Raw genomic sequence first — 56,233 nt, 5'->3', positions numbered from 1 at the left:
CGTGGCCGGTGAGGAGGTCGCCGCGTTCTACAACGGCCGCAAGTACACCCTGCCCGCGGCCGGCAGCATCATCGGCACGCTCAGCCCCGACTCGATCCTGGCGTTCCTGCGCACCGCCTTCGGGGTCTTCACCACCGTCCCCGCCGACGAGGTCGCGTTCTTCCTGCAGAAGATGATCGCCTTCGTGGCCAGCGGACCCCAGCGGCGGCTCAGGCAGTGGGAGAACATGAGCTTCGCCGAGTTCGTCCGCGTGGAGGGCAAGTCGAGGGCCTACCGGGAGATGCTGGTCGACATGTTCACCAGCACGCTGGTGGCGGCCAAGCCCGACAAGGCCAACGCCCACACCATGGGCCTCATGGCCGAGGCGTGGGTCTACAGCACCCTGGGCCTGGGCGGCTACGAGGAGCCCGACCGGCTGCTCAACGCCCCCACCAACGAGGCGCTCATCGACCCCTGGATCGCCCACCTGCGTTCGCTCGGCGTCCGGTTCGTCGGGGACGCCGCCCTCACCCGCCTGTCGGTCGCCGGCGGGCGGATCAGCGGCGCCCAGGTCACCGGTGCGGGCGGCACCACCGCCGTCGAGGCCGACCACTACGTGCTGGCCGTCCCGGTCGAACGCGCCGTCCCGCTGCTCAACGACGACATCCTGGCCATCGACCCCGGCCTGCGGTCGCTGCGGAACCTGGCCGTCGACTGGATGAACGGCATCATGATCTACCTGCGACGGCCCCTCCACCTGGCCGAGGGCCACGTCGCCTACGCCGGGCAGCCCTGGGCGCTGACCTCGATCAACCAGGCCCAGTTCTGGAAGAAGAACTTCGGCACCACCTACGGCGACGGCGAGGTCAACGACTGCCTGTCCATCGACATCTCCGCCTGGGACAGGCCCGGCATCCTCTACGGCAAGCCCGCCCGCGACTGCACCCACGAGCAGATCTTCAACGAGGTCGTCGCCCAGCTCCGCCGCGCCATCCCGTTCGGGAGCCTGCGGCTGACCGACGCCAACATCCACTCCTACTTCATCGACCCCGCCATCACCGGCAACGGCACCCCCCAGGTCGCCAACGACGAGCCCCTGCTGATCAACTCGCCCGGCTCCTGGTACCACCGTCCCGAGGCCGCCACCAGGGTGCCCAACCTGTACCTGGCCTCCGACTACGTCAAGGCGGGCATCAACCTGGCCACCATGGAGGGCGCCAACGAGGCCGGCCGCAAGGCCGCCAACGCCGTCCTGGAGGCGTCCGGCGTCGGCGGCACCCCCGCCAAGCTGGTCGACCTGTGGCAGCCCGAGGTCTTCAACGGCATCTTCGCCAACGACGACGCCCGCTTCGCCGCCGGCCAGCCCAACGTCTTCGACATCTGGGACCCCCACCGGCCCTGAGCACGCCGGGCCGCCGCGTTCATCTCCACCTCCATGAAGGCCGCCGCTCGCGGCCGGTGGTCGACGTGCCCGAGACCACCGGCCGCGAACGGCCCGGAAGGCTTGGTCATGCCGACTGCCTACGAGCGCACCCGGCACGGACCTGAACACGTCGACAGGCTGCGACGGACCGCTGCGGACGAAGTGGCCCGGACGGGCGCCGAAAGCAACGGCGAGAACCGGTGCTGGTGCGCCGGTCCCGGTGATGCGCACCGGCGCGAGCTCATCGAGTTGCTCCTGGGCTCCCCGTACGACCCGGACCGGCTTCGCAAGGCCGCCGTCCGGGCCGGCTGGCAGGTCCCCAGAACGCTCGCGGTCGTGGCGCTGTGCCGGTGGCCGGTGCCGGCACGCCGGTTCCTGCCTTCGGACGTCCTCACCGGCCTCCACCAGGGCCTGCCCTGCCTGGTCTTCCCCGATCCGGAGGGTCCGGGCCGCAGGTCCACGCTCCATGCGCTGCTCGCCGACGACCCGGGCGTCGTCGGCCCCACGGTCGAGCTCCGCCGTGCGGGCTCGTCCTGGCGGCTGGCCCGTCGTGGCCTGGAACTGCTGCCCGCCGACCTGCTGGCCCGACATGCCGTGGTGCACGTGACCGATCACATGCGGGACCTGCTCCTGTTGCAGGACCCCGAGCTCTCCCGGGAACTGGCCGCCCGGAAGCTGGCCCCTCTCCAGCGGCTCCGCCCTGCCCGGCGCGCCAGCCTGGCCGAGACGCTGCTGGCCTACCTCGAATGCGGACGCAACGCCGTCGCCATCGCCGCGCGCCTGCACGTCCACCCGCAGACGGTCCGGCACCGCATGCGCCAGATCACCCACCTGTTCGGCGCCGGCATCGACGACCCCGCCCAAACCCTGGACTACCTGATCGCGCTGCACGCCTCGCGGCTGCTGCCCGACGACCGCTCCGCCCATTACCGCCGCGCCCGGCCGGACGATACCGCCCGGCACGCCCCGCTCGGCGGGCTCCCACGGCAACAGGTGGGCGTCACCGGTGGCAGCCGCCATCGACCGCCGAGGAAGAAACAACGAAAGGTCACAACACATGAGTCATGAACAGCGCCTGGCGCACCCCCAGTGGATGACCCGACGCCCCTGGAAGACGACCCTGCGGCTGGCACCTGGAGACATCCGGGCGACACCGTCGCAGCTTTCGGTGTTCCGCTCGTTCGCCCGTGCCGGTGATCCACCGGCCGACGCGGTGGTGGAGATGATGGCCCGGCTTCCGGGCGGAACGGGCCGCCGCCTGTTCGAGCAGGCCCTGGAGAAGGGGATCGACGCCCTTGAGGATCCGCCGCGCGAGCTGGTGGAGTTCTTCGCTCATGTGGACGCCGTCCCGTACTGGGTGGATCCGGACCTGCTGGATCGCGGTGCCCGGGTGGTGGGCAGGACCGGGCTGCTGGGACTGACGATGGTGATGCCGTGCGCCTCTCTTTATGGGGGCTACCTGGCCTCCCGCGCCAACAAGACCCTGATGCGCACCGGCTACCTGGACACCATGGCGCCACGCCGCCTGGCCGAGACCGCCGGCTGGTGGGTGGACGTCACCACTCCCGGCGCCCTGGGCCGCTTCGAAGCCGGATTCAAGGGCACCCTGCGGGTCCGGCTCATGCACGCCCAGGTGCGCGCCGCGATGAACCGCCGCGACGACTGGGACCACGACGCCTGGGACGCGCCCGTCAACCAGATCCAGCTCGCCGGGACCCTCCTGTTGTTCTCCCACGTCATGCTGCTCGGCTCACGTGCCCTGGGGTTCCAGTTCTCCGCCGCCGACCGGGCCGCCGTCCGGCACCTGTGGCGCTACGTCGGACATCTCATGGGCGTCGACCTCGGCCTGCTCCCGGCCACGGCGGCCGACGCCTGGCGGCTGTACTGGCTGGAGGCCGCCACCGAGTTCCTTCCCGATGAGGACTCCCGGCGGCTGGGCCGCGCGCTGATGAACGCCGCCGCACCACTTCTGCTGACACCCCGCTGGAAGAACTCGGCCCTGGCCCGCCACGCCCTGACCAACTACCTGTTCGCCTACAGCCGCCTGATCCTCGGCAGGCGCAACGCCGACTTCCTCGGCGCGCCCGACAACAGGCTCTACCAGGCCGCCGTCCTCGGCACCGCCGCCGCCGTCTTCGCCGCGGAAAGCGCCCGCCGCGTCATCCCCGGAGCCACCGGACTGTGCGAACGCCTCGGCCAACGACAGCGCACCACCATGGTCCGCCGCCTGATCCGCGAACAGCAGGGCGACCGCTCCCACAGCCGCTACGACACCCGGGACCACCCCCGCCTCACGGCGGTCCGCCCCTGACACATCCCGGTCCTGACGACCTCGACCACATCGCGCCCGCGCCGGTGCTGTCCGACTCCTTCGGCTTCGGCGGTCACAACGCCGCCCTGGCCATCACCCCGCCGGCGCGTCATGAACGGTCCACGGCCTGGCCGAGAACGCGGTGGAGGACGCCTGTCGTTCCCTCCCGGCGCACAGGATCCGAGGTCGCAGGCTCGCCCCCGATACTCGCCGCTGGTCACGACTTCACGGTGCGTGCGGCGCCAGTAGCAGGGCGGTGGCGTGGTCGACGACGGCGTCCAGATCGTCGCCGAGGCCGCCGGCCAGCCATTGCTGGGCGAGTTCCACCATCGCGCCGGTGAACATCGCGGCGCCCACCCGTGCCAGGTGCGGATCGGCCGCGGGGCGCGTCCGGGTCTCCTGGTGCAGGACGGCGTCCATCAGCGCGGTCTGGGCGGCCTGCCTGCGGGCGGCCAGCACGGGATTGGCGCGGGCCTCGGTGAACAGCACCCGGCCCCGGCGCGGATCGGCCGAGCCGAAGTCCAGCACGGTGCGGATGCCGGCCCGGATCCGTTCCGCCAGGTCGTCACCGGCCGCCTCCAGGGCCGCCAGAAGCCGCTCGGCCAGCTCGGACGCGACCTTGTCGTAGACCGCGCCGAGGAGCTGGTCGGTGTCGGTGAAGCTCTCGTAGAAGTAGCGGGCGTTCAGGTTGCAGGCCCGGCACACCGCGCGTACCGACACCCCCGCCTCGCCCTGCGTGCCGAACAGTTCGAACGCCGCCTCGACCAACTGGGCACGGCGCTCGCTGCGCCGGGCGGCCAGCGGCACACCGGCCCACCGGGTCGCCGCCGTCTCCGTGTCGTTCGCCACCGTCCCACCCTAGCGGTCCCAACTCTGGCTACACCTGTGACCAGAATTGCCGTACTCTGGATACACCTGTAGCCAGAGTTGGGAGCCGGCATGATCCCCCTGCCTCACCACAAGCTCGCCCGGCACCTCGCCGAACGGTTCGACCGTTACTTCGACACCCAGGTGCGATCCCGCTTCTTCAAGGGACTCGACTTCGCCGGCCCCGAGGGCGATCCGGGCTGGTTCGGCCCCGGCAGCGCGGTGTGGTACGTGCACTCCCACACCCCGATCCTGTCCTTCGGGCTGGCGTGCGCGGCCTACCTGGAAGGGCTGGACCCCAGCATCTACTGGATGGGCGTCGACCACTCCCGGATCACCGCCAGGGACGCCGACGGGCGCCCCACCGGCGAGTTCGACCCCGAAGGGGCCGCCGTGCGCTTCGGGCACTCCCTGTCGTTCTTCATCGGCACCGCCTACGGCTCCACCGAGACCGCCGAACGCCTCGCCCGGACCGTGCGCGCCATGCACCACACCGTCAAGGGCACCCGCCCCGACGGCCTCGCCTACGACGCCGACGACCCCGACTGGCTGCGCTGGAACTACGCCACCGTCGTGTGGGGCCTGGCCACCGCCCACGAGCGCTACCACCCCCGCCCGCTGCGCGGAAAGGCCCTGGACCGCTACTACGGCGAGTTCGTCCGCGTCGGTCACGCCCTCGGCGGCACCGACCTTCCCGCCACCAAGGCCGAAACCCTCGAATGCCTCAAGGCGTACCTGCCCCGCCTGGCCGTCGCCCCCGGCAAGGCCGCCCGCACCGGCCCCAACCTCCGCGACACCCCCACCACCCTGCTGACGGGCCCGTTCATGGACTGGGCCATCCGCGACACCCTCCCGGACTGGGCCGCCCGCATGGTCATGCACCGGCCGCCCAACCCCGTCGAACTACGCGCCCGCCGCGCCGCCCTCTGGCTCGCCCTCAACGGCGCCCACGCCCTCACCGGCCCCCTCAAGGAATTCCGGCAGGCCCAGGCCAGAGTCGCCGCCGGTGTCACCAGTGCCCCCAGCGCACCCGCCTACGAACCCGGCACCGACCCGATCCGCAGCCGCCAGGAAGCCGAAGCCCTGGCCTGAACCGCAAGAGCGCCTCTCCGCTCCGGGCGGCTCGACGCAGAAAGGTGCCGCCAGCCGGCCGGACTCGTCCTGGGCCGGGTGCCTTCTCGTGGACGGTGGGGGAGAGGCAGGTCCATTCGGGTAGGAGCCCAGCGCCTTGACTGCGGCCTGCACGGCCACCGGCGCCGGCACCCTGTGCGCCGCGCTGGATCGGCTCACCCGGGACGGGCTCGTCGCGACCGAGCGCGAGGAGGCCGTGGAGGGCCGGTTGCGCCGCTACTACGCGATCAGCGACGAAGGAAGGCGCAGGCTGGCCGCCGAGGTCGCCGCCGCGCGCCTTCGCCTGGCGGGAGGGACGGCGTGACCGAGCTGAGCGACCGGTATCGGCGGCTGCTGCGGTGGTATCCGCGTGACCACCGTGGCGACCACGAGGAGGAGATGCTGGACGTGCTGCTGGCGGCGGCCCGGCCGGGACGGACGCGACCCACTCTCCAGGAGGCCGTCGATCTCGTCCGCGGCGGGCTCCGGAACCGGGCGGTGTGGTACTGGAGGGCTACCTTGCCCTTGCCGGTGCGGCACAGGTCGACATCGGGCAGTGGTGGGCTTCCACGCGCGTGAAGTCGTCGCTCACCCTGAGGTCGTTTCATGTGGGTGTTTCACATGGCCGTTCATATGCAGCGACCCATGAAACAATATTCGTCCTGGACGGACGCGGCTGGATGGCGTGTTTCATAGGCGGTCACCTAGGAAACACGGCTCGGCGAGGCGCGTTCCCGTGAAACGATTCCACCGGCTCCTTGTGGCGGGTAGAGGGGTGCCTTAGTACGCCAGCTGCAGATCGTGATCTTGCTGGTGGGGCCCGGCTGTGGGCACGGGTCCGGCCACCGTCGATCATCGTGACTTGTGTGGAGTAACGATGAGATGGTGGCCGCGGGTGGAGTGCTAGGCACCTGGCTGCCGTATGGCGACGCCATCGGTGAGATGGGATGATCGCCGGAGGCCGTTCGAGTGGTAGGGGGCCGTCGTGATCGAGATGCTGGTCGGAGCGCTGATTTTCGGGACGGGGCTGGCGGTCGGTCGCCTGCTGCCCCGGCGCGAGCACAAGTCGAAGGCCGTCGAGACTGGGCCGTTGTGCCAGTGCGGGCACGGTGCCTCGTTCCACGATGTCGAGGGACGCTGCCGGGCAGGCGTTGAACGCGCAAAGTGGAACAACGGCGCGTGGGTGGGAAATGAGTTGCTGCCCTGCGAATGCCAGAAGTACACCGGACCCGAGCCGCTGCCATCGTTCTACGCTCCGGAGCTGCCGGAGTAAGGACACAGATTGGTGCTCCAGCCAGTTCGTGATCTTGCTGGTGGGGCCCCGGGTGCGGGCACGGATACGGCCACCGTCGATCACCGTGACTTGTGGAGGGGTAACGATGAGACGGTGGCCGCGGATCACAGCATGGATCCCGCTCGCCGGCGGGAGTCGTTCGAGGTGGCCATGGGCCGTATCGAGGGACGGTTCGCCCGGGTCGAGCCACGGCGGAGGGTCGGCCGGCTGGTGCCGGGCATGCTGTCGGATCTGCCGCGGAAGAACTGCTGGACGATCGCCGAATGGGCCAGGGAGGCCGCACCGGCGAACTGGCCTACTACCGCTGCCACTCCACCGAGCCGGTGCCGCTGTCCACCCTGGTCCGGGTCGCCGGATCACGGTGGCGGGTGGAGGAGACCTTCCAGACCGAGAAGGGACTGCCCGGCCTGGACGAGCACCAGCTGCGCCGCCACCCCTCCTGGGCCCGCCGGGTCACCCTCGCCATGCTCGCCCACGCCTTCCTGGTCGTCGTCCGCGCAGCCGAACACGCCCGCCCTGCCTCCGTCGGTCTCATCCCGCTGACCTGCAATGAGATCCAGCACCTGCTTCATCACGCCCGTCAACGGACCCCTGTCCAACACCGCCGACCGACTCGGCTGCTCCGGGTGGAGACGACGCCATCAAGCCCGAGCACGCACCAGCCACTACCGGCGACAAGCAGCCACCCAGACACGAAGATCACGATCTACAGCCGGAGTATTAGCGGAACGGCCGACCAGGTGCCTGGTAATCCGCCAGTGGCTTCTGGGGTGCATGGGCCGGGCGGGCTCCGGTTCCGGTGCGGTGTTCACCAGCTGATTCTGGCCGCCACCGGCAGGTGGTCGCTGCCGGTGGCCGGCAGCACCCACGAGCTCTTCGGCTCCACGCCGCGGACCAGGATCTGGTCGATCCGCGCCATCGGGAACTTCGCCGGCCAGCTGAAGCCGAAGCCGTCCCCGGCCGCGTCCTGGGCCGAGCGCAGCCGCGAGGTGATGCCGGCGAACGCGCGGTCGTCCATGGTGCCGTTCAGGTCGCCGAGCAGCACCACCCGCTCGTTCTGCTCGGCGGCGACGGCCTTGCCGAGCGCCTGCGCGCCTCTGTCCCGGTGGGCCGTCCAAAAGCCCGCCTTGGGATTCACGCGTACGGATCCCAGGTGGGCCACATACACTGCCAGCGGCCCGTGATCCGTGGCCACCGTGGTGCGCAGCGCCCGGTTGTAGGTCATCTTGACGTGGGCCGGCTTGGTGGCCGCCAGCGGCCCGGCGTCCATCTGGATGTCGACCGGCCGGGTGTCCGACAGCGGCAGCTTGCTCCACAGCCCGACCGTGCCCTGCACCGTGTGGTACGGGTACGCCTTCGCCAGCTCCTTCTCGTACGTGCCCCGAGCCTGCTGGGTCAGCTCCTGCAGTGCCAGCACGTCCGCGCCGGAGGCGGCCAGGTCATGGGCGGTGCCGGCCGGGTCGGGGTTGGCGGCGCCGACGTTGTGGCTGACCACGGTGAGGTCGCCGCCCGGGTGGGACTTGTCGCTGAGCAGCCCGCCGAAGAGGTTCAGCCACACCACGACCGGCAGCAGCAGCGCGGCCACCGCCAAGGCCGAGCGGCGCCACAGCGCCCCGGCCAGCAGCACCGGGATGAACAGGCCGAACCACGGCAGGAGGGTCTCCACCAGGCTGCCGAGGTTCCCGATCCGGTTCGGGATCTGCGCGTGCAGCAGCATGATCAGCCCCAGCAGCAGCGCCAGCGCCGCGAGCACCGGGCCGCGCTTCCAGGGGCCCGGCGGGGCGCCAGCGCGGATCAGGCGGCGGATGTCCGCGCGCCAGGTCCCGGCGTCGGCATCCGCGCGGCCGGGGCCGCCCTGTTCGGTCTCCGCAGTGTCCACCTGTGTCATCGTTCGTCCTCGCTCACCGCCGGTCGCTGCCGGATCCTAGGGTCCTGTGGGTGGGGTCGGCATAAATGCGCAGGCAACGACGATCGATCGCATTGGTGCGCAGTTCGCAGTACCAGGGTTCGTTCCGGTGGATCCGGCACAGTCCGTACTCGGCACCATGCTGGGACAGCCACGCCGTCGCCACGGAGCGCCCGACGCCGACCGCCTCCCCCGACACATGAGGAGACGTCGCCGCGGTGACCACCCATCGGGCAGCCTCGCCTTCGAACCCATGCTCGGAGACCTCCCCGCGAAGAAGCTGATCTTGGTACTCCGGGGAACGCCAACCGCTGTTGACGCAGCACTCGACTCCGTCGTCCGCGGCGGCCGTCGCAGCCCGGCGGGTCGTTGTTCGTGCTGATGCTGGGTTTCGAGTCATGCCGCCAGTGAAAGCAACGCGGTGTTGCCAGCGCGTATGCGGTTTTCGATACGCCGACGATATGTGCCGACTCGTAGCCTTGAAGACACGCGTGTGTTGACTGCCCTGGCCGCTCTCGACGAGATCCGCAGCCGCCGTCGTACCGAAAGATGAATCAGGGCAATGGAACCGGACCGGTATCTGCCCCGGCCGCGGTCATGACCGGCGACGACGTGCGCCGTTGGCGGCAGTGGATGCGCGATCGCGACCGGGCAGCACCGCGGACGGTGCCGCCGGCCCGATGACCTGGGAGGCGCCCGTCACCTGAGCGGGGCTACTGTTCGCAGACCACCCCGTCTCCGTCCCGATCCTGGTACCAGCCGTACTCCGGATCAGTTCCACGGCGGTAGGGCCCGTAGCCGGCACGGTTGGCTTCTGCGCACGTGTCGAACATCGGGTCCGTCCGGGGCGCCGGTGGGGCGGGGCGCCGCGTCGGCCGCCTGGTCGTCGGCTTCGGCGACGGCTTCCGCGTCCGCGGCGGAGCGGGCCGGGTCGTTCTCGGGACCGCCGTGGTGGGCGCCGTCGTCGGCGTCTGCGTCTGTGTTGCGGTGGCGATGGGCGACGTCGTTGTGGGAAGCGGGGCTCGGGAGGCGGCCGTCGTCGTCTCCTCGGGCGGGGGCCCGGCCAACAGCCCGATGATGAGGATCGCGAAGAACAGCAGGATGAGGCTGCCGCATCCGATGCCGGTCGCGAGCAGGCATCCGTTTCCTCGCGCTTGCGGGTGCTGGGCCGATTGGTGCACGTGCTCTCTCCCCAGGGGTCAGAGGGATCCGGCATAGGACGTGCGGTCCAAGCCCTGGGTTGTCCTGCCGTTGAAGGGAGGCGAACGCCTGAAGATCGTTGCACCTTCAGACCCGAATCTTGATCTACAAGGTAAAGGTAGGTGCTCGTAACAAGGAGAAAACCCGCATCATGGCGACCGAATGTCAAGCCGACCAGCTCTCAAGGGCGGGAACGGGAGAGCCTCAGTTCGTAGCCGTGTTCCCGGCCAGCCGGATGAGCGGGCGGTCGCCGCTGATGGCGGCGTTCCACAGCCAGGGCTGGACGCGGTGGAGGTCGTCTTCTGCATCGGCGGCATGGATGGCCTGACGGAGGGCCAGGCGGAGGTGTTGCAGGCCCTGGAGACTGTGCGGGGCGTGGTCCAGTACACGCTGGCGGCCATCATGGGCGGTGGCGCGGGCCAGGGCGACCATCCACCACGACCGGCCACCGTTACGAGACAACCTTTAGAGATCGTGTGTCGCCACGTGAGAGCTGGACGGTTCCGGACTTGCGCGGGGGCGGGGCCTCGTAGCCTGGTGTGGCGGACGGGCTGGCGCTGCCGCCTGCCCGCATCGGCCCGTCGCGAGGCCCCGCGCGGGGTCCCCGCGCAAGGCGGGAACCGGTCAGCGGCACCCACGCTCAGCCCCCCAGGCGCTCGACCCCGTGGCGGCCTGCACGGTACGTGCACTGAGAGCGGCCCGGGACTGGTGCTGGTCTGCGGGCGAGCCGACCGGCTGTCGGCCGGTCTCCCGGTGGAGCGGCAGCGGAGGGCGGGAGCCGGCGCCGCGTCGGCCGCCCGTGCGGCCCGCTTGCCGGGCCGCCTTGAAGACGTACAGAAGTTCTCACGGACGCCGCTGCGCCCAACTGTGGGGCTATCGCTCCGTTCGGCTCATGATCCGATCACCACCACGCCGCGTCCGCACCGTCGGTGAGCAGGTGCCGGCACCCGCTAAAACAGTCGAGCGCTTCCACTGCTGCTGTTGCCGTTGCCGGCGAGCACATGCGGTTCATTTATTTAGTCAAGGGGAATCCGAAGACACTCGCCCAAGCAGGTACTCAAACTTCTGCGGGAACACCTTTATCCCGAATCGATGCGCGATCTCGGCGAGAGAGGTTTCGGAGATGTCGTAGAGATCGGCATCCCCAAGGTCGGGCAATCCCGTCAAAGATCTCGCATCTTCGTCAGAAAGGCCCGGGAGTCTGTGCTGTACGCAGAATTCTCCCGACTTCCGATCAAAACCTTCCAGCACCCATAGAATCACTGGCAATCTCCGAGTTCGTCCAGGCCGAGTCTCGTATCTCGACGCATGACAGCCTCGCGGTCCTGGTCCGCATCATGGAGCAGGCCGTCCGGGACGGCATCATCGACCGCAACCCGGCACGCATCACCGGCTGGCAACGGCAGTACAAGCAGGCCGAGGACGAGCTGGACGACCCGCGTTCCCTCGCCCTGCCGGACTGGGAAGCGCTCGTCACCCTCGCTGACGCCCTCGTCGCACGGTCCGCCGACCGCTATCCCGGCTGGGGTGATGTGGTCCTGTTCGCCGCCAGCACCGCCGCCCGCATCGGGGAGGCGTCCGGCGTCCGGGCCTGCGACATCGACCGCGACAGTTGGACCTGGACGGTTCGCCGGCAGACCACCCCCAGCCCCGGCGGCCTGGTCGACAAGGGCACCAAGGGCAAGCGCGCCCGCACCGTGCCGCTGATCGAGGAAATCCGCGGCCTGGTCGCCCGGCGGCTCGACGCGGTCGGCGACGATCCGGACGCACGGCTGTTCACCGGCCCGCGCGGCGGGCGGATCACCACGGCAGTGCTGCGCGATGCCACCCATTGGGATGAGGTGGTGACCCGGCTCGGGTACGAGCATCTGCGCCGCCATGATCTTCGGCACACCGGGCTGACGTGGATGGCCGACGCCGGAATCCCGGTGCACATCCTCCGGAAGATCGCCGGGCACGGTTCGCTGACCACCACGCAGCGCTACCTGCATCCGGACGCCCGCTTGATCACCGCCGCCGGCAAGGCTTTGAGTGACCATCTCAGCGCCCGTAGGTCCCCAGGTGGTCCCCGGCTCAAGGTCGTCTAGCCGGTCGGCCTGACAGAGCCCGGGAACGCGAAAGCCCCGTTGACCAGGCGATTCACCTAGATCAACGGGGCTCTTTCCGCGTCGGGATGGCGGGATTTGAACCCACGACCCCTTGACCCCCAGTCAAGTGCGCTACCAAGCTGCGCCACATCCCGGTGCCTGTCGCGGCAGGCGTGACTACCTTAGCGCAGTCGGAGGGCTGGTGCGTACCGGGTTTCGGCGGGGTGGGGTGTCCGGGGCGTGAGGGCCGGCAGGGAGGTTCGGGGGATGGGACGTGTGGTGGGGGTCGGTGCGCTGGTCGTCGTGCTCGGGGTCGGGGGATGTGCCTCGGAGGGGGCGGGGAGGGGACCGGGGGTGCAACCCTCGGCGCGGTCCTCGGGGGCGTCCGGGGGGACTTCCGGTGGTGCGGCGGGGCCGGAGGTGCGGGTGCCTGGGGGGACTCGGGCGGGGTTCGTGGTGTTCGACCGGGTGGCGGGGCGGGTGACCGTCAGCCGGGACGCGCATGGGACGGTGCGGTCGGCTTCGGTGGTGAAGGTGCTGATCGCCGTGGACTTCCTGGAGCGGCACCGGGTGGTTTCGGCGGGGGACCGGGGGCTGCTGCAGGGGATGCTGCGGTCCAGTGACGATCGGGCGGCGACCGTGTTGTGGAACCGGGGCGGGCGCGGGGCCGTCGTGTCGCGGATGGTGGAGCGGATCGGGCTGGAGGACACGGCGCCGCCGCCGGCGTCCAGGCCGGGGTACTGGGGGTACACGGCGCTCAGCGCGGCCGATGTGGTGACGGTCTACCGGTACGTGCTGGAGCGGGCCGACGCGCGGGTGCGGGGGTTCGTGCTGGGGGAGATGCGCAAGGCCACCCGGTGCGGCAGGGACGGGTTCGACCAGTACTTCGGGATTCCACGGGCGGTGCCCAGGCCGTGGGCGGTCAAGCAGGGGTGGTCGGGGTTCGGGCTCGTTCCGCGGGAGCCCTGCCGTCCGGCGCAGGGCAACGCCGTGTGGGTGCGGCCGGCCGCCGTGCGGGCGGCGCCGACGCTCGGGGTGGGGCGGCCGGTGCTGCACACCACCGGGATCGTGGGGGACGGAGACCGCTGGATCGTGGCGGTGTGGACGCTGTCGCCGCCCGGGACCCCGTTCGCCACGGCGGCGTCGCGGATCACCGCGCTGACCCGGCAGGTGCACCGGGCGGGGACCCGCTGACGGCGACGGGGCGCGGCGACCGGCGGGTCATGTTTCGCCGCTGTTGCTTGATTGTTATCGCTCGCAACAAATGTGTGCCCCGTCCCCTCTGGCGATGCTGGTCGCGGCGACATATGTTGCGGTGCACAACATTCGAACGGCGGGGCCGCGGACCCGGACCCCGCCGGGCGACGCGCGTTGCCGAACGTCCCGCAACCACCCCGCGGCCGCCATCCCGTGGCCGCTACGCAAGAAAGGACCCGTGCAGATGCGCAAGGGCTTCCTGGGTCTGGCCGCCCTCACCACGGCCGCCGCGCTCACCCTCACCGCCTGTGGCGACGACTCCGGCGGGGGCGACTCCGGCTCCGGCGAGGCCAAGGGCAAGGTCGGCGTGATCCTCCCCGACACCAAGTCCTCGGTCCGCTGGGAGAGCTTCGACCGGCCCTACCTGGAGCAGGCGTTCAAGGCCGCCGGCGTGCAGTACGACATCCAGAACGCCGAGGGCTCCACCCAGCGGTTCCAGACCATCGCCGACCAGATGCTCACCAGCGGCGTCACCGTGCTGATGATCACCGGCCTGGACTCCAACTCGGCCGCCGCGGTGACCCGCAAGGCCCAGCAGCAGGGCGTGCAGACCATCGACTACGACCGGCTGACGCTGGGCGGCGTGTCGAGCTACTACGTCTCGTTCGACAACGTCAAGGTCGGCGAGGAGCTCGGCAAGGGCCTGCAGAAGTGCCTGGGCGACAAGCAGGCCAACATCGTCTACCTGAACGGCTCCCCCACCGACAACAACGCCACCCTGTTCGCGCAGGGCGCCCACTCGGTGCTCGACAAGGTGCCCACCTACAAGAAGGTCGCCGAGCAGGCGGTCCCCAACTGGGACAACCAGCGCGCCGCCACCATCTTCGAGCAGATGTGGACCCAGCAGAACGGCGAGATCGACGGCGTGCTGGCCGCCAACGACGGCCTGGGCAACGCGGCGGTGTCCATCCTGAAGAAGAACAAGGCCGCCGGGAAGGTCCCCGTCACCGGCCAGGACGCCACCCTGCAGGGCCTGCAGAACGTGCTGGACGGCAGCCAGTGCATGACCGTCTACAAGCCCATCAAGCAGGAGGCCGACGCCGCGGCCAAGCTGGCGATCTCGCTGCTGAAGGGCGAGAAGCCGCAGACCAACGGCACCACCAAGGACACCCAGGCCAACCGTGACGTGCCCTCGGTCCTGCTGACCCCGATCGGGGTCTACAAGGAGAACGTCAAGCAGGTCGTCGACGACGGGTTCGTCAAGAAGGAAGAGCTCTGCGCGGGCGCCTACGCCGACAAGTGCAAGGAAGCCGGCATCCAGTAATGGCCGCCGCGGGACGCCCGTACCCCCGGGTGCGGGCGTCCCGCGCCGTCCGGAAGGAACGACGTGGCTGACGTAGCCAGTAAGGCAACCCCGGTGCTGCGGCTGGCCGGGGTCAACAAGAGCTTCGGCGCGGTCAAGGTCCTGCACGACGTGGACTTCGCGGTCTACCCGGGACAGGTGACCGCACTGGTCGGCGACAACGGGGCGGGCAAGTCCACCCTGATCAAGTGCATCGCCGGCATCCACCCGATCGACTCCGGCGAGTTCTTCTTCGAGGGCCGTCCGGTCAGCATCGGCACCCCCCGCGACGCCGCCGCGCTCGGCATCGAGGTCGTCTACCAGGACCTCGCGCTGGCCGACAACCTCGACATCGTGCAGAACATGTTCCTGGGGCGGGAACGCCGCCGGGGCCTGGTGCTGGACGAGGCGTCGATGGAGGAGTCGGCGCGGGAGACCCTCAGCAGGCTGTCGGTGCGCACCGTCAAGTCGGTGCGGCAGCTGGTGGCCAGCCTGTCCGGCGGGCAGCGGCAGACCGTCGCCATCGCCAAGGCGGTGCTGTGGGAGTCCAAGGTGGTGATCCTGGACGAGCCGACCGCCGCCCTCGGCGTCGCGCAGACCCGGCAGGTGCTGGACCTGGTGCGGCGGCTGGCCGACACCGGGCACGCCGTGGTGCTCATCTCGCACAACATGAACGACGTGTTCGAGGTGGCCGACCGGATCACCGCCCTGTACCTGGGCCGGGTGGCCGCCGACGTCGCGCGCGACGAGGTCACCTCGACCCAGGTGGTCGAGCTCATCACCGCCGGCCGGTCGGGCGACCTGGGCCTCGCCCCGACCACCGAGAGCATGTGAACGGGGCCCGTCATGTCAACACACGAGCTCAAGGAGGCCGCCGTGAAGGTGGCTGACGCGGACTTCGCCATGGACCGCCGCCGCGAGCAGACCATGGCCTCGGCGGCCCGCGACTACTGGGCGCGGGTCCGGGCCGGGGAGCTGGGGGCGCTGCCGTCGATCTTCGGCCTGGTCTCGCTGATCATCCTGTTCACCGCGCTGCGCCCGGAGACGTTCCTGTCCGAGCGCAACATCGCCAACCTGTTCGTGCAGGCGATGTCGGTGACGATCCTGGCGCTGGGCCTGGTGTTCGTGCTGCTGCTCGGCGAGATCGACCTGTCGGCCGGGGTGACCAGCGGGGTGTGCGCCGCGGTGATGGCCAAGCTGATGGTCGACGCCGGCCAGCCCTGGTACGTCACCGTGCTGGCCGCGCTGGTCACCGGGCTGGTCATCGGCGCCGCCATCGGGTTGCTGGTGGCGGTGGTGCGGATCCCCTCGTTCGTGGTGACCCTGGCGCTGTTCCTCGGCCTGCAGGGCATCACGCTGCGGCTGATCGGCGAGGGCGGCACCGTCCCGGTGCGCGACGAGGTGATCGTGGCGCTGGCCAACGACAACATGCCGATCTGGCTGGGCTGGACGCTGGCCGGGCTGTGCACCGTCGTGTTCGCCGCCTCCCAGCTGCTGCGCTGGCGGCGGCAGAAGGAGCGGGGGCTGGTCGGCCGGCCGCTGGGGCTGGTCGCCGCGCAGATCGCGGTGGTCGCGGCGGCGCTGCTGGGCGGCACGTTCCTGATGGGCCTGGACCGCGCGCCCAGCCCGGCGATCGTGCTGAACGGCGTCCCCTGGGGCGTGCCCGTGGTGGCCGTGCTGGTGATCGCGGCGACGTTCGTGCTCAACCGCACCGTCTACGGGCGGCACGTGTACGCGGTCGGCGGGAACGCCGAGGCCGCCCGCCGGGCCGGCATCAACGTGACCGCGATCCGGATGTCGGTGTTCATGATCGCCTCCACGCTGGCCGCGGTGGCCGGGATGGTGGACGCCTCCCGGCTCAACTCGGTCACCCCCGACGCCGGCGCCGGCAACGTGCTGCTGTACGCGGTGGGCGCCGCGGTGATCGGCGGCACCAGCCTGTTCGGCGGCAAGGGCCGGGCCCGTGACGCGGTGCTGGGCGGCCTGGTGGTGACGGTGATCATCAACGGGCTGGGCCTGCTCGGCTCGCCGGCGTACATGCAGATGCTGATCACCGGCGGGGTGCTGCTGCTGGCGGCGAGCATCGACGCGCTGGCGCGCCGCCGTCAGGCGGCCACCGGCCGGTGAGCGCGCCCGCCGGGGCCGGCCGCGGCGGCCCGGCCCCGGCGGGCACGCCTTGATAGGCTCGCGGCGCGGGACCGTGCCCGCGGCCAACGCCCGCCAGTGGGAGCCCCTCGTGATGTCCGTGACACCTGTTCTCGACCTGCGCGGGGTCGGCAAGAGCTTCGGCCCCGTGCAGGTGCTGCACGACGTCGCCCTGTCGGCCTACGCGGGCGAGGTGACCGCCCTGGTCGGCGACAACGGGGCCGGCAAGTCCACGCTGGTCAAGTGCCTGGGCGGGGTGCTGCCGATGGACACCGGCGACTACCTGTTCGAGGGCCGCCCGGTCCGGGTGACCAGCCCCCGGGAGGCCGCCGCGCTGGGCATCGAGATCGTCCACCAGGACCTGGCGCTGTGCGAGAACCTCGACATCGTGCAGAACATGTTCCTGGGCCGCGAGCGGCGCAGCGGCATGGTGCTGGACGAGGCGGCGATGGAGGAGATGGCCGCCCGCACCCTGACCGGCCTGTCGGTGCGCACCATCAAGTCGGTGCGGCAGCCGGTGTCGTCGCTGTCGGGCGGGCAGCGGCAGAGCGTGGCCATCGCCCGCGCCATGCTGTGGGACAGCAAGGTCGTGGTGCTGGACGAGCCGACCGCGGCGCTGGGCGTGACGCAGAGCCGCCAGGTGCTGGAGGTGGTGCGGCGGCTGGCCGACAAGGGCCGGGCCGTGGTGCTGATCTCGCACAACATGAACGACGTGTTCGCCGTGGCGGACCGGATCTGCGCCCTGTTCCTGGGCCGCACCGTCGCGCAGGTCCGCGCCAGCGACGTCACCCACGCCCAGGTCGTCGAACTGATCACCTCCGGTCGCAGCGGGAACGGCGTCGAGCTCGGCCGGCCCCTGCCGCTGAACGGCCACCGGGCGCCGGGCCGGGTCCACGGGACCGGTCGGGGATGATGCGCGCCGCACCGTCTCCCGAGGAGGTCCGCCGCCACAACCTGGGCACCCTGCTGCACCACATCCATCTGCGGGGCCCGGTCTCGCGGGCCGAGCTGGCCGAGGGCATGGGCCTGAACCGCAGCACCATCATGGCGCTGACCAGCGAGCTGACCGCCGCCGGCGTGGTGCGCGAGGAGCTGCCGCGCAGCACCGGGCGGCGGGCCGGCCGGCCCTCGCTGGTGGTGCGGCCCGAGTCCACCCGGGTGTACGTGCTGGCGTTCCAGATCGGCGTGCACCGGCTGGTGGCGGCCCGGGTCGGGCTCGGCGGGGTGATCCTGGACCGCCGGGAGGCGACCCGGCCGCGCGGGCCGTTCGACCCCGACGAGCTGGTCGGCGCGCTGGCGTCGTTCACCCGCCAGCTGGTGCGCCGGGCCGATCCGGACGCGGTGTGCGTGGGGGCGGGGGCGGCGTTCTCCGGCATGGTCCGGCGCTCGGACGGGATGGTCCGGTACGGGCCCAACATCGGCGCGGTCGACGTGTCGCTGGGGGACATGCTGTCGCGGCGGCTGGGTCTCGGGCTGACCGTCGCGATCGCCAACAACGCCAACCTGGGGGCGCTGGCCGAGCACCGGCGCGGGGTCGGGGTCGGCTGCCAGGACCTGCTGTACCTGCACGCCGACGTCGGCGTCGGCGGCGGCATCATCGTCGGCGGCCGGCTGCTGGACGGCGCCGACGGCTACGGCGGCGAGGTCGGGCACATGGTGGTCAACCCGTCGGGGCGGCGCTGCGGCTGCGGCTCCCGCGGCTGCCTGGAGGCCGAGGTCGGCGAGCTGGCGCTGCTGGCGCACGCCGGACGCGAGGACGCCGTGGCCGGGCTGGGCGGCCGGGAGGCGGTGCGGGCCGTGGTGGACGCCGCCGACCGGGGCGACTCGGCCGCCCGCGAGGCCCTGCACCGGGTGGGGGACTGGCTGGGGCTGGGCGTGGCCAACCTGGTCAACGTCTTCAACCCGGAGATGGTGATCTTCGGCGGCACGCTGCGCGACATCTACCTGGGGGCGGCCGCGCAGATCCGCAGCCGGCTGGCGACCGGTTCGATGGCCGCGCCGCGGGAACGGGTCCGGCTGCGCACCGCCGAGCTGGGCGACGACACCACCCTGGTCGGCGCCGCGGAGCTGGCGTTCGCCGAGGTGCTGCGCGACCCGCTGGAGGTGCTGGCCCGGCTGCGCACCGGGGCGGCGGCCGGCCGGCGGCTGCCGGACCGCAGCGAGAGCAACGTCTGACACACGCCTGACAAGGGAGGCCGGGATGAGGACACGGACGTTCGCGGGGACCCCCGTCGGCGCGGTGGGACTCGGCTGCATGCCGATGAGCTGGGCCTACAACCTGGCCGAACGGGACGACGAGGCGTCGGTGGCGCTGATCCGCGAGGCGGTCGAGCTGGGCGTGACGTTCCTGGACACCGCCGACGTCTACGGCCTCGGCCACAACGAGACGCTGGTCGGCCGGGCGCTGTCCGGGCTGCGCGACCGGGTGGTGCTGGCCACCAAGGTCGGGCTGCGGCCGGAGCCGGGCGGCGCGATGGGCCGCGACGGCAGCCCCGGGCACGTCCGCGCGGGCGCCGAGGAGAGCCTGCGGCGGCTCGGCACCGACGTGATCGACCTGTACTACCTGCACCGGGTCGACCCGCGGGTGCCGCTGGCCGAGACGTGGGGCGCGATGGCCGAGCTGGTCGCCGAGGGCAAGGTCCGGTGGCTGGGACTGTCGGAGGTCACCGTGGCGCAGGCCGAGGAGGCGCACGCGATCCATCCGGTCGCGGCGGTCCAGTCGGAGATGTCGCTGTGGACCCGCGACCCGATGGGCGTCCCCGGCGGCACCGCCGGCGGGGCGCCCGGCGCGGGCGCCCTGGCCGCGGAGGGGCCCGGCGACGTGGTCGGCTGGTGCGCCGCGCACGGCGCCGCGTTCGTGCCGTTCTCCCCGCTCGGCCGGGGCTTCCTCACCGGCACCGTCACCTCGGCCGACTTCGACGACAAGGACTTCCGCAGCCGCAACCCGCGCTTCCAGGAGGAGGCGCTGAGGCAGAACATGCGGATCGTGGACGTGGTCCGCCGGGTCGCCGAGCGGCGCGGCGCCACGCCCGCGCAGGTGGCGATCGCCTGGGTGCTGGCGCAGGGCGAGCACGTCATCCCGATCCCCGGCACCAAGAAGGTCCGCTATCTGAGGGAGAACGCCGCGGCGGCGGACCTGGACCTGACGGCCGAGGACCTGGCCGAGCTGGACGCCCTGCCCGCCCCCGTCGGCGGGCGTTACTGAGGCCGCGGCAGCAGCCCCTCCAGCACCTGCGCGGCGGGCAGCTCGGCGGCCAGCCGGTGGCCCTTGCCCGCCCACAGCGCCATCACGTCCGGGTCGCCCCGCCGCGCGGCCGCGCGGCGCAGCGGGGCGGTGATGTGGTGCACGTGCGGATAGGCGGCCGGGGCGTGCGGGCCGTGCTCGGACATGAAGCGGTTGACCAGCCCGCGGGCGGGCCGCCCGGTGAACGCCCGGGTGATCGCGGTGGTGGCGAACCGCGCGTCGGCCAGCGCCGCCTTGTAGGCCGGCGGCGCCCCGCTCTCGGGGGTGCGCAGGAACGCGGTGCCGGCCTGGGCGGCGATCGCCCCGCGCGCCAGCACCTCCGCCACGTCCGCCCCGGTGGCCAGCCCGCCGGCGGCCACCAGCGGGATGTCGGTGGCGTGCCGCACCGCCGTCACCAGCTCCCGCACCCCGTAGGCGGGCAGGTCCTCCTCGCCCGCGAACGAGCCCCGGTGCCCGCCGGCCTCGCTGCCCTGCACGCACAGGGCGTCGGCGGCGGGGACCGCGCGGGCCTCTTCGGGGGTGGTCACCGTCACCACCACCAGCGTCCCCTTCTCCCGGAACGCCTCGATCACCTCCCGGGACGGGCAGCCGAAGGTGAAGCTCACCACCGGGACCGGGTCGGCCAGCAGGGCGGCGATCTTGGCGTCCCAGTCGTCGTCGCCGCCCTCCGGATCGCCCGGCTCGACGCCGAGCCGCTCGGCCTCGGGCACCAGCCGTTCGCGGTAGGCCTTGAGCGCCGCCGGGTCCGCCGCGAACCCGCCCGGCACGAACAGGTTCACCCCGAACGTCCCGGTCGCCGCCCGGACCTCGGTGATCTCGGCCCGCAGCCGGGCGGCGTCCTGGTATCCGCCGGCCAGGAAGCCCAGCCCGCCCGCCCGCGACACCGCCGCGGCCAGCGCGGGCCCGCCGACCCCGCCGGCCATCGGCGCGGCGATGATCGGATGGCGCATCAGGTCGCGCAGGTCGCGCCGCACCTCGCCCATCGCGGCGGCCTAACCCGAGGTCTCGGCGACCAGCCCGGCCACCCGGCCGAGCAGCCCGAGCTGGCCCGCGATCGTGGCCAGGTCGAAGTACACCCGCTCACAGGTGATCCGGTCGCCGTCGAACTCGAAGATCGCCGCCATCCGGCAGCTGAACGTCCGGCCGGTCGGCTCCAGCCCCATGAACGGCCCCAGATGGGTCCCCTTGAGGTCGAACTCCACGATGACCGCGTCGTCGGCGTGCCGCAGCACCACGTTCTCGTTGCGCTGGTCCGGGAAGGCGGTCCGGGTGGTGCGGTAGTACTCCATCACCTCCTCCGGGCCGTCGTAGACCTGGCCGGTGGCCATCAGCTCGTAGCGCGGATGGTCGAACGTGCCCAGGGCCAGGTCGAAGTCCATGTCGTTCTCCGCCTGCATGTGCTCGCGGACGACGGCCTCACGCCGGGCGCGAAGGCTCTGCGGTGGCGATCCCGCCGATGTGGTCTGCAAGGGGAACCTCCTTTTCCCTCTGTAACGTACGAGGAGGTGATTTGGTCACGATCGGACGGATCATCCCGTGAACGAGCCCCGCATCGGCGGGCGGGGACCGGAACCGGTCACAACGGGGCCCGGGAATGCGGGACGGCCTCCGCGGCGTTGCAGCGCCCGGGCGAAAACGGTTCGCCGTACGGCCGCGGGACGACTACGGTCGTGCAGGTTGTACAGGTTGTACCCGCCGGTTCGACGACCGCGACGATGGTGAAGGAACGCGTGTGAGATCGCCGCTGGGCGAACTGCGGCAGCGACTGCCCGAGCTGATGGTGCGCGACCGGCACCGGCTGCGCCGCCGCATCGACGGGGCCCGGGAACTGCGCGACGCGGCCCGGCTCGCCGAGGTGACCGAGCAGATCACGGCCGACGTCGAGCGGGCCGCGGCCCGGGTGGCGCGCCGCCGCGCCGCCGTGCCGCGCATCTCCTACCCGGCCGAGCTGCCGGTCAGCCAGAAGAAGGACGAGATCGCCGAGGCGATCCGCGACCACCAGGTCGTGATCGTGGCGGGCGAGACCGGCTCGGGCAAGACCACCCAGCTGCCCAAGATCTGCCTGGAGCTGGGCCGCGGCGTGCTCGGGACCATCGGGCACACCCAGCCGCGCCGGCTGGCGGCCCGCACGGTCGCCGACCGGATCGCCGAGGAGCTGGGCACCACGCTGGGCGAGACCGTCGGCTACAAGGTGCGGTTCACCGACACCTCCAGCGACGACACGCTGGTCAAGCTGATGACCGACGGCATCCTGCTGGCGGAGATCCAGGGCGACCGGCTGCTGCGCGCCTACGACACGATCATCATCGACGAGGCGCACGAGCGCAGCCTGAACATCGACTTCCTGCTCGGCTACCTCAAGGAGATCCTGCCGCGCCGCCCGGATCTCAAGGTGATCATCACCTCGGCGACCATCGACCCCGAGCGGTTCTCCCGGCACTTCGGCGACGCCCCGATCGTGGAGGTCTCCGGCCGCACCTACCCGGTCGAGGTCCGCTACCGGCCGATCGTCGACCCCGAGGACCCCGAGGCCGACCCCGACCGCGACCAGGTCCAGGCGATCTGTGACGCCGTCGACGAGCTGTGCGCCGAGGGCCCCGGCGACATCCTGGTGTTCCTGTCCGGCGAGCGGGAGATCCGCGACACCGCCGACGCGCTGGCCAAGCGCGGCCTGCCGGGCACCGAGATCCTGCCGCTGTACGCCCGGCTGTCGGCGGCCGAGCAGCACCGGGTGTTCCAGCCGCACCGGGGCCGCCGGATCGTGCTGGCCACCAACGTCGCCGAGACCTCGCTGACGGTGCCGGGCATCAAGTACGTCATCGACCCCGGCACCGCCCGGATCTCCCGCTACAGCCACCGGCTCAAGGTGCAGCGGCTGCCGATCGAGCCGATCTCGCAGGCGTCGGCCAACCAGCGCAAGGGCCGCTGCGGCCGCACCAGCGACGGCATCTGCATCCGGCTGTACTCCGAGGAGGACTTCGCGTCCCGGCCGGAGTTCACCGACCCGGAGATCCTGCGCACCAACCTGGCCTCGGTCATCCTGCAGATGACCAACCTGGGCCTGGGCGACATCGCCGCGTTCCCGTTCGTGGACCCGCCGGACCGCCGCAACATCAAGGACGGCGTCGACCTGCTGCACGAGCTGGGCGCGTTCGACCCGGCCGCCAAGGACCCGCGCCGGCGGCTCACCCCGCTGGGCCGCAAGCTGGCGCAGCTGCCCATCGACCCGCGGCTGGCGCGGATGGTGCTGGAGGCCGACAAGAACGGCTGCGTCCGCGAGGTGCTGGTCATCGCCTCCGCCCTGTCGATCCAGGACCCCCGCGAACGCCCGGCCGACAAGCAGCAGGCCGCCGACGAGCGGCACCGCCGCTTCGCCGACCCGTCCTCGGACTTCCTGGCGTACCTCAACCTGTGGAACTACCTGCGGGAAAAGCAGAAGGAGCTGTCCGGCGGCCAGTTCCGCCGGATGTGCAGGAACGAGTTCCTGCACTATCTGCGCGTCCGTGAGTGGCAGGACCTGCACGGCCAGCTCAAGCAGGTCGCCAAGGGCCTCGGCGTCACCCTCAACACCGCCGAGGCCGCACCCGAGGCGATCCACCGGTCGCTGCTGGCCGGGCTGCTGTCGCACGTCGGGCTGATGGACCCGGAGAAACGCGACTACCTCGGCGCCCGCAACGCCCGGTTCGCGATCTTCCCCGGGTCGGGGCTGTTCAAGAAGCCGCCGCGCTGGGTGATGTCGGCCGAGCTGGTGGAGACCTCCCGGCTGTGGGCGCGGGTCAACGCCAGGATCGAGCCCGACTGGATCGAGCCGCTGGCCCAGCACCTGGTCAAACGCACCTACAGCGAGCCGCACTGGTCCAAGAAGCAGGGCGCGGTGATGGCGTACGAGCGGGTCACCCTCTACGGGATCCCGATCGTGACCCAGCGGCGCGTCAACTACGGCCGCATCGACCCCGAGCTGTCCCGGGAGCTGTTCATCCGGCACGCCCTCGTCGGCGGCGAGTGGGACACCCACCACAGGTTCTTCCAGGAGAACCGGGACCTGCTGGAAGAGGTCGAGGACCTGGAGCACCGGGCCCGCCGCCGCGACATCCTGGTCGACGACGAGACCCTGTTCGACTTCTACGACCAGCGGATCCCCGCCGACGTGGTCTCGGTCCGGCACTTCGACGCCTGGTGGAAGAAGGCCCGCCGCACCAGGCCCGATCTGCTGAACTTCACCAGGCAGATGCTGATCAACGAGGGCGCGGGCGAGATCAGCGAGGCCGACTACCCCGACGAGTGGCGGCAGGGGCCGCTGCGGTTCCGGCTGACGTACCTGTTCGAGCCGGGCGGGGACGCCGCCGGGACCGACGGCGTGACCGTCCACGTCCCGCTGCAGGTCCTCAACCAGGTGTCGCCGGACGGGTTCGACTGGCAGATCCCGGGCCTGCGGGCCGAGCTGGTCACCGAGCTGATCCGTTCCCTGCCCAAGCAGCTGCGGGTGAACTTCGTACCGGCCCCCGACGTGGCCCGCAAGGTGCTGCAACGGGTGTCGCCGTACGACGGGCCGCTGCTGGACGCGCTGGAACGGGAGCTGCGCGCCATGACCGGCGTCACCGTCCCCCGCGAGAGCTGGGACCTGTCGCGCGTGCCCGAGCACCTGAAGATGACGTTCCGGGTGGTCGACGGCCGGGACCGCGCCGTCGCCGAGGGCAAGGACCTCGAGGAGCTCAAGCGGCGGCTCAAGGGCAGGATGCGCGGCACCCTCCAGGCCGCCGCCCAGAAGGACGGCATCGAGCGGTCCGGTCTCACGACCTGGAGCATCGGCGAGCTCCCGCAGCTCTACGAGCGCAGGCAGTCCGGTTATGCGGTCAAGGCGTTCCCGGCGCTGACCGACGAGGGCGAAAGCGTGGCCGTCCGCATGTACGAGACGCCCGCCGAGCAGCAGCAGGCCATGTGGCGCGGCACCCGCCGCCTCCTGCTGCTGGGCTCGCCGTCCCCGGTCAAGTTCCTGCAGGCCGGCCTGAGCAACCAGGCCAAGCTCGCGCTCAGCCACAACCCGCACGGCTCGGTCGCCGCGCTGTTCGAGGACTGCGCCACGGCCGCCGCCGACAAGCTGATGGCCGACGCCGGCGGTCCCGTCTGGGACGAGGAGGGCTTCACCAAGCTCCACGACCACGTGCGGGCCGAGCTGGCCGACACCGCCGCCGCCGTCGTCGGGCAGGTCGAGCGGATCCTGCGGGCCGCCCACGAGGTCGACCGGCGGCTGCGCGGCACCACCAGCCTCGTCCTCGTGCCGTCGCTGACGGACCTGCGCACCCAGCTCGACGAGCTGGTCGCGCCGGGCTTCGTCACCGCCACCGGCTTCGCGCGCCTGCCCGACCTGCTGCGCTACCTGCGGGCGATGGAGGCCAGGCTGGACAAGCTGCCGGAGAACCCCAACCGCGACCGGCTGCTCATGCAGCAGGTGCACCAGATGCGGCGGGAGTACGACGACCTGCTGCGCCGGCTGCCCCCGGCCCGCCGCGACGACGAGGCCGTCCGGCAGATCCGCTGGATGATCGAGGAGCTGCGGGTCAGCCTGTTCGCCCAGCGCCTGGGCACCCGCTACCCGGTCTCCGACAAGCGCATCCGCAAGGCCATCGCCCAGATCACTCCTTGAGGTCCGGCAGGAACGACTCCAGCAGGCCCCGCAGCACGGCGGCCGTCTCGGCGCGGCCGGGCGCCCCGCCCGCTCCGGCCAGCCGGTCGAACAGCAGCCCGTCCAGGCAGGCCACCAGCAGCACGGCCTGCCGCTGCGGATCGGTGGCCCCGAGCGCGGTGAGCATCCCGGCGGCCAGCCTGCGGTAGCGGGCGCCGACCGTGTCGTAGACCGCGCGCAGCTCAGGGCGCCGGTTGGCCTCCAGCGCCAGCTCGTAGCGGGCCAGCATCCGGTCACGGGCGGTCGTCGCCCACAGTTCCACCAGCCCGGCGGCGGCGTCGGCGATCGCCGCCACGTCCGGCCGTCCGGCCGGTTCCGGCAGCTCCTCCACGGTGTCCAGCTCGGCGAGCCGTTCCACCGCCGCCCGCAGCAGCGCCTGCCGGGTGCGGAAGTAGTACGAGGTGGAGCCCTCGGGCACCCCGGCGGCCCGGTCCACCGCCCGGTGCGTGAGCCCGCGCATCCCCTCCCGGGCCAGCGTGCTGATCGCCGCGTCGGCCAGCCGCCTGCGGCGGTCCGGCTGCTCGTCCATGCCCCTCCTCCGATGTCTCTACAACCGTAGAGTAGAGTGGATGCTCTACGGATGTAGAGGAGGTCGGCATGCGCACTGCCGTGGTGGCCGGAGGCGGGATCGGCGGGCTGGCCGCGGCGGCCGCGCTGGCCGCCCGCGGCTGGACGGTCCGGGTGCTGGAACGCGCCCCCGAGTTCACCGAGGTCGGCGCGGGCATCTCGCTGTGGCCGAACGCCCTGCGCGCCCTGGACGTCCTCGGCGTCGGCGACCGGGTGCGGGAGCGCGCCGTTCCCGAGGCCGAGATCGGCGTGCGGGCCGCCTCCGGCCGCTGGCTGATGCGCACCGACGTGTCGGAGCTGATCCGGCGGTACGGGCCGCTGGTGATGATCCACCGGGCCGATCTGCTCGCCGTCCTGCGCGAGGCCGCCGGCGGGGCCGACCTGGTCCCCTCCACCGAGGTCGCCGAGGTGCGGGCGGTCCCGGACGGGGTCGAGGCGGTCCACACCGGCGGCGTCACCCGGGCCGACCTCGTCGTCGGCGCGGACGGCATCCGCAGCGCCGTCCGCCGTTCGCTGTGGCCCGGGGCGCGCCCGCCCCGGTACGCCGGATACACCGCCTGGCGGCTGCTGACCCGGCCCGCCGAGCCGGTCCACGTCGGCGGCGAGACGTGGGGGAGAGGGGACCGGTTCGGCATGGCCCCGCTGGCTGACGGCCGGGTCTACTGTTACGCCGCCGCCGGCGTTCCGCCCGGCGGGCACAGCCCGGACGGCGAGCTGGCCGAGCTGCGCCGCCGCTTCGGCGCCTGGCACGACCCCATCCCCGCCCTCCTGGAGTCGGCCTCCCCGGAGTCCGTGCTGCGTCACGACATCGAGGAGCTGCCCCCGCTGAAGACCTTCGTCCGCGGCCGTGCGGTGCTGCTGGGGGACGCCGCCCACGCCATGACCCCCAACATGGGCCAGGGAGCCTGCCAGGCCCTCGAGGACGAGGTCACCCTCGCCGCCCTCCTCGACACCCGCTCCACGGTCGAGGAGGCCCTCGCCGCCTACGACTCGATACGCCGTCCCCGAGCCCAGCGCATCGCCCGCCAGTCCCGCCTGGCGGGCGCCCCGGCCCAATGGAGCCTGCTCCCGGCCGTCGTCCTCCGCGACACCCTGACCCGCCTGGTCCCCGGCTCCCTCACCCTGCGCGCCATGGCGCCCGTCCTGTCCTGGACGCCGCCCGCCTGACCTCAGGTCACGAGGTCGCGGCGGGGGTCACCGGCGTACGGCGGGCGGCGCGTCCAGGCAGCAGTCGCCGCACAGGCCGCCGCCGGGGATCCGGTAGTACAGGCAGCAGCTCCGGCGGCGGAAGGCCAGGCCGGGGCCGTGCAGCACGCCGGTGCCCCGCAGCCGGCCGAGGGCCAGCAGGCGGGCGGCCAGGTCGCGGGCGTCGCCGGCGTGGGCGGGACGGGCCGCGGCGACGACCCGGAGCGTCCCGATCAGAGCCGAGGCGGCGTTCCCCCACAGCAGGCCCCCGGCGACGGGGAACCGCTCCCGGACGAAGGCGTTGACGGCCTCCAGTTGCTCCTCGACCACCGCGCGGTACACGGTCTCGGCCAGGTCCTGCGCATGTTCGGGCCGCCGGCCCCGTAGCTCCGCCAGCCACAACGGGACCACACCGGGGGCGGCGGCCCGGTGCCGCAGCGCCGCCAGGCTCGGCACGACGCCGTGCAGCAGCGCGCAGCCCAGCACCGGGGACCAGAGCCGGGCGGCCAGGGACAGGTGGGCGGTGGAGGCGGCGACCCGCGGCTCGGCGGTGCCCAGCCGGGCCGCGGTCAGGTCGACCAGCCGCTCGACGCCGCCCGGGAACGGCCGCCAGAGCGGATCGACCTCTTCGGCCGGATCGGTGGAGACGGCGAAGAACGGGCCGAGGGCGGCGACATCGGCCAGGGCGTCGACCAGGACATCGGCCGGGACATCGGCGGTGGGGTCGTCGCGGCGGGCCGTCGGCACGGTCGGAGTATAGGCCCGGCGCGCCCGCAGACCGATCTGGACCGCTCCACATATCCGCCGATCAGGGACGATTCACCACAACTGCACACAAGTCACTGCAGTCCCACCGGTCGACTGCGTATGGTTCAGGCATGTCGAACAGCGATGAGCCCGGCGTCGAGGGCGCGGACCTGGTCGCGCGCCCCGGCGGACGGGGCGTTCAGGGGGACGCTGCGACCGGCCCCAGGACCGACCTCGAGACCGGCCCCGAGACGGGCGTCGCCCGGGTGGGCGACCCGGTCACCGTGTGGCCCTGCGCCAACTGCGGCCGCCCGGTGCCGCAGCCGGTCGGCGGCGTCCGCACCATCCGTTACTGCCAGGACAACGACGGCGCCTGCGCCCGGGAGGCGCGCAGCCGCCGCGAGCGCGGCCGCGACGCCCCCGGACTGACCGGCCAGGTCGCCTGGACCTGGGAGATCGTCGAGCGGCTGGAGAAGATGGCCGACGGGCTGGCCGAGTCGCTGACCTCCGAGCTGAGCGTGGCCGGGGTGGAACGGCGCATCGCCGAGGTCCGCGCCGAGGCGGCCCGCGAGCTGGCCGTGGCGCAGAGCGAGCGCGAGGCCTCCCAGCAGCAGGCCGAGGAGGCCCGGCACGAGGCCGCCCAGGCCCGCCGGCGGATGGAGGCGGCCGAGGAGGAGGCCCGCCGCGCCCGCCAGGAGGCCAGGACGGCCACCGCCAAGCGGGACGCCGCCCAGCAGGCCTGGCAGGAGGCGCAGCAGCTGGCCCAGCAGGCGGTGGCCGCCAAGCAGGCCGCCGAGTCCGAACGCGACCGGGTCGCCGCCCGGGAGGGCGAGCTGCTGGCCGCGCTGGAGTCCAGCCGCGCCGAGCTGGTGTCGCTGCACGCCCGGGTGGCCGAGGCCGAGGCGGCGGCGGAGGCGCAGCGGGCCGAGGCCGCGGTCGCCCGGCAGGCCGCCGAGGAACTGCGCACCGCCGTCAAGGACGCCGAGGCCGCGCGGCAGCAGGCGCTGCAGGCCGCCGCCAGGGCCGAGGAGGAGCGCACCGCCGCGCGCCGCGCCCAGGCCGAGGCCGAGGCCGAGGCGCAGCGGGCCGCCGCCCAGCGCACCGAGGCGATCGGGGAGCGCGACGCCGCGCTGGCCCAGGCCCAGCAGGCGGTCGCCGAACGCGACCAGGCCAACGCGCGCGCCGCCGAGCAGTCCGCCCAGATCCAGCACCTGGCCCAGTCGGTCGCCGAACTGCAGGCGGCGATGTCCGCGCTGGCGGCCGAACGGGACGCGGCCCGCGCCGAGGCCGACCGCGCCCGCCGCCAGATCGACACCCTCCTCACCCAGCGGCAGGCCGGCGTGCTGCCCGGGGTGACGGGGACCGGGACCGGCGGGATCCCGGTGCCCGGGGCGTCCGCCGCCGGCGGGACCGGCCCGTTCCCGGCCGCCACCATTCCCGACACGTCCGCCGGGTCGTCCGCCGTGCCCCGGCAGCCCGCCTACTCCACCGACCCGGCGGGCGGCGGCACCGAGCCCGCGCGGCGCAACGGCGACGAGAACCGGGAGGATCCCCTGTACGCCCGGCCCTGACTCACGGCAGGGGCCGCGGGTCGCGGCGGAGCGGATGGTCGGCCGGCACCTCCACCAGGACGATCCGCACGCCGTCGGGGTCGGCGATCCACATCTCGACCAGTCCCCACGGCTCCTGCCGGGGTTCGCGCAGCACCGTGACCCCCGCCTCGCGCAGCCTGCGGTGCTCGGCCGCCACGTCGCGCACCTGGAGCCAGATCATCACCGGTCCCGGCGGCGTGCCGTCCGACCGGCCGGAGATCTCCAGCAGGCCCTGCCCGAGGTAGTAGACGACGCCGGGCTCGTCCGGCGGCCCGAACTCGCGGTGCACGGCCAGGCCCAGGACCTCCCGGTAGAAGCGGTGGCTGCGCGCCGGGTCGGCCGGGCGCAGCAGGATGCGGCTGCTGAGCACGTCCATGAGCGGACCCTACCCACCCGTCACGGGCCGTCGAGGTGCCCGACCAGGTCGGCCCGGGCGGCGGAGGTGTACGGGGCGGCGAACGCCTCCAGCGTGCGGTCCAGGTTCTGCGTCCACCAGGCCACCAGCGCCGCGTCCGCCGCCCCCGCCGGGTCACGGCGTTCCAGGTAGTGCCGCCGCAGCGGCCCCAGGTCGCACAGGTGCTCCCACCACAGCCGGTGCACCGCCGAGTAGATCTGCCCGGCGTCCAGGGGGAACGCGGTGCGATGCCCGGCCACGAACGCCTGCGCCCGGTCCAGGTCCAGGCCCCGCTCCTCGCCGTGCCCCGCGAACAGCGCGGCCGCCGCCCGCACCAGGTCCCCGGCGAACGGAGCGATCCGCAGCCCGCCCCATCCGACGACCGCGGCGACCTGCCGGGTGCGCCCGTAAAGCACGTTGCGCGCGTCGAAGGCCCCGTGGACGTAGCCGACCGCGAACGCCTCGGCCTCCGGCGGCTGGTGGTCGGCCAGCTCCACCAGCAGCGCCCGGCGTTCGGCCAGCCGCCGCCGGGCCAGCGCGGCGAAGTCGTCGCCGTCCGGCGGCAGCGCCGCCAGCAGCCCGTCCACGGCGGCCACGGCGTCGGCGGCGCGGCTGGTCGGCACCAGCAGGCTCTGCTGCACCGGCGGGGTCAGCCGGTCCAGCTCGGCGTGCAGCCGCCCCAGCAGTTCCCCGAGCTCGTGGCACTGGCGCAGCGACAGCTCCAGCCCCTCGCGCCGGGTCCCGTCCGTCCACGGGAACACCGCGTGGCCCTGCCCGTCGGCCCGCACCAGGGTGCGGCCGTCCCGGGCGGGCACCGGCGCGGGCACCGGCAGCCCGGCCTCGTCCAGCGCCGTCCGCACCGAGTGCTCGAACAGCACCCGCCGCCGGTCGGCCTCGGCCCCGTACCGCTTGAGCAGCACGACGCCGGCGGCGGTCTCCACCCGCCAGGCGCGGTGCGGGCCGCTCTCCGGCAGCGGCGCGATCCGCTGCGGGTCTCCCAGGTCCCAGCGGCGCAGCAGACGCGGCGCGGGCGGCGCGGACGGCGCGAGCGGACTGGTGTCGGACGGCATGCCGGGCTCCATGTCAGCCTCACGAGGGTGTCGCGCTGACGGGTCCTCGAACTGGTGTTCAGCCCACGACGCTACCGCGCGGCCCGCCGCCGCGAAAGCCCGCCACGTCACGGGGCGTGACGCACCTTACGCCGCCGCCGGGAACGCGCGGACGATCACGGCTGTCTAGCGGTATGGGGCGCGGATCCGCCGCCCCGGACGTTCGGAAGGGGGACGTATGAACGACACCATCGACATCGGACCGCCGGTGCGGACGGTGACCTCCGGCAGGGTCACCGGGGACCACGTGGCGATGGCCGAGCGCGCGGTGCGCGCGGCGCTGGCCGGCAAGCGGGACCGGGTGTCCTCGGCGCAGGTGACGCTCACGGTGCTGCGCGGCGCGGCGCCGCGTCCCGCCCTGGCGCAGGCGGTCGTGGACCTCCAGGGCCGCAGGGTGCGCGCCCAGGCGGCCGCGCCCAGCCTGCCGGAGGCGATCGACCTGATGCGGGAACGGCTGACGCGCCGGACCGCCTGACGGCGGCGGCGCGTCCCCGAAGCCCGGGACGCGCCGCCGTCGCCGCTCAGGAGTCGTTCTGCTGCAACAGCTCCTCCACGATCACGCTCTGGTAGGGGCGGCTGGGGTCCGGCCGGTAGGCCAGGCTGGCCAGCGGGGTGCCGTGCTCGTCGCGGATCTCGAAGCGGTAGCCGTCCGCGGGCTGCTCGAGGTGGGCGGCCGCCTGGTCGTGGCGCAGCCGGCACATGGTGTCGACCTTGTCCAGCGCTCCCCGGAGAGTTTCGGCATCGCTGACGAACCGGGCGGGCTCGCCGCTCTCCCATATCTGGAACATCAACCGTGTCCTGTCACGTCGGGATCGACGCGAAGGCGCTGTGACCCCCCGGCCTCCGCGCACAGGGGACAGCTTGCGCGCGATCATTCAAATATTCAACCGTTCTGCGCAGAACGTGTCCGGTATGTCACACCATGCCCGTGCGGCCGGAAGTCTCCGCCGCCGGGGACCGGGGAGCGCGGGTCCGGTCGGCGCGTTCCGTGATCGCTTCGGCACGCAGGGTCGACCGTATGGCGGAACGAGTGTCGCCCGGGATGGTTACGGGTGATCTTTTGTTGAAATGCACGTGCATCAGACCTTGCACCTGCACAATGTACGGAGCAGGATAGCCCGCAGGCCCCCCTGGCGTGACCCCCCGGAGATCGCGATGAACGCACACCTGTCCGACAGCGATCGTGAAGCCCTGTGGATCGCACACGAGCTCCGCGAGGAGCTGCGACAGGCGCTCGAACGGAGAGGGGTGACCAGCGCTCCCGGAGTGTCGCCCTTCGTGGACTCCGCCGGCCGCCCCAGCGTCATCGTCCGGATGGACGCCGACGCCGCGCGGGCCCTCGCGTTGATCATGGGCGAGCAGCGGGCCGCCGCCGTGCCCCCCGCGCCGGCCGCCCCCATGGCGCCGCCCGCGCCGACGCCGCCGGCCGCCCCCCGGCGCAACGACGGCTCGCACGTCTTCCCGGCCCCCCAGCCGGTCGGTCACCCGCACATCTGAGCCCGGGCTCGTACCCCTCCTCTTCTTCAAGGCCGGCGCGCCGCGCCGGCCTTCGTGCTGTCCGCAGGGGATGCGCCCGCCGTGCGCCGCGGGCGCCGTTCCTAAAGATCTACCTGCGTGGATGAATAAAAGCGGGCGTTTGGCCTGTTCTTGGTAGTCGTACGTATCCTCGCAGCGATGCGGCGGTCAACGAACCGTCAAGCAGGATGACGACACCACAGACCGAATAACGGTGGCGCCCCGCCCGCCAGGCGGGGTTCGCCGACGCCGGCCCCAGTCGCCGAGCCGCGACGACCTCTTGGGCGTTCCGCCCCGCGCCGGTGTTCTTCCGCTTCTTCTCCTGGCCGTACGGCCGGCGGTCGCGTGCCCGCGTTCCGGGCCCCGCGGCGAGTCCGTCGTGCCCGCACGGCCCCGCAGAAAGGAAACCCATGCGCCAGCACGCCAAGAACGTCGCCGTCACCGGTTTCGCCGGAGCCGTCCTGGTCGCCGGCATCACCGCCGGCCTGACCGCCGGCGGCGGCGCCGAGTCCGCCGCCGACGAGCGGCGTGCCCCGGCCAAGGCCGCGCAGGCCGAGGCCGCGCAGGCCGAGGCCGCGCAGGCCGGCAAGACCCGGCAGGCCGAGACGACCAGGGCCCTGCTCACCGGCACCACCACCGCCTCCTACTTCTGGGACGACGGCTCGGGCGTGCGGGGCGACACCGGCGCCCCCGCCAGCGGCAAGCCCATGCAGAAGGGCATGTTCGCCAGCCCGAGCTGGCCGATGCTGACCAAGGTCAAGGTCACCTACAAGGGCCGCAGCGTGACCGGGTTCATCGGCGACCGCGGCCCCGGCGAGCCGTCGCACCGCGGCATCATGCTGGACCTGGACACCTACTCGTTCCGGTACCTGCAGGACGGCGGCAAGCCCGAGAGCAAGTACGACGCCGGCGGCGGCATGGGCCACCTCAAGGGCGTCAAGTACGAGGTCCTCGAGTGGGGCAAGGGCCCCGGCAAGAAGGGCGTGCCCCAGCCGTTCGGCTCCTGACCCGGTCGCCCGGGATCCCCGGGTGATCCGAAGGGCCCTCAGGCGACCCTCGCTCCTCTGCGGTCGTCTCGGGGCCGTCCCGGCCGGGCGATCCGACGAGGGTCGCCCGGCCGCGGCGTCTCGGCACGACGGAACATGATCTTGCCCACGGTGTGCCCTCTCCGGCCTTGTGGCGCGACCATCAGGAGGTTAGGCTCACCTTCGTTAGGCGAGCCTAACCTAACCGTCGTTGCAACGTTCCGACCTCCGAGGCCCGCGGAAAGGACACCCATGCCCCTCCCCCCGACCAGCGGCCCCGCCGATCGCGTGCACGATCTGGTGGGCATCGGTTTCGGTCCCTCCAACCTCGCCCTGGCCATCGCGCTGCGCGAGCACAACGCGGCGACGGCCGAGGGGGACCGGCTGGACGCGGTGTTCTTCGAGAAGCAGCCCGCGTTCGGGTGGCACCGGGGCATGCTCATCGACGGCGCCACCATGCAGGTGTCCTTCCTCAAGGACCTGGTGACGATGCGCAACCCGGCCAGCGAGTTCACCTTCCTGCAGTACCTCAAGGCCCGCGGCCGGCTGGTGGACTTCATCAACCACAAGACCATGTTCCCGACGCGGGTGGAGTTCCACGACTACCTGGAGTGGGCCGCCGAGCGCTTCACCGACCAGGTGCGTTACGGCGCCGAGGTGGTCGCGGTCCGGCCGGTGCCCGGCGACGGCCCGGTCGAGGCCGTCGAGGTCGTGGTCCGCCATGCCGGCCGCTCCGACGAGCTGGTCACCCACCGCGCCCGCAACCTGGTGATCGCCGCCGGGCTGGAGCCGGTGCTGCCGCCCGGCGTGGTCGCCGGGGAGCGCGTCTGGCACAGCCACGAGCTGCTGCACCGCGCCGGTGCGCTGCGCGAGCCCCGCCGGCTGCTGGTGGTGGGGGCCGGGCAGAGCGGCGCCGAGGTCACCGAGTACCTGCACCGCACCTTCCCCTCGGCGGAGGTCTGCGCGATCTTCACCAAGTACGGGTACACGCCCGCCGACGACAGCGCGTTCGCCAACCGGATCTTCGACCCCGAGGCGGTGGACCACTTCTACGCCGCCCCCGAGGACGTCAAGCGGATGCTGCTGGACTACCACCACTCCACCAACTACTCGGTGGTGGACCTGGACCTCATCGACGAGCTGTACCGGCGGGTCTACCAGGAGAAGGTGACCGGCGAGCAGCGGCTGCGCATCCTCAACGTCTCCCGGATCGCCGAGCTGGACGCCGGTCCCGCGGGCGTGCGCGCGGTGGTGGAGTTCCTGCCGACCGGCGAGCGGGCCGTGCTGGAGGCCGACGCGATCGTCTACGCCACCGGCTACCGGCCCGGCGACCCGGCCGCGCTGCTGGGCGAGGTGGCCGAGCACTGCCTGCGGCTGCCCGGCGGCGGGCTGCGGGTGGAACGCGACTACCGGGTCGCCACCACCGAGCACGTGCGCTGCGGCATCTACCTGCAGGGCCCCACCGAGCACACGCACGGCCTCACCTCGACCCTGCTGTCCAACACCGCGCTGCGGGTCGGGGAGATCGTCGAGTCGGTCGTCGCCGCGCGGACCGCCGCCGCGCCGTCGCCCTACGCGCTGTCCGGCTGATCGGCGGGCCGGGCCGCGGGCGCCGCGTCACCGGGTGCCGCGCCGGATCCGCGCGACAGCGGGCCCGCGGACGGCACCCGGCTGCCGTCCGCGGCGACCGGCGCGGTGACCTGCGTGCGCAGGTACAGGCCGAGCACCGTGGTCACCAGCGCGCCCGCCGTGGCGATCTGCTCCTGGGTGATGTCCCAGCCGAACGAGACCATCAGCTGCAGCACGGCGGTGAGCAGCCCGGCCGCCGCCGGGATCACCTTGTCCCGGGCCACCGCCCAGGAGATCGCCAGCCCCATCGCCATGGTGGCGACGGCGTTGACGCCGGCCTGCTGCGCCTCGGTCAGATCGACGCCCCAGGCGACGAGGAACTGGACCGCGACGGCGACGAGGGCCAGCCAGGCGGCCGGATCCCTGCCGAGGACCTTCACTGCGCACCTCCGGGGGCGGCGCGGGCGGGGGACTCGAACCGGAAATCCGGTTCCCTGGGGGAATCGGCCTCCGCCCATCGCGGCGTTACCCGGAACGACCGCGGCGAGGCAAGGGCGGCCCGATCCGTTCCGGGGCCTGGCCCGGAGGAGGCCCGACGGGACGACCGTGGCGAAGCGGAGGCCGGCTGTTCCCTTTTCGGGTTGAGGGCCGCTCCTCAACGGCGCCCCGTCACGCTCCGATGATCCGGCGGGCGCGGCCGAACAGCCCGAGCGTGATGGCGTGCAGCAGGTCGCCGGTCTCCCGGGGCGCCTTGCCCGCGCAGGCCCGCGCGTGCGTGCCCTCCAGCACGATCCCGAGCTTGAAGCAGGCCAGCACCGTGTACCAGTCGATGGCGTCCAGGTCGCGGCCGGCCGTCGCCTCCGGCCGCCGCGAGTAGGCGGCCACCAGCTCGCCGGGCTCGGGCAGGCCCCCGGCCTGTCCCAGCGGACCGGCGATCGCCGCGCTGTCGGCGTCCTCGCCCGGCCAGGTGGCCAGCAGCCAGCCCAGGTCCACCAGCGGGTCGCCGATCGTGCACATCTCCCAGTCCACGATCGCCGCCACCTGCGGGCCGTCGTGGCGGAACATCAGGTTGGCCAGGTGGTAGTCGCCGTGCATGATCCCCGGCCGCCAGGTGTGCGGCCGGTTGGCCTCCAGCCAGTCGGCGACCCGCTCCAGCCCGGGGATGTCCGGGCCGGGGTAGCCGTCCAGCGCCGAGTACGACTCCAGCTCCGACATCCACCGGCTGACCTGGCGATCCAGGAACCCGTCCGGCTTGCCGAAGTCGGCCAGCCCGACCGCCTCGTAGTCCACCGCGCCGAGCGCGGCCAGCGAGCGGGCCGCCGACAGGCCCATCGCGTGCCGCACCGGCGCGTCCGAGGCGTGCGGCTCGGGCAGCGTCGTGGTGGCGTTGAACCCCTCCACCGGCGTCATCAGGTAGAACACCGCGCCGTTCATCACCCGCTCGTCGGGGCAGGCGGCGATGATCCGGGGAGCGGGCACGTCGGTGCCGTCCAGCGCCGACAGCACCCGGGCCTCCCGGCGCAGCACCTCGTTGGTGCGCGCCCGCAGATGCTCGGGGCCGCGGCGCAGCACGTAGGAGCGGCCGCCGCGGCGGAACCGCACCAGCACGTTCTGGGTGCCGCCGGCCAGCGGCCGGACGTCCTCGATCGGCCCGCCCGGCAGGCCCTGCTCGTCCATCCAGGCGGCCAGCACCGCGAAGTCCATCACATGCGGATCGATCTGCGCGCTCACGCGACGGAGCGTAGCAGTTGATGCACTTGCATTAATTTCTCGTTCCTGCGCATCATCGGCGGGACACCCCCTTCGAGGAGGCCGCGCCATGGCATGGGACTTCGAGACCGACCCCGAGTACCAGAAGCTGCTGGACTGGGCCGACGAGTTCGTCCGCGAGGAGGTCGAGCCGCTCGACCTGGTGCTCGGCGACCCCTACGACAAGGCCGACCCGCGGCACCGCGCGATCGTCAGGCCGCTGCAGCGGCAGGTGAGGGAGCGCGGCCTGTGGGCCTGCCACCTGGAGCCCGAGCTCGGCGGGCAGGGCTACGGCCAGGTCAAGCTGGCGCTGCTGAACGAGATCCTGGGCCGGTCCCGCTGGGCGCCCTCGGTGTTCGGCTGCCAGGCCCCCGACTCCGGCAACGCCGAGATCATCGCCAAGTTCGGCACCCCCGCGCAGAAGGAGCGCTACCTGCAGCCGCTGCTGGACGGCGACATCTCCTCCTCGTACTCGATGACCGAGCCGCACGGCGGGGCCGATCCCACGCTGTTCACCACCCGGGCGGTGCGCGACGGCGACGAGTGGGTCATCAACGGGGAGAAGTGGTTCTCCTCCAACGCCAAGCACGCCTCGTTCGTCATCGTGATGGCGGTGACGGATCCCGAGGTTAGCGCGTACGAGGGCATGTCGATGTTCATCGTGCCCGCCGGCACCCCCGGCCTGGAGATCGTCCGCAACGTCGGCGTCGGCCCCGGCCTGGAGGGGCGTGAGGGCTCGCACGGCTACCTGCGCTACACCGACGTGCGGGTGCCCGCCGACCACCTGCTGGGGGAGGAGGGCGGCGCGTTCGCCATCGCGCAGACCCGGCTCGGCGGCGGCCGGATCCACCACGCCATGCGCACCATCGCGCAGGTCCGCAGGGCGTTCGACATGATGTGCGAACGCGCGCTCTCCCGGCAGACCCGGACGGGGCCGCTGGCCAGGCTGCAGATGACCCGGGAGAAGATCGCCGACAGCTGGATCGAGATCGAGCAGTTCCGGCTGCTGGTGCTGCGCACCGCGTGGCTGATCGACAGGCACCGCGACTACCGGAAGGTCCGCAAGGACATCGCGGCGGTCAAGGCGGCGATGCCCAAGGTCCTGCATGATGTGGTGCAGCGCGCCATGCACCTGCACGGGGCGCTGGGGGTGTCCAACGAGATGCCGTTCGCGGCGATGCTGCTCGGCGCCGAGGCGCTGGCCATCGCCGACGGCCCCACCGAGGTGCACAAGATCACGCTGGCCCGGCAGCTGCTCAAGGAGTACGAGCCGGTGGAGGGGCTGTGGCCGTCGGGGCACCTGCCGACCCGGCGGACCGCCGCCCGGGAGCGCTACGCCGACGTCCTGGAACGCGCGATCGGCAACGAGTGACGAGGAAGGTGCGGTGACCGACACCCGGACCCGGCTGCTGGACGCCGCCCAGCGGCTGTACGCCGAACGCGGCGTCGACGGCGTCAGCCTCCGCGAGATCAACGCCGCCGCCGGGGCCCGCAACGCGGTCGCCGTCCAGTACCACTTCAAGGACCGGGCCGGGGTGCTGCGGGCGATCATGGAACGGCATCTGCCGGACGTGGACGCCCGCCGGCACGCCCTGCTGGACGCCTACGAGGCGGCCGGGACGCCGGATCCCCGCGCGCTGGCCGCCGCCCTGGTCCGGCCGTTGGCCGCCAAGCTGGCCGACCTGGCCGGGGGCGGCCCGTACTTCCTGCAGATCTGGGCCGAGCTGGTGGGCCGCCCGCAGGGGCCGCCCCCGGTCGCTCCCGGCGCCCCGGGCGACAGCCTGCGGCGCTGGCGCCGGCTGACCGAGCCGGTGCTGGCCGAGGACGCCGCCCGGTTGCACCGCCGCTACACCGCGGTCCTGCACGCCTCGATCGAGCTGGCCCGGCGCGCCCGGTCCGGCCCGCACACCGACGACCGGCTGTTCACCAGCTACCTGATCGACGTGATCACCGCGATCCTGACCGCTCCGGTGTCGGCGGAGACCCGGCGGCTGGCCGCCGAACGGGACGCCGCCCGCGCCGCGCGGAACGGCGGACCGCCGGATTAGAGAAGCTCTCTAGAGAATCTCTCTGGAACTGTCTACACTCCCGCCCCATGGACAATGCGCGGGCCGGACAGGCGAACCCCTCCCAGACCATCGCGGTGACCGGAGCCAACCGGGGCATCGGCCACGCCGTCGCGGAGGCGCTGCTGCGCCAGGGCCACGAGGTGGTGCTGGTCTGCCGCGACCGCGAGCGCGGCGAGGCGGCCCGCTCCCGGCTGGCCGCCCTCGGTTCCGTCCGCCTGGTGGTGGGGGACCTGTCCGGCGTGCGGGCGATCCGGGCGACCGCCGAGGCGCTGCGCGACGCCTGCCCGCGTCTCGACGTCCTGGTGCACAACGCCGGGTTGTGGCCGAGCCGCCGGGTGCTCAACGAGGACGGCCTGGAGCAGGCGTTCGTCACCAACCACCTGGCCCCGTTCCTGCTCAACCTGGAACTGGAGGACCTGCTGACCGCCTCGGCCGCCCGGGTGGTGCAGGTCAGCGCCGGGCTCTACGTCAAGGGCAAGGCCGACCCCGACCGGACGCCGACCGGGCTGGACTTCCACCCGATGCGCACCTACGCCGACACCAAGCTGTGCAACCTGATGCTCGTCCCGCTGTTCGCCGAACGCTGGCAGGATGCCGGTGTGACCATCAACGCCGTGCATCCCGGGGTGATCCGCACCGGGCTGGGGGACCGGCGCGGCCCCCTCGGCTGGCTGCTCAAGGCGGTCAAGCTGACCTGGAAGAGCCCGCGCACCGGCGCCGGGCCGGTCGTCCGCCTGGCGACCTCCGCCGAGGTCGCCGGGGTCACCGGCCGGTACTTCCAGCTCGACGAGGAGCACTGCCTGGAGCCGGTGGCCAGGGACCGGGACCTGGCGCGGCGGCTGTGGACCCGGGCGGCGGAGCTCGCCGGGGTGCCGCACAGCCCGCCCGCCGCCCGCGATGCCTAGCCGGCGGGGCGAGGCGACCGTCGACAGGGTCCTGACGGCCGCCCTGGACCTGTACGCCGCCAAGGGCCCCGACGCGCTGACCATGACCGCGCTGATCGCCGAGACCGGGGTCAGCAGCGGCAGCCTCTACCACCACTTCGGCAGCGTCGACGGCCTGTCCGCGGCGCTGTACGCCCGCTGCATGGCGGGCCTGCTCGACGCGATCATCGACGCGCTCGAGGAGGCCCGCACCGCGCGGGACTGCGTGCACGCCACGGTCACCGCCTACCTGCGGTACGTGCGGGACAACCGGGCCGCGGCGCTGTTCGTGCACGCCTCCTCCTACGCGGCGTTCCTGCCCGCCCACGCCGGCCGCATCGCCGAGGTCAAGGCCCCCCGGATGGAGCGCATCGCCGGGCGGCTGCGCCGGCACGCGGCGGCCGGGGAGATCGTCGACCTGCCCGAGGCGCTGCTGGAGATGCTGGTGATCGGCCCGGTGGCGGAGACCGCCCGCCGCTGGCTGGCCGGCGACCCCGGGATCGACCTCGCGGAGGCGGCCCGGCTCCTTCCCGAGCGCGTCTGGCGTTCGGTCCGCGCCGGCTGAGACCGGACCGGGGACGGATCGAAAAATTCCTCCGCCATACGTCTCCTGGACGGACGCCGGACCACCCCCGCAGAGCCGCCGGGCCCGCCCCGGACGCCCTTGTCGGCCCCTGCACGCGGGGTTATCCTCTGCCCAATCTTTAGGAAACTTTCCTAAGAGAAAGTTAAGGGTGCGGGGGCCGACCGGACAGGAGGAACCATGTTCCCTCAGCTCAGCGGGCGGCGGGCGACGGTTGGGGCCGTCGCGCTGCTGCTCTCGACAGCCGGCGTGGTGGTGCCGATGACAAGTGCCACCGCCGCGGCGGCGGTGACCGCCTCGTGTACGAAGACCTCCGACTGGGGCACCGGCTTCGAGGGGCGCTGCACCGTCACCAACGGCACCGCCGCGACGGTCAACGGCTGGAAGGTCGAGTTCGACCTGCCCGCCGGGACGTCCATCACCTCGTCCTGGGACGCCACGCGGAGCTCCTCGGGCGGCCACTACACGTTCACCAACGCCGGCTGGAACGGGACGCTGGCCGCGGGCGCGTCGGCGAGCTTCGGCTTCGGGGGCACCGGCGGCGGCTGGATCTCCAACTGCCTGGTCAACGGGGCCGCCTGTGACGGCTCCGGGGGAGGCCCGGGCGGCGACGAGCAGGCCCCGACCGCCCCGACCGGCCTGCGCTCCACCGGCCGGACCTCGACCACCGTGTCCCTGGCCTGGACGGCCTCCACCGACAACGTGGGCGTCACCGGCTACGACGTCTACCGGGGGAGCACCAAGGAGGCCACCGTCACCGGCACCGAGGCCACCGTGACCGGCCTGTCGCCCAGCACCTCCTACACGTTCACCGTCCGGGCGCGGGACGCCGCGGGCAACACCTCACCGGCCTCGGGCGCCGTCACCGTCACCACCGAGAGCGGCGGCACCGGCGGGCCCGGCGGCAAGAAGGTCATCGGCTACTTCGCCCAGTGGGGCGTCTACCAGCGCAACTACCACGTCAAGAACATCGACACCAGCGGCTCGGCCGCCAAGCTCACCCACATCAACTACGCGTTCGGCAACGTCCAGAACGGCCAGTGCACCATCGGCGACAGCTACGCCGACTACGACCGCTTCTACAGCGCCGCCGAGAGCGTGGACGGCGTCGCCGACAGCTGGGACGCCGGGGCGCTGCGCGGCAGCTTCAACCAGCTCCGCAAGCTCAAGAAGAAGTACCCGCACCTGAAGGTGCTGTGGTCGTTCGGCGGCTGGACCTGGTCGAGCGGCTTCGGGCAGGCCGCCCAGAACCCGGCCGCGTTCGCCGAGTCCTGCTACAAGCTGGTGGAGGACCCGCGCTGGGCGGACGTGTTCGACGGCATCGACATCGACTGGGAGTACCCCAACGCCTGCGGCGCCACCTGCGACAACAGCGGCCCCGCCGCGTTCCGCAACCTGATGGCCGCGCTGCGGCAGCGGTTCGGCTCCGGCAACCTGGTCACCGCCGCGATCACCGCCGACGCCAGCTCCGGCGGCAAGATCGACGCCGCCGACTACGGGGGAGCGGCCCAGTACGTGGACTGGTACCTGCCGATGACCTACGACTTCTTCGGCGCCTGGGCCGCCACAGGACCGACCGCCCCGCACTCGCCGCTGACCTCCTACCCGGGCATCCCCACCCAGGGCTTCGACTCGGCCTCGGCCATCGCCAAGCTCAAGGCCAAGGGCGTCCCGGCGAGCAAGCTGCTGCTGGGCATCGGCTTCTACGGCCGGGGCTGGACCGGCGTGACGCAGAGCACCCCCGGCGGCAGCGCCACCGGACCCGCGCCCGGCACGTACGAGCAGGGCATCGAGGACTACAAGGTGCTCAAGACCCGCTGCCCGGCCACCGGCACGGTCGCCGGCACCGCCTACGCCCACTGCGGCAACCAGTGGTGGAGCTACGACACCCCCGCCACCATCGGCGGCAAGATGTCCTACGCCAATGACCAGGGCCTGGCCGGCGCGTTCTTCTGGGAGCTGAGCGGCGACACCGCCGGCGGCGAGCAGATCACCGCCATCCGCAACGGCCTGGGCTGACGCCCCGATCGATTCCGCGGATCCCGGGCCCGGGCGGCCCGGGATCCGTTACGTCCAGGTAGATCAATCATCGATCGACTTTTCCCAACGGGTTCTTTCTTGTAGCGTTCGAGCGCTTCGAGCGTTGCGCGCCGGATAGGCGCAGATGACCTGAACGAGAAAGGGCGCCGTCGGGCGTGAGGACATGATCGTGCTGTGCGTGTGCCTGGTGCTGCTGGCGGCCTGGCTGCTGGTGAGGGCGCTGCGGCCCGGTGTGCGGAAGACCGGGGGAGCGGGCGGATACCCCGAGTCGATGACCGAGGTCCTCGAACCGGACGCCGAGGAGTACCTGGCCTGGCTGGCCGACCGGCACTGGCCCGAAGACGAGTACCTGGACCTGGAACGGCAGTGGCTGGCCGAGTTCGACGCCACCGGCGAGGGGACGGCACCGGGCCCGTACACCGGGCCGCACGCCTGCCCCGGCTGCAACCGGCACGGCGAGGACGTGTGGCCGTGCCGCATGTGCGGGCGGCTGCTGCACTCGGCCTGCGGCCACGGCATGCGCCGCCGCCGGGTCTCCCGCCCCTACCGCACCCGCGACATGCAGGCCGAGGCCGTCATCGCCGAGTGGATCTGCACCAACTGCTCCTCGGTCGTCGGCCTCGACCTCGACGAGGACCTGTCCTGACAGGTTGATCCGGGGGGCACCCCCGGACCCCCGAGCGAACGGGGTCGGGCGATCCTCGCTCCGCCGGAGCCGCACCGCGGTCACCTGACCCGACGCGGGGCGGCGCGGACATCCGCGCCGCCCCGCGTCGCGCGTCAGCCCTTGTAGCCCGGCAGGCCCTTGTCCAGCCCGGCGCGGCGCAGCGCGTCCGCGAGGGCACCGCCGCCGCCCTGGTCTCGGCGGTCCCGGCCGCCGCCCCGGTTGCCGCCTCGATTGCCGCCCTGGGACTGGCCCCCGCCGCGCCGGCCCTGGTCGCGGCGGCCCTGCCCGGAACGCCGGTCGGCCGGGTCGTCGTCCAGCCGCAGGGTCAGCGAGATCCGCTTGCGGGGGATGTCCACGTCCAGCACCCGGACCTTGACGATGTCGCCGGGCTTGACCACGTCCCGCGGGTCCTCGACGTAGTTCTTCGACATCGCCGAGATGTGCACCAGCCCGTCCTGGTGCACCCCCACGTCCACGAACGCCCCGAACGCGGCCACGTTCGTGACCACGCCCTCCAGCACCATCCCCGGCTTGAGGTCCGCCAGCGTCTCCACGCCGTCGGCGAACGCCGCCGTCTTGAACGCCGGCCGCGGGTCCCGCCCGGGCTTCTCCAGCTCGGCCAGGATGTCGGTCACCGTCGGCAGCCCGAACGTGTCGTCCACGAACTCGGCGGGCCTGAGCGACCGCAGCACCTTGGTGTTGCCGATCAGCGACCGGATGTCGGAGCCGGTGGCGTCCAGGATCCGCCGCACCACCGGGTACGCCTCCGGGTGCACCGCCGAGGCGTCCAGCGGGTCGTCCCCGCCGGGGATCCGCAGGAACCCGGCGCACTGCTCGAACGCCTTCGGCCCCAGCCGCGGCACCTCCTTGAGCGCCTGCCGGGTGCGGAACGGCCCGTTGGCCTCCCGGTGCGCCACGATGCTCGCCGCCAGGCCCTCGCCGATGCCCGACACCCGGGTCAGCAGCGGCGCGGAGGCGGTGTTGACGTCCACGCCGACCGCGTTCACGCAGTCCTCGACCACCGCGTCCAGCGACCGCGACAGCTTCACCTGGGACACGTCGTGCTGGTACTGGCCGACCCCGATCGACTTGGGGTCGATCTTGACCAGCTCGGCCAGCGGGTCCTGCAGCCGCCGCGCGATCGACACCGCGCCGCGCAGCGACACGTCCAGGTCCGGCAGCTCCTGCGAGGCGTACTCCGACGCCGAGTACACCGACGCCCCCGCCTCCGACACCACGACCTTGGTGAGCCTCAGCTCCGGATGCCGCTTGATCAGGTCGCCGGCCAGCCGGTCGGTCTCCCGGGAGGCGGTGCCGTTGCCGATCGCCACCAGCTCCACCTTGTGCCTGGCGGCCAGTCCGGCCAGCACCGCGATCGACTCGTCCCAGCGGCGGCGCGGCTCGTGCGGGTAGATCGTCGCGGTGTCGACCACCTTGCCGGTGCCGTCCACCACCGCGACCTTCACCCCGGTCCGCAGGCCGGGGTCCAGCCCCATCGTCGGCCGGGTCCCGGCGGGCGCGGCCAGCAGCAGGTCCCGCAGGTTGGCGGCGAACACCCGGACCGCCTCGTCCTCGGCCTCGGTGCGCAGCCGGGTCCGCAGGTCGATGCCCAGGTGCACCAGGATCCGGGTCCGCCACGCCCAGCGCACCGTCTCCAGCAGCCACCGGTCGGCCGGCCGGCCCCGGTCGGCGATGCCGAACGTCTCGGCGATGCGCCGCTCGTACCAGCCCGGGCCGGGGAGTTCGGCCTCGTCCGCGTGTTCCTCCGGGTCGGGCACCAGCTCCAGGTCGAGGACCTCCTCCTTCTCGCCCCGGAACAGCGCCAGGATCCGGTGCGAGGGCAGCTTGACGAACGGCTCGGAGAAGTCGAAGTAGTCGGCGAACTTGGCGCCCGCCTCCTCCTTGCCCTCCCGGACCTTCGAGACCAGCCGGCCCTGCGCCCACATCCGCTCGCGCAGCGCCCCGATCAGGTCGGCGTTCTCGGCGAACCGCTCCACCAGGATCGCCCGCGCGCCCTCCAGCGCCGCCGCCGCGTCCGCCACGCCCCTGTCCGGGTCGACGAACGCCTGGGCCGCCGCCTGCGGATCCACGGTCGGGTCGCCCAGCAGCCCGTCGGCCAGCGGCTCCAGCCCCGCCTCCCGGGCGATCTGGGCCTTGGTGCGCCGCTTGGGCTTGAAGGGCAGGTAGATGTCCTCCAGCCGGGCCTTGGAGTCCGCCTGGCGGATCTGCCGCTCCAGGGCCTCGTCCAGCTTGCCCTGGGAGCGGATCGACTCCAGGATCGCCTCCCGGCGCTCCTCCAGCTCGCGCAGGTAGCGCAGCCGCTCCTCCAGCCGCCGCAGCTGGGCGTCGTCCAGCGCGCCGGTCGCCTCCTTGCGGTACCGGGCGATGAACGGCACGGTCGCACCGCCGTCCAGCAGCTCCACGGCCACCTGGACCTGCCGTTCCCGCACGCCGAGCTCCTCGGCGATCCGGGCGTACACGCTCACCGGGCCGTTCACGGTTCCCGTCTGGGACATCGTCACTGTCTCGATCCGCCATTCTGTTCAGCCGTCCGCAGCATTGTGCAGTGCCGCGGCGTGCTTGTCGCGCCGGACGGGACCGTCTTCCGGCGGTCCGGCCGGTGCCGTAGTGTCCATCCCATGGCCAAGCCGCTGGTGCTGCTGGACGTCGACGGCGTGCTGAACCCCTTCGGCGGGCCTCCCGGCGGCTTCCGCGAGGTGCGCGTCGCACCGGACGGCGTCCACCTCACGTTGTGGCTCAACCGCGCGCACGGCCCCCGGCTCGTCGAGCTGGCCGAGTCCACCGGCTCCGAGCTCGCCTGGGCCAGCTACTGGTGCGACCGGGCCAACGAGTGGGTCGCCCCGCGCATCGGCCTGCCCGAGCTGCCGTACGTCCCGATCCCGCCCTACCCCGGCCACCCGGACGGGGTCTCGCTCGGGGCGTGGAAGGTCCGGCACGTGGCCGAGTGGGTCGGCGACCGCCCGTTCGTCTGGTTCGAGGACGAACCCGACGCCGCCGAACGCCTCCTCGACCACCTCGCCGAGGGCACCCACCTCCTGGTGAGCGTCGACCCGGACGAGGGCCTGACCGACCTCCACCTGGAACGCGCCCGCACCTGGCTGAGCGCCCTGGGGCGGGATCCCGGCCGGGATCCGCGCTAGCGGCGGGTCCAGTCGGGCTGCAGGAAGTCGGCCACCCGGGCGGTACGGCCCAGCAGCACCACCTCGCGGAACTGCCACAGCATCGCGCCGGTCGGGGCGTGGATCGTCATCCGCGGCCCCAGCGTCATCTGCAGCAGCCGCCCCCCGTCCAGCTGCGGCACCCAGCGGACCGCGTCGTCGGCGGCCAGCCGGGTCAGCGTCACATGGTGCACCGACCGCACCTCACCGGGGTTGGCGCGCACCGGACCCGGGTCGGGCAGCGCCAGCACCAGCGGGGTGATGACGAAACCGGAGGAGGCGGGGAAGTCGTCCAGCCGCCCCAGGACGTGCTCCGGGGCCGCCTCCAGGCCGACCTCCTCGTGCAGCTCCCGCAGTGCCGCCCGCTCGGCGGTCTCCCCCTCGTCCAGCCGCCCGCCCGGCAGGCCCCACTGGCCCGGGTTACGGCCCCGGTCCGCCCGCTTGATCACGATGACCGCGGGCTCGCCGGTGTGCTCGGTCACGCACAGCGAGACCGCGGCCCGCCGCACGCCCGCGGTGCTCTCGATCTCGGTGTGCCGGTGCGCGGCCAGCCGTTCGCGCGCCAGCTCGGTGAACGCCGCCAGGTCGGTGGGAGGTGGGGTCATCCCTCGATGGTCTCAGGTCCCGGCCGGGCCCCGGCGTCGGCGGCGCACTCACGGGCGTACCGGGCCGGGGGAGTGCCCACCGCCGCGGTGAAGTCGCGGACGAAATGGGCCTGGTCGGCGTACCCGAGCACGGCCGCCAGCTCCGCCCAGTCGACCTCGTCGCCGGCCGCCGCCCGTTCGGCCGCCTCGTGCATCCGGTACCGCCGGATCACCCACTTCGGCCCGACCCCCACGTACTCGGCGAACCGGCGCTGCAGCGACCGCGTCCCCACCCCCGCGTCGGAGGCCAGCCGGTCCACCCGGCTGATCGACGGGTCCCCGGCGATCCGCGCCACGATCGCCGCCGTCTCCGCGATCAGCGGATCGGGCCGGTCCGGAACGCGCGCCAGCAGGAACCGCTCCACCAGCGCCACCGCCTCCGCGTCGGACGGCTCGGCGATGACCGCGTCCGCCACGGCCCGGCCCTCCGCCCCGAAGATCTCCTCCACCGGCACATGCCGGTCGGTGATCGACGACACCGGCCCGTCCAGGAACGGCCGGAACCCGCCCGGCCGGAACCGCACCCCGACCACCCGCCCGCGCCCGGCGATCGTCTCGCCGAACACCCCGCGCACGATCCCCACCACCCGCGCCCGCCCGCCGGTGGTGAACGTCATGTGCACCGTCGGATGGGTGAGCACCCGCTGCGTGTGCGGCTCGCGTAGATCCCAGTGCAGGATCCAGTGATGCTCGGCATAGGGGACCAGGCCGGGGGAAGGAGCCGACCGGTGCATCCGGAAGCGCCGCAGGCCGGCGGCGGCCCGCAGGATGCCCCTGGTCGAGTCCGTCACGGGCTCCATTGTCGCGTTTGTTCAAGACCGGCCGGACGTGCGTTCCTATGCTGTCCCGCGCACGACCCGGAAACGTCGCCAAGGAGAGGTCCATGGAACTGAGGACGCACCTCGTGCCCGCCGCCGAGACCCTGATCGGGATCGTGGAGGGCATCGACCCGGCACGGCTCGGCGACCCCACCCCGTGCCCGGAGTTCGACGTCCGCGCCCTGGTCAACCACCTCAACCACTGGACCGGCGAACGAGGCGCGGCCTCGGCCCGCAAGACCCCGCTCGACGACGGCCAAGGCCCAGAGGAGGACCTGACGGCGGAGCCCGGCTGGGCCGCCCGCTACGCCGAACGCGCCCGCCGCACCGCCGCCGCCTGGTCCGACCCGTCCGCCTGGGAGGGCACCACCGGGCTGACCGCCAAGGGCCAGATGCCCGCCGTGTTCATCGGCGGGATCATGTTCGTCGAGTTCACCCTGCACGGCTGGGACCTGGCCGTGGCCACCGGGCAGAAGCCCGCCTACGGCGAGGAGGTGGTGCAGGCCCTGTGGGGGCACCTGCGGAACATGGCCTCCGTCGCCCGCGAGAACGGCGTCTTCGGTCCCGAGGTCGAGGTGCCCGAGACGGCGCCCCTGCTGGACCGCGCCCTCGGCCTGGCCGGCCGCGACCCCCACTGGACGCCCTGACGCGTGCCTGCACGGGGCCCGGAAAGCTCTAGGCTTGTGCCCATGTCTTCGTCTTCGATCCGTGTACGCTTCGCACCTTCCCCGACCGGCATGTTCCACGTCGGCGGGGCCCGTTCCGCCCTGTTCAACTGGGTGATGGCCCGGCAGTCCGGGGGGACGCTGGTGTTGCGGATCGAGGACACCGACGCCTCCCGCAACAAGCCGGAATGGACCGAGGGCATCATCCGGGCCCTGGCCTGGCTCGGCATCGACGGCGACGAGTACGAGGGCCCGTACTTCCAGTCCGCCAACCTGGAGGCGCACCAGGAGGCGCTGCGGACCATCCTCGACCAGGGCCGCGCCTACTACTGCGACTGCACCCGCGAGGACGTGATCGCCCGCACCGGCGACTCCAACAAGGGCTACGACGGCTACTGCCGCGACCGCGACCTCGGCCCCGGCGAGGGGCGCGCGGTCCGCTTCCGCACCCCCGACGAGGGCCAGACCACCGTGGTCGACCTGATCCGCGGCAAGCCCACGTTCGAGAACAAGGTGCTGGAGGACTTCGTCATCGCCCGCTCCAACGGGTCGGTGCCGTTCCTGCTCGCCAACGTCGCCGACGACATCGCCCAGGGCATCACCCACGTGGTGCGCGGCGAGGAGCACCTGTCCAACGCCCCCAAGCAGCAGTTGCTGTGGGAGGCGCTGGGCCACCAGGCCCCGGTGTGGGCGCACGTCCCGGTCATCGTGAACGAGAAGCGGCAGAAGCTGTCCAAGCGCCGTGACAAGGTCGCGCTGGAGGACTACCAGGCCGAGGGCTACCTGGCCGCCGCGATGCGCAACTACCTGATGCTGCTCGGCTGGGCACCGTCCGGGGACCGCGAGGTGGTGCCCTGGGAGGTCATCGAGAACGAGTTCCGCATCGAGGACGTCAACGCCTCCCCGGCGTTCTTCGACGTCAAGAAGCTGCGGGCGATCAACGGCGACTACATCCGGATGCTGTCGGTCGAGGAGTTCATCGCCGAGTGCCTGCCGTTCCTGGAGAAGGCGCCGTTCGAGGTGGACATGAAGGTCTTCGTCCGCCTCGCCGAACTGGCGCAGACCCGGGTGGCGGTGCTGTCGGAGATCGTCCAGATGGTCGACTTCGCGTTCCTGGACGAGCCCGCCTTCGACGAGGCGTCCTGGACCAAGGCGATGAAGGACCCGGCCGCCGAGATCCTCGCCGCCGCCGAGGACGCCTACCGCGACGCCCCCTGGAACGCCGAGGAGCTCAAGACCCGGCTGGAGCAGGTCGGCGCCGGCTTCGGCCTCAAGCTCGGCAAGGCCCAGGCCCCCGTCCGGGTCGCCGTCACCGGCCGCACCGTGGGCCTCCCGCTGTTCGAGTCCCTGGAGGTCCTCGGCCGCGAGGCCACCCTGGCCCGCATCGCCGCCGCCCGCGCCCGCCTCACCGGCTGACCCGCCGCCCCGCGCGACGAGGAAGCCGTCCCGGCCCGCGGCGGGCCGGGACGGCGGGCGTCCTCAGCGGGGGAGGATCATCGCGCGTTCGCCGTGACCGCCTTCAGCGCGTCGGCCCCGGACACCCGGTCCGCGGTGTCGGCGCTGCGCGCGGAGTAGAACGGGCAGAGCCGCAGGGTGGCGTCGGGCTCGTTGTCGCCCCCGCCGCGGAAGTAGATCTCGTTGACCCAGCCGGCGGCGCCGTTGTCGGCGACCGTCAGCGCCCACCAGTAGTTGGTGGCGCCGTGGGCGGTGAGCTGGGTGCCCGTCCAGTCGCAGACGTACCAGTCGTCACCCGGCGCGTAGATGTACCCGACCACCCGGGAGGTGTGGTCGTTGTACTCGTAGACCGGGATCGAGTTGTTGGGAGACCAGTCGGGACAGGTCTGCACGTAGACCTGCTGCCCCGAGTGCCACCACTGCGGGCCGCACGGGTACGCGTCCGCCCGCGCCTGGGCGGCGGGTGCCGTGGCCCCCAGAGCGCCGAGCGCCATGACGCCCGTCGCGATGGTGGTGAGGATCTTGCGCACAGTCCCTCCAGGACATCGTGTACGGCGCGGGCGCTCCGCGCACCGCGCCCCGACGTCCACCACCATGACTTCCGCGCCGGGCGTCCGGTATCCGGGGAAATCCGGTATCAGGTCCGTTCTGAAAGGAGTCAATATCCCAGAGAACCCTTACAGCGGACCCGGATGCGCGGTGCGGTCAGGGCTCCGTGGGGGACGCCGCCGGGCCGCGCAGGCCCTCGAGCGCCGCGTACAGGTCCTCCACCCGCCGGGACAGCTCCTCCACCGCCGGCCGCAGGTCCGCCGGGGCCTGCTCCAGCACCGCGTCCACCTGCTCGCGCACCTCGCCGAACCGGGCGGTCAGCTCGCCCGGCTGCGGCATCCCCGGCCCCCCGGCCCGCGCCCGCAGCAGCGCGGCCTGGTCGCGCAGCAGGATCGCCTGCTCCCGCAACTGCCGGTTCTTGCGGTGCAGCTCCACGAACACCGACACCTTGGCGCGCAGCACCCACGGGTCGAACGGCTTGGCGATGAAGTCCACCGCCCCGGCCGCGTACCCGCGGAACGCGTAGTCCGGGTCGCTGTTGACCGCCGTCAGGAAGATGATCGGCACGTCCCGGGTCTTCTTGCGGCGCTTGATGTCCCGGGCCGTCTCGAACCCGTCCATCCCGGGCATCACCACGTCCAGCAGGATGACCGCGTACTCGTCGGTGAGCAGCGCCTTGAGCGCCTCCTCGCCGGACCGGGCCCGCACCAGGTCCTGGTCCAGGGAGCTGAGGATCGCCTCCAGCGCGACGAGGTTCTCCTCACGGTCGTCCACGAGAAGGATCTTGGCCTTGTCATCCACGCCCGGTGTCTCCTGATCGTGATGGTCGGACCGGGCCGCCGGCCGCGTCCCGGCCGGCCGCCCGCTCAGCGCACCGCGGCACGCTGCAACCAGGTTCGCATGACATCCAGCAGATGATCCACGTCCACCGGCTTGGGCACGTAGTCCGACGCCCCGGAGGCCAGGCTCTTCTCCCGGTCGCCCTTCATCACCTTGGCCGTGATCACGATGATCGGCAGATCGGTGAACTGCGGCATGCCGCGGATGGCCTCGGTGGTGGCGTACCCGTCCAGGCCGGGCATCATCACGTCCATCAGCACCAGCGACACGTCCGGGTTGCGCTGCAGCAGGTCGATGCCCGCCTGGCCGTCCTCGGCGTACAGCACCTCCATCCCGTAGCCCTCGAGCACGCTGGTCAGCGCGAACACGTTGCGCACGTCGTCGTCGACGATCAGCACCTTGCGCCCCGACAGCACCGCGTCCAGATGGTCGGCGGGCGGCTCCTCCGGGTACCCGGTCAGCGCCGGCAGCGGAGCCGGATCCTCGCTCGGATGCCGGGCGGCGGGGGCGGCCGGCACGTCCGCCGCGGTCACGGCGCGCCCCTGCTCGGCCTCGAGCTCGGGCTGCGCCGTCAGTCCCTCGTGGTACTGCGCCGGCAGGTACAGGGTGAACCGGCTGCCCCTGCCCACCTCGCTCTCGGCGTGGATCTCCCCGCCCAGCAGGTGCGCGATGTTCCGGCTGATCGACAGGCCCAGCCCGGTGCCCCCGTACCGGCGGCTGGTGGTCCCGTCGGCCTGCTGGAACGCCTCGAAGATCACCTGCAGCTTGTCCTCGCTGATGCCGATCCCGGTGTCGCTGACCGTGAAGGCGATCACCATCGGCGCCTCCCGCAGCGTCGGCGCGGCGAACTCCACCTCCTCCGGGGCCGGGGCGATGGTCAGCCGCACCTCGCCCTCGGAGGTGAACTTCACCGCGTTCGACAGCAGGTTCCGCAGCACCTGCTGCAGCCGCTGCTCGTCGGCGTACAGCAGCCCCGGGATCTGCGGCGACACCTCGATCTGGAACGCCAGCCCCTTGTCGACCGCCATCGGCCGGAACGTGGCGTCCACGTAGTCGACCAGCTTGGTGAACGGCAGCGGCTGCGGATGCACCTCCATCTTGCCGGCCTCCACCTTCGACAGGTCGAGGATGTCGTTGATCAGCTGCAGCAGGTCGGTGCCCGAGTCGTGGATGGTCTTGGCGAACTCCACCTGCTTGGCGGTCAGGTTGCCGTCGGGGTTCTCCGACAGCAGCTTGGCCAGCACCAGCAGGCTGTTGAGCGGGGTGCGCAGCTCGTGCGACATGTTCGCCAGGAACTCCGACTTGTACCGCGACGACAGCGCCAGCTGCTCGGCCCGCTCCTCCAGCGTCCGGCGGGCCTGCTCGATCTGGAAGTTCTGCATCTCGATGGCCCGGTTCTGCTTGGCCAGCAGCGCCGCCTTCTCCTCCAGCTCGGCGTTGGAGCGGCGCAGCTCGGCCTGCTGGCGCTGCAGCTCGTCGGAGCGCTCCTGCAGCTCCTGGGCCAGCCGCTGGGACTCGGCCAGCAGCGCCTCGGTGCGCGAGTTGGCGCTGATCGCGTTGATCGTCACCCCGATGCTCTCGGCGAACTGGTCGAAGAACGCCAGATGCGTGTCGGTGAACGGGCTGAACGAGGCCAGCTCGATCGCCCCCAGCACCTGGTCCTCGAACAGGATCGGCAGCACGATCACATGGGTGGCCGGGGCCTGCCCCAGCCCCGAGCGGATCCGCACGTAGTCGCCTGGCGCGTCGTCCAGCATGATCGTGCGGCGTTCCAGCGCGGCCTGCCCGACCAGTCCCTCGCCCAGCCGGAACGTGGCGGCGCCCGGCTCGGGCCGCACCCCGTACCCGGCGATCAGCGCCAGCTCGGTCTCCCCGTCGTCGGCGGGCCGCGCCAGGTAGAACGCGCCGTGGCTGGCCGACGCGATCGGCGTCAGCTCGCTCATGATCAGCTGCGCCACCTGCACGATGTCGCGGTGCCCCTGCATCAGGCCGCCGATGCGGGCCAGGTTGGACTTCAGCCAGTTCTGCTCCTGGTTGGCCTGCGTGGTCTCGCGCAGCGTCCGCACCATGAGGTTGACGTTGTCCTTCAGCTCGGCGACCTCGCCGGCGGCCTCCACGGTGATCTCCCGGCTCAGGTCGCCGCTGGCGACCGCGCTGGCCACCTCGGCGATCGCGCGGACCTGGGTGGTCAGGTTCCCGGCCAGCTCGTTGACGCTCTCGGTCAGCCGCTTCCAGGTGCCGTACACGCCCTCGACCTTGGCCTGCCCGCCCAGGCGCCCCTCGCTGCCGACCTCGCGGGCGACGCGGGTGACCTCGGAGGCGAACGCCGACAGCGTGTCCACCATCGTGTTCAGCGTCTCCTTCAGGTCGAGGATCTCGCCCTGCGCGTCGACGTCGATCTTCTTGGTCAGGTCGCCGTTGGCGACGGCGGTGGTCACCTGGGCGATGTTGCGGACCTGGTAGGTGAGGTTGGAGGCCATGCCGTTGACGTTGTTGGTGAGGTCCTTCCAGACCCCCGACACGCCCCGCACCTGCGCCTGCCCGCCCAGCCGTCCCTCGGTGCCGACCTCGCGGGCGACGCGGGTGACCTCGGAGGCGAACGCCGACAGCGTGTCCACCATCGTGTTCAGCGTCTCCTTGAGATCCAGGATCTCGCCTTGGGCGTCGACGGTGATCTTCTTGGACAGGTCGCCGTTGGCGACGGCGGTGGCCACCTGCGTGATGTTGCGGACCTGGTACGTCAGGTTCGACGCCATCAGGTTCACGTTGTTGGTGAGGTCCTTCCAGACCCCCGAGACCCCGTGCACCTGGGCCTGTCCGCCCAGCCGTCCCTCGGTGCCGACCTCGCGCGCCACCCGCGTCACCTCGTCGGCGAACGCCGACAACCGGTCGACCATGGTGTTCAGCGTGTCCTTGAGATCCAGGATCTCGCCTTGGGCGTCGACGGTGATCTTCTTGGACAGGTCGCCGTTGGCGACGGCGGTGGCCACCTGGGCGATGTTGCGGACCTGGTAGGTGAGGTTGGAGGCCATGCCGTTGACGTTGTTGGTGAGGTCCTTCCAGACCCCCGAGACCCCGTGCACGTGGGCCTGTCCGCCCAGGCGTCCCTCGGTGCCGACCTCGCGCGCGACGCGGGTGACCTCGTCGGCGAACGCCGACAGCCGGTCCACCATCGTGTTCAGCGTCTCCTTCAGATCGGCGATCTCGCCCTGGGCGTCGACGGTGATCTTCTGGGAGAGGTCGCCGTTGGCGACGGCGGTGGCCACCTGGGCGATGTTGCGGACCTGGTAGGTGAGGTTGGAGGCCATGCCGTTGACGTTGTTGGTGAGGTCCTTCCAGACCCCCGACACGCCCCGCACCTGCGCCTGCCCGCCCAGCCGTCCCTCGGTGCCGACCTCGCGCGCCACCCGCGTCACCTCGTCGGCGAACGCCGACAACCGGTCCACCATCGTGTTCACGGTGAGCTTGAGCTCCTGCAGCTCGCCCACCGCCTCCACGGTGACCTTGCGGGTCAGATCGCCGTGCGCCACCGCGGTCGTCACCACCGCGATGTCCCGCACCTGCGCGGTCAGCCGGCCCGCCATCAGGTTCACCGCGCTGGTCACCTCGCGCCACCGGCCCGTCTGGCCGCGCAGCGGCGCCTGCCCGCCCAGCCGGCCCTCCACGCCGACCTCGCGGGCCACCTGGGTGACCTCCCAGGTGAAGTTGTCCAGCTGCTCGACCATCCGGTTCACCGAGCGGGCCATCCGCAGCACCTCGCCGCGCATCGGCCGGCCCCGCAGCCGCAGCTCCACCCGCTGGCTCAGGTCGCCCGCGGCCACCGCCTCCACCACCCGGGCCATCCCGGTGGACAGGTCGGTCAGCTTGTCGATGATCGCGTTGGCGTCCTCCACCGCGGTGGCCCACCCGCCGCGCGCCACCGGAGGCGTCAGCCGTTCCCGCAGATGCCCCTCGCGGCCCAGCTCCCGGCGCACCCGGGCCAGCTCGCTGCTCAGGTGCGCGCCGTTGTCCCGGATCTCCTCCACCATCGTCAGCGCGTCGGCGACCGCTCCGTCGACGGGCAGGTCCAGGTCGGCATTGAACTTCCCGTCGCGCACGGCGGCCAGCGCCTTCAACAGCGGCGCCAGATCGGCGTCGCTGTACCGCGGCGTGGTGTCACGCTGCGACTTCGGCGGCTGCCCCATGCGGGACGCGGTTCGCGGCATAGTCTTTCCTCCTGGCCCGCTTCACCAGTCCGGGATCTGCGGACACACCCGTTGGGCCTTACATTTGCAGTCTGTCACGATGACCGGGATCGACATCACCTCTTCAACCGGGGGGAGCGCGTGGAACGACGGGCGACGTCGGCCACATTCCCGCCGGCGGCCACGTCGGTGGCGGCCGCGCGGCGCTTCGTGCGCCGGACCCTGAACGAATGGGACCTGGCCCAGGTCGCCGACGACGCCCTGTTGGCCACCAGCGAACTGGCCACCAACGCCGTCACCTACGCCGGCACCGCGTTCGAGGTCCGCTGCACGCTGGAGGACGGAGGCGTGCGGATCGAGGTGCTGGACCAGCATCC

At 72.5% G+C, this 56,233-nt stretch carries 53 protein-coding genes, 1 tRNA gene and 1 pseudogene (2 of these 55 cut by a window edge); 33 read left to right on the top strand and 22 right to left on the bottom strand.

The window, feature by feature from the left end; genetic code table 11:
• The 3 genes from HNR21_RS25880 to HNR21_RS25870 form a co-directional block, all read left to right on the top strand.
• Window positions 1-1,381 carry the 3' portion of a hydroxysqualene dehydroxylase gene (locus HNR21_RS25880; protein ID WP_182707252.1) on the top strand. The gene continues 437 nt to the left of window position 1, outside the view, so 1,381 of the gene's 1,818 nt are visible here — the last part of the coding sequence; its start codon lies off the left edge, out of view; it ends in the stop codon at window positions 1,379-1,381.
• Window positions 1,382-1,489: 108 nt separating this feature from the next.
• Window positions 1,490-2,470 carry a PucR family transcriptional regulator gene (locus HNR21_RS25875; RefSeq protein WP_182707251.1) on the top strand — a complete coding sequence of 327 codons (981 nt, stop codon included), beginning with the start codon at window positions 1,490-1,492 and terminating at the stop codon, window positions 2,468-2,470.
• Window positions 2,460-3,713 (top strand): oxygenase MpaB family protein, encoded by a 1,254-nt coding sequence (locus HNR21_RS25870; protein WP_182707250.1) that lies wholly within the window; start codon window positions 2,460-2,462, stop codon window positions 3,711-3,713. The genes HNR21_RS25875 and HNR21_RS25870 overlap by 11 nt, the downstream gene beginning before the upstream one ends.
• Window positions 3,714-3,938: 225 nt before the next feature.
• Here the strand turns inward: HNR21_RS25870 and HNR21_RS25865 are convergent, their stop codons facing one another.
• Complete coding sequence (locus tag HNR21_RS25865; RefSeq protein WP_182707249.1) at window positions 3,939-4,562, bottom strand: TetR/AcrR family transcriptional regulator; 624 nt, start codon at window positions 4,560-4,562, stop codon at window positions 3,939-3,941.
• A gap of 90 nt (window positions 4,563-4,652) precedes the next feature.
• Here HNR21_RS25865 and HNR21_RS25860 point away from each other — a divergent pair, with 90 nt between their 5' ends.
• From HNR21_RS25860 to HNR21_RS35575, 5 genes and pseudogenes are all read left to right on the top strand, one after another.
• Window positions 4,653-5,672 carry an oxygenase MpaB family protein gene (locus HNR21_RS25860; protein WP_182707248.1) on the top strand — a complete coding sequence of 340 codons (1,020 nt, stop codon included), beginning with the start codon at window positions 4,653-4,655 and terminating at the stop codon, window positions 5,670-5,672.
• Window positions 5,673-5,808: 136 nt separating this feature from the next.
• Complete coding sequence (locus HNR21_RS25855) at window positions 5,809-6,015, top strand: PadR family transcriptional regulator (RefSeq protein WP_182707247.1); 207 nt, start codon at window positions 5,809-5,811, stop codon at window positions 6,013-6,015.
• Window positions 6,012-6,269 carry a hypothetical protein gene (locus HNR21_RS25850; protein WP_182707246.1) on the top strand — a complete coding sequence of 86 codons (258 nt, stop codon included), beginning with the start codon at window positions 6,012-6,014 and terminating at the stop codon, window positions 6,267-6,269. Before HNR21_RS25855 ends, HNR21_RS25850 begins: the two co-directional genes overlap by 4 nt.
• Before the next feature lie 406 nt (window positions 6,270-6,675).
• Window positions 6,676-6,963: a hypothetical protein gene (locus HNR21_RS25845; RefSeq protein ID WP_182707245.1), complete on the top strand. Its 288-nt coding sequence runs from the start codon at window positions 6,676-6,678 to the stop codon at window positions 6,961-6,963.
• Window positions 6,964-7,265: 302 nt separating this feature from the next.
• A pseudogene (locus tag HNR21_RS35575) lies at window positions 7,266-7,668 on the top strand (IS701 family transposase); the annotation flags it as partial.
• A gap of 124 nt (window positions 7,669-7,792) precedes the next feature.
• Here the strand turns inward: HNR21_RS35575 and HNR21_RS25835 are convergent.
• From HNR21_RS25835 to HNR21_RS36765, 5 genes are all read right to left on the bottom strand, one after another.
• A complete protein-coding gene (locus tag HNR21_RS25835) occupies window positions 7,793-8,872 on the bottom strand; it encodes an endonuclease/exonuclease/phosphatase family protein (RefSeq protein ID WP_182707243.1) in 1,080 nt (359 codons plus the stop codon).
• Window positions 8,873-8,885: 13 nt separating this feature from the next.
• A complete protein-coding gene (locus HNR21_RS36670) occupies window positions 8,886-9,290 on the bottom strand; it encodes a D-alanyl-D-alanine carboxypeptidase family protein (RefSeq protein WP_182707242.1) in 405 nt (134 codons plus the stop codon).
• Between the two features lie 313 nt (window positions 9,291-9,603).
• The gene (locus tag HNR21_RS36665; protein WP_119729978.1) at window positions 9,604-9,723 is read right to left on the bottom strand and encodes an excalibur calcium-binding domain-containing protein; all 120 of its coding nucleotides are present in this window, start codon (window positions 9,721-9,723) and stop codon (window positions 9,604-9,606) included.
• Window positions 9,724-10,294: 571 nt separating this feature from the next.
• Window positions 10,295-10,522, bottom strand: a complete 228-nt coding sequence (locus HNR21_RS25820) for a hypothetical protein (RefSeq protein ID WP_182707241.1) — start codon at window positions 10,520-10,522, stop codon at window positions 10,295-10,297.
• A 588-nt stretch (window positions 10,523-11,110) separates the two neighbouring features.
• On the bottom strand, window positions 11,111-11,341 hold the full coding sequence (locus tag HNR21_RS36765) for a DUF7683 domain-containing protein (RefSeq protein ID WP_446697341.1): 231 nt from the start codon (window positions 11,339-11,341) through the stop codon (window positions 11,111-11,113).
• 86 nt (window positions 11,342-11,427) lie between these two features.
• Between HNR21_RS36765 and HNR21_RS25815 the strand changes: the two genes are divergently transcribed.
• Window positions 11,428-12,177: a tyrosine-type recombinase/integrase gene (locus HNR21_RS25815; protein ID WP_220500298.1), complete on the top strand. Its 750-nt coding sequence runs from the start codon at window positions 11,428-11,430 to the stop codon at window positions 12,175-12,177.
• 81 nt (window positions 12,178-12,258) lie between these two features.
• On the opposite strand, the gene HNR21_RS25810 is transcribed toward HNR21_RS25815, so the two are convergent.
• Window positions 12,259-12,332 (bottom strand) — tRNA-Pro (locus HNR21_RS25810).
• Window positions 12,333-12,603: 271 nt separating this feature from the next.
• Here HNR21_RS25810 and HNR21_RS25805 point away from each other — a divergent pair.
• The 7 genes from HNR21_RS25805 (at window position 12,604) to HNR21_RS25775 (ending at window position 20,066) form a co-directional block, all read left to right on the top strand.
• Entirely contained in the window at window positions 12,604-13,371 is a 768-nt protein-coding gene (locus HNR21_RS25805) for a serine hydrolase (RefSeq protein WP_312881275.1), read from the top strand.
• A 247-nt stretch (window positions 13,372-13,618) separates the two neighbouring features.
• Window positions 13,619-14,698: a sugar ABC transporter substrate-binding protein gene (locus HNR21_RS25800; protein ID WP_182707239.1), complete on the top strand. Its 1,080-nt coding sequence runs from the start codon at window positions 13,619-13,621 to the stop codon at window positions 14,696-14,698.
• A gap of 63 nt (window positions 14,699-14,761) precedes the next feature.
• Entirely contained in the window at window positions 14,762-15,550 is a 789-nt protein-coding gene (locus tag HNR21_RS25795; protein WP_182707238.1) for an ATP-binding cassette domain-containing protein, read from the top strand.
• A gap of 42 nt (window positions 15,551-15,592) precedes the next feature.
• Entirely contained in the window at window positions 15,593-16,843 is a 1,251-nt protein-coding gene (locus tag HNR21_RS25790) for a sugar ABC transporter permease (RefSeq protein WP_312881273.1), read from the top strand.
• A 112-nt stretch (window positions 16,844-16,955) separates the two neighbouring features.
• Entirely contained in the window at window positions 16,956-17,774 is an 819-nt protein-coding gene (locus tag HNR21_RS25785) for an ATP-binding cassette domain-containing protein (protein ID WP_182707236.1), read from the top strand.
• Window positions 17,771-19,036: an ROK family transcriptional regulator gene (locus HNR21_RS25780; RefSeq protein WP_246442336.1), complete on the top strand. Its 1,266-nt coding sequence runs from the start codon at window positions 17,771-17,773 to the stop codon at window positions 19,034-19,036. The genes HNR21_RS25785 and HNR21_RS25780 overlap by 4 nt, the downstream gene beginning before the upstream one ends.
• Window positions 19,037-19,061: 25 nt before the next feature.
• A complete protein-coding gene (locus HNR21_RS25775) occupies window positions 19,062-20,066 on the top strand; it encodes an aldo/keto reductase (RefSeq protein ID WP_182707235.1) in 1,005 nt (334 codons plus the stop codon).
• Here HNR21_RS25775 and HNR21_RS25770 read toward each other — a convergent pair.
• The gene (locus HNR21_RS25770) at window positions 20,060-21,088 is read right to left on the bottom strand and encodes a nitronate monooxygenase (protein ID WP_182707234.1); all 1,029 of its coding nucleotides are present in this window, start codon (window positions 21,086-21,088) and stop codon (window positions 20,060-20,062) included. The two genes, HNR21_RS25775 and HNR21_RS25770, sit on opposite strands and share 7 nt — an antisense overlap.
• 9 nt (window positions 21,089-21,097) lie before the next feature.
• Window positions 21,098-21,574, bottom strand: a complete 477-nt coding sequence (locus tag HNR21_RS25765; protein ID WP_246442335.1) for an ester cyclase — start codon at window positions 21,572-21,574, stop codon at window positions 21,098-21,100.
• A 263-nt stretch (window positions 21,575-21,837) separates the two neighbouring features.
• On the opposite strand from HNR21_RS25765, the gene hrpA reads away from it, so the two are divergent.
• A complete protein-coding gene (hrpA, locus tag HNR21_RS25760) occupies window positions 21,838-25,749 on the top strand; it encodes an ATP-dependent RNA helicase HrpA (protein WP_312881272.1) in 3,912 nt (1,303 codons plus the stop codon).
• Here the strand turns inward: hrpA and HNR21_RS25755 are convergent.
• Window positions 25,739-26,317: a TetR/AcrR family transcriptional regulator gene (locus HNR21_RS25755; protein ID WP_182707232.1), complete on the bottom strand. Its 579-nt coding sequence runs from the start codon at window positions 26,315-26,317 to the stop codon at window positions 25,739-25,741. The genes hrpA and HNR21_RS25755 overlap by 11 nt on opposite strands.
• Before the next feature lie 68 nt (window positions 26,318-26,385).
• On the opposite strand from HNR21_RS25755, the gene HNR21_RS25750 reads away from it, so the two are divergent.
• Window positions 26,386-27,522 (top strand): FAD-dependent monooxygenase, encoded by a 1,137-nt coding sequence (locus tag HNR21_RS25750; RefSeq protein WP_182707231.1) that lies wholly within the window; start codon window positions 26,386-26,388, stop codon window positions 27,520-27,522.
• A 27-nt stretch (window positions 27,523-27,549) separates the two neighbouring features.
• Here the strand turns inward: HNR21_RS25750 and HNR21_RS25745 are convergent, their stop codons facing one another.
• Entirely contained in the window at window positions 27,550-28,287 is a 738-nt protein-coding gene (locus tag HNR21_RS25745) for a (2Fe-2S)-binding protein (RefSeq protein ID WP_182707230.1), read from the bottom strand.
• Window positions 28,288-28,418: 131 nt separating this feature from the next.
• Between HNR21_RS25745 and HNR21_RS25740 the strand changes: the two genes are divergently transcribed.
• Window positions 28,419-29,858, top strand: coding sequence for a chromosome segregation ATPase (locus HNR21_RS25740; protein ID WP_182707229.1), 1,440 nt, complete (start codon window positions 28,419-28,421; stop codon window positions 29,856-29,858).
• Window position 29,859: 1 nt separating this feature from the next.
• On the opposite strand, the gene HNR21_RS25735 is transcribed toward HNR21_RS25740, so the two are convergent.
• Entirely contained in the window at window positions 29,860-30,255 is a 396-nt protein-coding gene (locus HNR21_RS25735; RefSeq protein WP_182707228.1) for a VOC family protein, read from the bottom strand.
• Between the two features lie 20 nt (window positions 30,256-30,275).
• Window positions 30,276-31,343, bottom strand: coding sequence for a phosphotransferase enzyme family protein (locus HNR21_RS25730; protein ID WP_182707227.1), 1,068 nt, complete (start codon window positions 31,341-31,343; stop codon window positions 30,276-30,278).
• Between the two features lie 217 nt (window positions 31,344-31,560).
• Here HNR21_RS25730 and HNR21_RS25725 point away from each other — a divergent pair, with 217 nt between their 5' ends.
• Window positions 31,561-31,857, top strand: a complete 297-nt coding sequence (locus tag HNR21_RS25725) for an HPF/RaiA family ribosome-associated protein (protein WP_119729995.1) — start codon at window positions 31,561-31,563, stop codon at window positions 31,855-31,857.
• 46 nt (window positions 31,858-31,903) lie between these two features.
• Here HNR21_RS25725 and HNR21_RS25720 read toward each other — a convergent pair whose 3' ends face one another.
• Complete coding sequence (locus tag HNR21_RS25720; protein WP_246442333.1) at window positions 31,904-32,083, bottom strand: hypothetical protein; 180 nt, start codon at window positions 32,081-32,083, stop codon at window positions 31,904-31,906.
• Between the two features lie 454 nt (window positions 32,084-32,537).
• Between HNR21_RS25720 and HNR21_RS25715 the strand changes: the two genes are divergently transcribed.
• The 3 genes from HNR21_RS25715 to HNR21_RS25705 all read left to right on the top strand — a co-directional run bounded on the left by HNR21_RS25715 (window position 32,538) and on the right by HNR21_RS25705 (window position 35,512).
• A complete protein-coding gene (locus HNR21_RS25715) occupies window positions 32,538-32,879 on the top strand; it encodes a hypothetical protein (protein ID WP_182707226.1) in 342 nt (113 codons plus the stop codon).
• Between the two features lie 428 nt (window positions 32,880-33,307).
• Window positions 33,308-33,904: an RlpA-like double-psi beta-barrel domain-containing protein gene (locus HNR21_RS25710; protein WP_182707225.1), complete on the top strand. Its 597-nt coding sequence runs from the start codon at window positions 33,308-33,310 to the stop codon at window positions 33,902-33,904.
• A 270-nt stretch (window positions 33,905-34,174) separates the two neighbouring features.
• Window positions 34,175-35,512, top strand: a complete 1,338-nt coding sequence (locus HNR21_RS25705) for a lysine N(6)-hydroxylase/L-ornithine N(5)-oxygenase family protein (RefSeq protein ID WP_182707224.1) — start codon at window positions 34,175-34,177, stop codon at window positions 35,510-35,512.
• On the opposite strand, the gene HNR21_RS25700 is transcribed toward HNR21_RS25705, so the two are convergent.
• Both HNR21_RS25700 and HNR21_RS25695 read right to left on the bottom strand, forming a co-directional pair.
• A complete protein-coding gene (locus HNR21_RS25700) occupies window positions 35,494-35,931 on the bottom strand; it encodes a hypothetical protein (protein WP_182707223.1) in 438 nt (145 codons plus the stop codon). The genes HNR21_RS25705 and HNR21_RS25700 overlap by 19 nt on opposite strands.
• Window positions 35,932-36,160: 229 nt before the next feature.
• Window positions 36,161-37,222 (bottom strand): phosphotransferase family protein, encoded by a 1,062-nt coding sequence (locus HNR21_RS25695; RefSeq protein WP_312881268.1) that lies wholly within the window; start codon window positions 37,220-37,222, stop codon window positions 36,161-36,163.
• 88 nt (window positions 37,223-37,310) lie between these two features.
• Between HNR21_RS25695 and HNR21_RS25690 the strand changes: the two genes are divergently transcribed.
• The 6 genes from HNR21_RS25690 (at window position 37,311) to HNR21_RS25665 (ending at window position 43,501) form a co-directional block, all read left to right on the top strand.
• Window positions 37,311-38,612 carry an acyl-CoA dehydrogenase family protein gene (locus HNR21_RS25690; protein WP_182707222.1) on the top strand — a complete coding sequence of 434 codons (1,302 nt, stop codon included), beginning with the start codon at window positions 37,311-37,313 and terminating at the stop codon, window positions 38,610-38,612.
• A gap of 13 nt (window positions 38,613-38,625) precedes the next feature.
• Complete coding sequence (locus HNR21_RS25685) at window positions 38,626-39,288, top strand: TetR/AcrR family transcriptional regulator (protein WP_182707221.1); 663 nt, start codon at window positions 38,626-38,628, stop codon at window positions 39,286-39,288.
• 47 nt (window positions 39,289-39,335) lie between these two features.
• Entirely contained in the window at window positions 39,336-40,214 is an 879-nt protein-coding gene (locus HNR21_RS25680) for an SDR family NAD(P)-dependent oxidoreductase (protein ID WP_182707220.1), read from the top strand.
• Complete coding sequence (locus HNR21_RS25675) at window positions 40,207-40,797, top strand: TetR/AcrR family transcriptional regulator (protein WP_182707219.1); 591 nt, start codon at window positions 40,207-40,209, stop codon at window positions 40,795-40,797. Before HNR21_RS25680 ends, HNR21_RS25675 begins: the two co-directional genes overlap by 8 nt.
• Window positions 40,798-40,995: 198 nt before the next feature.
• On the top strand, window positions 40,996-42,834 hold the full coding sequence (locus tag HNR21_RS25670) for a glycosyl hydrolase family 18 protein (RefSeq protein WP_182707218.1): 1,839 nt from the start codon (window positions 40,996-40,998) through the stop codon (window positions 42,832-42,834).
• Window positions 42,835-43,018: 184 nt separating this feature from the next.
• On the top strand, window positions 43,019-43,501 hold the full coding sequence (locus HNR21_RS25665; protein ID WP_220500297.1) for a hypothetical protein: 483 nt from the start codon (window positions 43,019-43,021) through the stop codon (window positions 43,499-43,501).
• Between the two features lie 134 nt (window positions 43,502-43,635).
• Here the strand turns inward: HNR21_RS25665 and HNR21_RS25660 are convergent, their stop codons facing one another.
• A complete protein-coding gene (locus tag HNR21_RS25660) occupies window positions 43,636-46,038 on the bottom strand; it encodes a Tex family protein (RefSeq protein WP_182707217.1) in 2,403 nt (800 codons plus the stop codon).
• A gap of 123 nt (window positions 46,039-46,161) precedes the next feature.
• Between HNR21_RS25660 and HNR21_RS25655 the strand changes: the two genes are divergently transcribed.
• Window positions 46,162-46,683 (top strand): HAD domain-containing protein, encoded by a 522-nt coding sequence (locus tag HNR21_RS25655; protein WP_182707216.1) that lies wholly within the window; start codon window positions 46,162-46,164, stop codon window positions 46,681-46,683.
• Here the strand turns inward: HNR21_RS25655 and HNR21_RS25650 are convergent.
• Window positions 46,680-47,306: an NUDIX hydrolase gene (locus HNR21_RS25650; protein WP_119730008.1), complete on the bottom strand. Its 627-nt coding sequence runs from the start codon at window positions 47,304-47,306 to the stop codon at window positions 46,680-46,682. The two genes, HNR21_RS25655 and HNR21_RS25650, sit on opposite strands and share 4 nt — an antisense overlap.
• Window positions 47,303-48,136 (bottom strand): DUF6597 domain-containing transcriptional factor, encoded by an 834-nt coding sequence (locus HNR21_RS25645; RefSeq protein WP_312881267.1) that lies wholly within the window; start codon window positions 48,134-48,136, stop codon window positions 47,303-47,305. The genes HNR21_RS25650 and HNR21_RS25645 overlap by 4 nt, the downstream gene beginning before the upstream one ends.
• A 92-nt stretch (window positions 48,137-48,228) precedes the next feature.
• Between HNR21_RS25645 and HNR21_RS25640 the strand changes: the two genes are divergently transcribed.
• Window positions 48,229-48,810, top strand: a complete 582-nt coding sequence (locus HNR21_RS25640; RefSeq protein ID WP_182707214.1) for a TIGR03086 family metal-binding protein — start codon at window positions 48,229-48,231, stop codon at window positions 48,808-48,810.
• Between the two features lie 42 nt (window positions 48,811-48,852).
• Complete coding sequence (gene gltX, locus HNR21_RS25635) at window positions 48,853-50,244, top strand: glutamate--tRNA ligase (RefSeq protein ID WP_182707213.1); 1,392 nt, start codon at window positions 48,853-48,855, stop codon at window positions 50,242-50,244.
• A gap of 77 nt (window positions 50,245-50,321) precedes the next feature.
• Here gltX and HNR21_RS25630 read toward each other — a convergent pair whose 3' ends face one another.
• From HNR21_RS25630 to HNR21_RS25620, 3 genes are all read right to left on the bottom strand, one after another.
• Complete coding sequence (locus HNR21_RS25630; RefSeq protein WP_182707212.1) at window positions 50,322-50,813, bottom strand: hypothetical protein; 492 nt, start codon at window positions 50,811-50,813, stop codon at window positions 50,322-50,324.
• Window positions 50,814-50,988: 175 nt separating this feature from the next.
• Window positions 50,989-51,633 carry a response regulator gene (locus HNR21_RS25625; RefSeq protein WP_182707211.1) on the bottom strand — a complete coding sequence of 215 codons (645 nt, stop codon included), beginning with the start codon at window positions 51,631-51,633 and terminating at the stop codon, window positions 50,989-50,991.
• Window positions 51,634-51,698: 65 nt separating this feature from the next.
• Window positions 51,699-55,877, bottom strand: a complete 4,179-nt coding sequence (locus HNR21_RS25620) for a hybrid sensor histidine kinase/response regulator (RefSeq protein ID WP_182707210.1) — start codon at window positions 55,875-55,877, stop codon at window positions 51,699-51,701.
• A gap of 120 nt (window positions 55,878-55,997) precedes the next feature.
• On the opposite strand from HNR21_RS25620, the gene HNR21_RS25615 reads away from it, so the two are divergent.
• Window positions 55,998-56,233 carry the 5' end (the start) of a SpoIIE family protein phosphatase gene (locus HNR21_RS25615; protein WP_312881265.1) on the top strand. Its footprint extends 1,897 nt past the window's final position, so the window shows 236 of its 2,133 coding nt (coding positions 1-236); its start codon is at window positions 55,998-56,000; its stop codon lies off the right edge, out of view.

It is taken from the genome of Thermomonospora cellulosilytica, from assembly GCF_014138835.1.
GTDB classification, from domain to species: domain Bacteria; phylum Actinomycetota; class Actinomycetes; order Streptosporangiales; family Streptosporangiaceae; genus Thermomonospora; species Thermomonospora amylolytica.
Note: the sequence above shows the minus strand (reverse complement) of the source record. Positions and strands in the feature narration are given on the sequence as shown.

Bases quoted from the DNA above. Each gene is read 5' to 3' on its own strand.
- HNR21_RS25875 (WP_182707251.1), top strand. From the start codon at position 1,490: ATGCCGACTGCCTACGAGCGCACCCGGCACGGACCTGAACACGTCGAC.
- HNR21_RS25870 (WP_182707250.1), top strand. From the start codon at position 2,460: ATGAGTCATGAACAGCGCCTGGCGCACCCCCAGTGGATGACCCGACGC.
- HNR21_RS25860 (WP_182707248.1), top strand. From the start codon at position 4,653: ATGATCCCCCTGCCTCACCACAAGCTCGCCCGGCACCTCGCCGAACGG.
- HNR21_RS25835 (WP_182707243.1), bottom strand. From the start codon at position 8,872: ATGACACAGGTGGACACTGCGGAGACCGAACAGGGCGGCCCCGGCCGC.
- HNR21_RS36670 (WP_182707242.1), bottom strand. From the start codon at position 9,290: ATGACTCGAAACCCAGCATCAGCACGAACAACGACCCGCCGGGCTGCG.
- HNR21_RS36665 (WP_119729978.1), bottom strand. From the start codon at position 9,723: ATGTTCGACACGTGCGCAGAAGCCAACCGTGCCGGCTACGGGCCCTAC.
- HNR21_RS25820 (WP_182707241.1), bottom strand. From the start codon at position 10,522: ATGGTCGCCCTGGCCCGCGCCACCGCCCATGATGGCCGCCAGCGTGTA.
- HNR21_RS25815 (WP_220500298.1), top strand. From the start codon at position 11,428: ATGGAGCAGGCCGTCCGGGACGGCATCATCGACCGCAACCCGGCACGC.
- HNR21_RS25800 (WP_182707239.1), top strand. From the start codon at position 13,619: ATGCGCAAGGGCTTCCTGGGTCTGGCCGCCCTCACCACGGCCGCCGCG.
- HNR21_RS25785 (WP_182707236.1), top strand. From the start codon at position 16,956: ATGTCCGTGACACCTGTTCTCGACCTGCGCGGGGTCGGCAAGAGCTTC.
- HNR21_RS25780 (WP_246442336.1), top strand. From the start codon at position 17,771: ATGATGCGCGCCGCACCGTCTCCCGAGGAGGTCCGCCGCCACAACCTG.
- HNR21_RS25775 (WP_182707235.1), top strand. From the start codon at position 19,062: ATGAGGACACGGACGTTCGCGGGGACCCCCGTCGGCGCGGTGGGACTC.
- HNR21_RS25770 (WP_182707234.1), bottom strand. From the start codon at position 21,088: ATGGGCGAGGTGCGGCGCGACCTGCGCGACCTGATGCGCCATCCGATC.
- HNR21_RS25755 (WP_182707232.1), bottom strand. From the start codon at position 26,317: ATGGACGAGCAGCCGGACCGCCGCAGGCGGCTGGCCGACGCGGCGATC.
- HNR21_RS25750 (WP_182707231.1), top strand. From the start codon at position 26,386: ATGCGCACTGCCGTGGTGGCCGGAGGCGGGATCGGCGGGCTGGCCGCG.
- HNR21_RS25740 (WP_182707229.1), top strand. From the start codon at position 28,419: ATGTCGAACAGCGATGAGCCCGGCGTCGAGGGCGCGGACCTGGTCGCG.
- HNR21_RS25735 (WP_182707228.1), bottom strand. From the start codon at position 30,255: ATGGACGTGCTCAGCAGCCGCATCCTGCTGCGCCCGGCCGACCCGGCG.
- HNR21_RS25730 (WP_182707227.1), bottom strand. From the start codon at position 31,343: ATGCCGTCCGACACCAGTCCGCTCGCGCCGTCCGCGCCGCCCGCGCCG.
- HNR21_RS25725 (WP_119729995.1), top strand. From the start codon at position 31,561: ATGAACGACACCATCGACATCGGACCGCCGGTGCGGACGGTGACCTCC.
- HNR21_RS25720 (WP_246442333.1), bottom strand. From the start codon at position 32,083: ATGTGCCGGCTGCGCCACGACCAGGCGGCCGCCCACCTCGAGCAGCCC.
- HNR21_RS25715 (WP_182707226.1), top strand. From the start codon at position 32,538: ATGAACGCACACCTGTCCGACAGCGATCGTGAAGCCCTGTGGATCGCA.
- HNR21_RS25710 (WP_182707225.1), top strand. From the start codon at position 33,308: ATGCGCCAGCACGCCAAGAACGTCGCCGTCACCGGTTTCGCCGGAGCC.
- HNR21_RS25705 (WP_182707224.1), top strand. From the start codon at position 34,175: ATGCCCCTCCCCCCGACCAGCGGCCCCGCCGATCGCGTGCACGATCTG.
- HNR21_RS25690 (WP_182707222.1), top strand. From the start codon at position 37,311: ATGGCATGGGACTTCGAGACCGACCCCGAGTACCAGAAGCTGCTGGAC.
- HNR21_RS25680 (WP_182707220.1), top strand. From the start codon at position 39,336: ATGGACAATGCGCGGGCCGGACAGGCGAACCCCTCCCAGACCATCGCG.
- HNR21_RS25675 (WP_182707219.1), top strand. From the start codon at position 40,207: ATGCCTAGCCGGCGGGGCGAGGCGACCGTCGACAGGGTCCTGACGGCC.
- HNR21_RS25670 (WP_182707218.1), top strand. From the start codon at position 40,996: ATGTTCCCTCAGCTCAGCGGGCGGCGGGCGACGGTTGGGGCCGTCGCG.
- HNR21_RS25665 (WP_220500297.1), top strand. From the start codon at position 43,019: ATGATCGTGCTGTGCGTGTGCCTGGTGCTGCTGGCGGCCTGGCTGCTG.
- HNR21_RS25660 (WP_182707217.1), bottom strand. From the start codon at position 46,038: ATGTCCCAGACGGGAACCGTGAACGGCCCGGTGAGCGTGTACGCCCGG.
- HNR21_RS25655 (WP_182707216.1), top strand. From the start codon at position 46,162: ATGGCCAAGCCGCTGGTGCTGCTGGACGTCGACGGCGTGCTGAACCCC.
- HNR21_RS25650 (WP_119730008.1), bottom strand. From the start codon at position 47,306: ATGACCCCACCTCCCACCGACCTGGCGGCGTTCACCGAGCTGGCGCGC.
- HNR21_RS25640 (WP_182707214.1), top strand. From the start codon at position 48,229: ATGGAACTGAGGACGCACCTCGTGCCCGCCGCCGAGACCCTGATCGGG.
- gltX (WP_182707213.1), top strand. From the start codon at position 48,853: ATGTCTTCGTCTTCGATCCGTGTACGCTTCGCACCTTCCCCGACCGGC.
- HNR21_RS25620 (WP_182707210.1), bottom strand. From the start codon at position 55,877: ATGCCGCGAACCGCGTCCCGCATGGGGCAGCCGCCGAAGTCGCAGCGT.